Below are 57671 nucleotides of genomic sequence, written 5' to 3' on the forward strand. Positions count from 1 at the left end.
CTTTCGCTCACTGTTGCGAGGTGGCGTATATTACGCTTTCCTCTTTCAGAGTCAAGCGTTTAATTTCGCTTTTCTCTGTCGAGATTCTCAGGAGAACCTCGCTGACCCGGCGGCTTGTTTGCCGTTGTTCCGTCTCAGTGGGGCCGCATTATAGGGAGTAATTGAGATCCCGCAAGCATAAATTTAAAATAATTTATCGCCCGCTCTCTTTTTCAACAAATCGTGCAGCAATGCACCGTTAAAGGCCCGAACTGCTGTTTTTAACACCGATTCAGCACATCAAATGGCATACTAAAGAAAGATAAATAATAGGAATGGCATTTATGTCTCTAAGCGCACAGCAACTGGCAGCTCAAAAGAACATCTCCTGGGTCCTGGCTGAGAAAATAGCCCAGAAGATATTAACCGGCGAATACCCGCCGGAAAGCATCCTCCCCGGCGAGATGGAGCTGGGCGAGATTTTCGGCGTCAGTCGAACCGCCGTTCGTGAAGCGGTAAAAACCCTTTCGGCAAAAGGCATGCTGCTCCCGCGCCCGCGCATTGGTACGCGCGTTATGCCTCAGGCACACTGGAACTTCCTCGACACCGAGCTTATCTCCTGGTGGCTGACCGCAGATAATTTCCAGTCGGTGATGAAACACTTCCTGGTGCTGCGCCGCAGCCTCGAGCCTCAGGCCTGCATGCTAGCCGCGACGCTAGGCACGGCGGAACAGAAAGCACATCTCAATACATTGATGGAAGAGATGGCGACGCTAGAGAAAGCGTTCGACCGTACTCGCTGGATTGATATCGACACCTCCTGGCACGAGCACATCTATGAAATGAGCGCGAATCCGTTCCTGACCTCCTTCGCCAGGCTCTTCCATTCGGTGTACCACATCTATTTCACCTCGATTACTGAAGATGAGGTGATCGAACTGGATAGCCACCAGGCCATTGTTGATGCTATCCAGGATGGCGACGGTCAGCAGGCGTTTCTGGCATGCCAGGCATTATTAAACGCGCCGCATATCCGGGAAGCCGTCTAGAGGACATCGCATGACAGAAAAGAAAGCGCGGAGTATGGCCGGCCTGCCGTGGATAGCGGCAATGGCCTTCTTTATGCAGGCGCTGGACGCCACCATCCTCAATACCGCCCTTCCGGCCATCGCCCATAGCCTTAACCGTTCGCCGCTGGCCATGCAGTCGGCGATTATCAGCTATACGCTGACCGTCGCGATGCTGATCCCGGTGAGCGGCTGGCTGGCCGACCGTTTCGGTACCCGCCGCGTCTTTATGTTAGCGGTGAGTCTGTTCACTCTTGGCTCTTTGGCCTGCGCACTCTCTTCTTCATTAACCGAGCTGGTTATCTTCCGGGTGATTCAAGGGATTGGCGGCGCCATGATGATGCCCGTTGCGCGCCTGGCGTTACTGCGCGCCTACCCGCGCAGCGAACTGCTGCCGGTGCTTAACTTTGTCACCATGCCGGGCCTGATTGGGCCGATTCTGGGCCCGGTGCTCGGCGGCGTATTCGTCACCTGGGCCACCTGGCACTGGATTTTCCTCATTAACATACCGATTGGCGTTGTCGGGATGCTGTACGCCCGGAAATATATGCCGAACTTCACCACGCCGCGGCGACGCTTCGATTTCTCCGGTTTCCTGCTCTTCGGGCTAAGCCTGGTACTGTTCTCCATCGGTATGGAGTTGCTCGGGGAGCAAATCGTGTCAGGCTGGGTGGCATTAATGATAGTCCTGCTCAGCATCCTTCTGCTGCTCGCCTATATCCGCCACGCGCGTAAGCACCCTACGCCGCTGATTTCACTGTCACTGTTCAAAACGCGCACCTTTTCCGTCGGTATCGCCGGAAACCTGGCAACGCGTCTGGGTACCGGCTGCGTACCGTTCCTGATGCCCTTGATGCTACAGGTGGGTTTCGGCTACCCGGCGCTGATCGCCGGCTGCATGATGGCGCCGACGGCTATCGGTTCGATTATTGCAAAATCGACCGTTACTGCGGTACTGCGCCGTTTGGGATATAGGAAAACACTGGTGGGGGTCACGCTGTTTATTGGCCTGATGATCGCGCAGTTCTCGCTGCAATCGCCGTCGATGCCGATATGGATGTTGATTCTGCCGCTGTTGGTGCTGGGGATGGCGATGTCTACGCAGTTCACCTCGATGAACACCATTACGCTTGCCGACCTGACGGACGATAACGCCAGCGGCGGCAATAGCCTGCTGGCGGTGACCCAACAGTTGTCGATTAGTCTGGGGGTTGCCATCAGCGCCGCGGTGCTGCGTTCCTATCAGAGTATCGTGGGTTCAACCATCGATCAGTTCCACTATACCTTTATTACCATGGGCGTGATTACGGCGATATCCGCGCTGATGTTCTTGCTGCTGCGGCCGAAAGATGGCCGCAATCTAATAAAAGAAAAGCACTAGCCTCACACAGAGCCGCGAACCACCAGCTCGGGCGTCAGCTGCATACGCTGCTGTTTCTGCCCGGGCTGGGCGATACGATGAATCAACACATCAATCGCCAGTTCGCCAAGTTCATCTTTCGGCTGGTGAATGGTGGTCAGCGGCGGCGTCATATAGCGCGCCAGCTCGATGTCATCATAGCCAATCACTGCCATATCCTGCGGAATACGCAAACCCGCCTGATACAGCGCCTGATAGGCACCGACCGCCATGGCATCATTGCCGACAAAGACCGCATCCGGGCGCTCGGGATGCTTCAGTAGCTGCTGCATCGCTTCCAGACCGCCGCCGAATTCGAAGTCGCTGGTAATCTCATAGCCGTCCGGGATGGGCAGCTTCGCGTTATGCATCGCTTCCCGGTATCCCTCCAGGCGCAAACGCGCCGGGGTTTTATCCAACGGGCCAGCAATGCAGGCAATGCGCGTATGGCCGCGTTCAATCAGGTAACGGGTCGCCATATCGCCGCCAAACAGCGAATTGTCCTGAATCAGGTCGCTGTCGCCGTCGAACGGTGCCCAGTCCATCATCACGGACGGAATAGAAGGGTAGCGCTGCATGATCTCCAGCGACGGCTGGTGCGTTTCGGTGCACAGCAGCAGCAGTCCATCAACGCGCTTTTGCATCAGCGTTTCAAGATTGCGGTTCATCCGCTGCTCGTCGCCTTCGGTATTGCACAGCACCAGGCTATAGCCGCGCTCGAAGCAGCTGCGCTCGACGCCGCGCACCAGTTCAGAATAGAACGGGTTGGTACTGGCGGTGATCAGCATGCCAATCGTGTGGGTCTGATTCAGCTTGAGGCTACGCGCCAGCGCCGACGGCGCGTAGTTCAGCGTTTTGATGGCCGCATCAACTTTCTCGGTAATCGCCTCGCTGACGAAGCGGTCTTTATTGATGACGTGCGATACGGTTGAGGTGGAAACGCCCGCCAGGCGAGCAACATCCTTCATCGTGGCCAAGCATTACCCCTGTTGACGTAAAAATTCGTCGATCTCTTCACGCCATGGAACCGATGGCTGAGCGCCTTTACGCGTTACGGCGATGGCAGCAGCTGCATGAGCAAAACGCAGCGCCTCCGCCAACGGCGTGTTTTCCAGCAACGCGGTCATCAGCGCACCGTTAAAGGTATCACCCGCGGCAATGGTATCGATGGCCTGGACTTTAAAGCCCGGCACGCGACGGCCTTCGCCCTTCACGCTGGCCCATACGCCACGGCTGCCGAGGGTGATGATCACCGTATCGATACCTTTGGCATGCAGAACCTGCGCGGCTTTCGCGGCGTCTTCATCGTTTTCTACCCGCACACCGGTCAACTTCTCGGCTTCGGTTTCGTTCGGGGTAATAATATCCACCAGCGACAGGAGTTCGTCCGACAGCTCGCGCGCCGGAGCCGGGTTTAATACCACGGTGGTCTGGTTCTGGTGGGCAATCTGTGCGGCCAGCAGTACGCTGTCCAGCGGGGATTCAAGCTGCATCAGCAGCGCATCAGCCTTCGCAATGCGCTCACGCTGCGCATCGACTAATACCGTGGATAATGCGGCGTTGGCTCCGGCATGGATACCAATGACGTTTTCGCCTTCACCGTTCACGAAGATCAGCGCTACGCCGGTCGACTCGCCCGCCACGGCGCTTACCGGCGCAACGTCAATGCGGTCAACCTGTAACTGTTTACGGATGCGCTCACCGATATCGTCGTCGCCCGTGCAGGCAATAAACGCAATATCCGCACCGCTGCGCCCAGCGGCAACCGCCTGGTTTGCGCCTTTGCCGCCGAAAGCGACCTGATAATGGCTACCGGTGACGGTTTCGCCAGGCGTCGGGAAAGATTCAAGATTGAGAATGTGATCGGCATTGATGCTGCCAAGGACGACGAGTTTGCCTGCGGTTTTCATTTTCAGAGTGTCCGGTAAGATGCGCCACCGGTTGACTTACCGGTGGCGCGTGCCCTGCTTTTATTTTTGATGTTGTCCCTCAGGCTGCGAGAGCCTGAATCGCATTCGCGTTATTACTGCTTAATTACCAGCTTCAGGTCAACAGGATATTTCGCCTGGACCTTTTCGCCTTTCAGCACTTTGTCAGCGGTTTCCACGCCGGTCGCACCGATCTGGTCAGGTAACTGCGCGATAGTCGCCGCCAGTTTGCCATCTTTTACTGCTTTCTCGCCATCCGGCGTACCGTCAAACCCAACCACCATCACATCGGATTTACCGGCAGTTTGCAGCGCGCGCAGGGCGCCCAGCGCCATTTCGTCGTTCTGTGCGAAGACCGCTTTCACGTCAGGATGCGCAGTCAGCAGGTTCTGCATCACGTTCAGACCTTTAGTACGGTCAAAGTCGGCAGGCTGGCTCGCCAGAACGTTAAATTTGTGAGCGGCAACGGCCTGCTGGAAGCCTTCGCCACGCTCACGCGCTGCGGAAGTCCCGGCAATCCCCTGTAGTTCGATAACCTTCGCGCCTTCACCGGCTTTTTTCGCGATGTAATCACCCGCGATTTTACCGCCCAGCACGTTATCAGAAGCAATGTGGCTCACGACCTCGCCTTTAGAGGCAACGCGGTCCAGGGTGATAACCGGGATTTTTGCCTGGTTAGCCATCTTGATAGCGTTACCGACAGCATCGGAGTCAGTTGGGTTGATCAGCAGAATTTTGGTGCCACGAACCGTTAAATCCTGAACGTTAGCCAGCTCTTTCGCCGGGTTATTCTGTGAGTCCAGAACCACCAGGTTGTAACCCAGTTTATCGGCTTCTTTCTGCGCGCCATCTTTCAGGGAGACGAAGAACGGGTTATTCAGCGTTGAGATAACCAGCGCAATGGTGTCTTTCGCCATCGCGTTCGCACTCACGGTGGCGCTCAGCGCAACCGCAGAAACCAGGGTAGCCAGTTTTTTCATGTTCATATCTAAGATGTCCTGTAGTGTCGTGAATTACTGCTTTTTGTTGTCCACCAGCACCGCCAGCAAAATGACGACTGCTTTAACGATCATCTGGTAATAAGAAGAAACGCCTAACAAGTTCAAACCGTTGTTCAAGAACCCAAGAATCAGCGCACCGATAAGCGTGCCGACGATACGACCTTTACCGCCTGCCAGGCTGGTTCCGCCCAGCACCACCGCCGCGATAGCATCCAGCTCATAGCCGGTACCCGCCGTCGGTTGCGCAGAGGAGAGACGCGCCACTTCGATAATCCCCGCCAGCGCCGACAGCAGCCCGCACAGAGAGTAGACGATAATTTTGACTTTATTAACGCTGATACCGGAAAGACGCGTTGCCGCTTCGTTCCCGCCCAGCGCATAGATATAACGACCCAGACGGGTGTGATGCAGCATGTACCACGCGGCCAGGAAAACAATCCCCATGATCCATACCGGAGTAGGGATGCCCAGCGGGCGGCCAATCCCGAACCAGCCAAAGACATCGGCGTTATCGGTAAATCCAGTGTTCACCGGACTGCCGTTGGTATACACCATCGTCACACCGCGCAGCAGCAGCATCATCACCAGCGTGGCGATAAACGCCTGAACGCGCCCTTTGGCGACAATAACGCCGGTAACGGCCCCGATTGCGGCACCTAATGCGAGTGCGGCAGCAACCGCCACCAGCGCATTAACTTCGATGCCCACAATCGACGCGGCGACCGCGCCGGTCAACGCCAGCAGAGAACCGACGGACAGGTCGATCCCCGACGTTAAAATGACCAGCGTCATCCCGACCGCCATGATCGCATTCACGGAGGTTTGCTGCAGGATGTTGAACAGGTTATTGACGGTAAAAAAGTTCGGGCTCATGGTCGATACGATCGCTATCAGCACCAGCAAGGCTATCAGCGATTTTTGCTCCAGCAGCCATGCTTTAGTGAAATAGCGGCGACCCGCCACAGACTGGGTTGTCATCTTTTTTACTCCTGGTTCACGCGGTTAAGCTTGCCCACTGCGGCAGCCATTAATACTTCCTGGGTGGCCTGCTCGCGTGAAAACTCACCGCCGAGATGCCCTTCATGCATCACAATAATGCGATCGCTCATCCCCAGGACTTCTGGCATCTCGGAAGAGACCAGAATGATGCTCAGGCCGTCGGCCTTGAACTGGTTGATAAGCTGGTAAATCTCTTTCTTCGCCCCGACATCGACGCCACGCGTCGGCTCATCGAGGATCAGTACCTTCGGACGGGTCATCAGGCCGCGGGCAATCGCCACTTTCTGCTGATTACCGCCGGAGAGCAGGCCGATAGCCTGTTCCATAGAAGGGGTTTTGACGTTAAACAGGCGAATAAAATCGCCGACCGCCTGCTGTTCGTCTTTATGCTTCAGGCCACCGCCGGCACGGCTGAAATAGCGCAGCGCGGTCAGCGACATGTTCTCTTTCACCGACATGCCCAGCACCAGGCCATCGCGCTTACGGTCTTCGGAGATATAAACGATGCCGTTTGCCAGGCCGTCCTGCGGCGAACGGGTCACCACTTCATGACCGTCGAGGGTTACGTAGCCACTGGTGCGCGGCAGTGCACCGTACAGCACCTTCATCAGTTCGGTACGACCCGCGCCCATCAGCCCGGCAACGCCCAGGATTTCGCCTTTACGCAGCGTGAAGGAGACGTTTTCCACGCCTGGCCCACACAGTGCATCCACCTTCAGACGGATCTCACCCGGCGCTTTATCAAGATGCGGATACTGATCTTCGAGCTTACGTCCGACCATCATTTCAATCAGACGATCTTCGTTGAGGCTCGCCACTTCACGCTCGGCAATAAACTGCCCGTCGCGGAACACGGTGACGTCGTCGCAGATCTCGAAAATCTCTTTCATGCGGTGGGAGATATAGACAATGCCGCGCCCCTGCGATTTCAATTCGCGGATGACGCGGAACAGGGATTCGGTTTCGGTATCGGTCAGCGCATCGGTCGGTTCATCCATTACGATGACCTTCGACTCAAAGCTCAGCACCTTGGCAATTTCCACCATCTGCTGATCGCCGATAGAGAGGTCACCCACCAGGCGGTCGCTCTTAAAGCGCAGATTGAGTTTTGCCAGCAGGATATCGGCCTCGGCATACATCTTTTTCCAGTCGATTTTGCCAAAGCGATTGACGAACTCACGGCCGAGGAAAATATTCTCGGCAATCGTCAGCTGCGGGATCAGGTTCAGCTCCTGGTGGATGATGCCAATACCGGCTTCCTGGGAAGATTTAGGGCCATTAAAGGTGGTCTCTTTACCCAGCCACAATAATGAACCGGCATCGCGGGCGTAGATCCCGGTCAGCACTTTCATCATGGTGGATTTCCCCGCGCCGTTTTCGCCCACCAGCGCCATCACGCGACCGGAGTAGACGTTCAGCGCGGCGCCGGAGAGCGCCTTTACGCCCGGGAACGATTTATCGATCCCTTTCAGTTGTAAGAGTGCGTCCATGATGGCCTCAGAAGGTGACGCCAGCACAGAGAATGATATTCGCATACGGGGAGCATTCCCCGCTGCGAATCACCGCCTGACTGTCTGCGGTTTGTTGTTTGAACTGTTCATGTGAGACGTAACGAACATCAATGGTGTTTCCCTGGTGTTGCTGCAGCTGCTCAATGTGTTTGAGCAACGCTTCGTGGAGCTGCGGATTATGTTGCTGAATTTCCGCGGCGAGAATGGCGGCCTCGACCTGCATCTCTTGCGTCACCACGCCCAGCACCTGCATAAAGGTGGGAACGCCCTGGGTCAGCGCCATATCAATGCGCGCCGTGCTGCGAGGAATAGGTAAGCCCGCATCGCACACCACCAGCGTATCGGTATGCCCTAAACGGGAGATAACCGACGAGATTTCAGAGTTGAGTACCGTGCCTTTCTTCATTTTGTTTTCTTGCTCCACTAGCGAAACGTTTCGCTAGCATCAGTTTAATCTGAAGAATGAACAGAAAACCACCATCAGGTTATAGAAATGTGATCGCCATCGAAACGTTTCGCGAATGAAGGAGGGGGAATAAAAAAACGCCCTCCGTCAGAATGAGGGAGGGCGTTGATAGCGTTAGATTTCGACCTGGGTGCCCAGTTCGATAACGCGGTTCGGCGGAATCTCGAACTGATCCGGTGCGCGAAGCGCGTTGCGCTGCAGCAGCAGGTAGAGCTTGCCGCGCAGACGCAGGTACCATGGGCGTTTGCCGACAATCAGCGATTCATGCGACATAAAGAACGACGTTTCCATCATTCGGCAGCTTAAGCCTTCCAGACCGCAGCGGTGGAACACCTCTTCCACGTTTGGCGTTTCACGCCAGCCGTAGCTGGCCACGACGCGCCAGAAGGTTGGTGAGAGCTGCTCAATCTGCACGCGGCGAACGTTATGTACGTACGGCGCATCTTCGGTACGCAGCGTCAGCAGGATAACCCGCTCGTGCAGCACCTTGTTGTGCTTGAGGTTATGCAGCATGGCAAACGGAATCACGTTCAGCGCACGAGACATATACACCGCGGTGCCTGGCACGCGTACCGGCGGCGATTTCTCCAGTGAGGCGATCATCGCTTCCAGAGAGTTGCCGTGTTCATGCATACGACGCAGCAGGCGGAAGCGCTCGCTTTTCCAGGTCGTCATGATGGTGAACATGATCAGCGCCAGGGTCAGCGGCAGCCAACCACCGGAGACGATTTTATCGAGGTTCGCCGAGAACAGCGGAATGTCGATGCACATAAACGCCACAAACAGCAGCGCCACAAAGAACTTATTCCAGCGCCAGTTCTTGCGTGCCACCGTGGTGAACAGAATCGTCGTCAATACCATGGTCCCGGTCACGGCAATACCATACGCCGCCGCCAGGTTTGAGGAGTGCTCAAAACTGACAATCACGACGACTACCGAGATATAAAGCAGCCAGTTGATAAACGGAATATAAATCTGGCCGGACTCCATTTCCGAGGTATGAATAATGCGCATAGGTGACAGATACCCCAGGCGCACCGCCTGGCGAGTCAACGAGAAGACCCCGGAGATAACCGCCTGAGAGGCGATAACCGTCGCCAATGCCGCAATCACCAGCATTGGAATCAACGCCCAATCAGGCGCTAGCAGGAAGAATGGGTTCTTAATGGCTTCCGGGTGCTTTAACAGCAGTGCGCCCTGACCAAAGTAGTTCAACACCAGTGAAGGCAGAACCACCGAGAACCAGGCCAGACGAATCGGTAATTTCCCGAAGTGCCCCATATCGGCATACAGCGCTTCCACGCCGGTAATCGACAGCACCACCGCGCCCAGTGCGACGAAAGAGACGGTTTTATATTGCAGGAAGAAGTTCACCGCCCAGAAAGGGTTCAGGGCATGCAGAACTTCCGGGTTAGCAATAATGCTCCGCGCGCCCAGTACCGCCAGCAGCAAGAACCAGATAAGCATAATCGGTGCGAACAGTTTACCGACCATGCTGGTACCGTGCTTCTGGATAGCAAAAAGCAGCGTCAGGACGATGATTGAAATGGGGACAATCCAGGTATCAAGCGTAGGCGCGATGATCTCCAGACCTTCGATCGCTGACATCACCGAGATAGCCGGGGTAATGACCACTTCACCATAGAAGAAGCTTCCCCCAATAAGCCCAAGGATCACCAGTATTGATGTCGTCTTTGCGGAGGTATTACGCCCAGCAAGTGACATCAGCGTAAGGATCCCGCCTTCACCGGCGTTATCCGCGCGCATTACGAAGGTAATGTATTTGAGTGATACTGTAAAAATCAGCAGCCAGAAAATTAATGACAGGAAGCCAAAAACCGCGTCACGTTCAACGCCAAAACCAAACTGCCCAGACAAACATTCACGAAGCGTATAAAGAGGGCTGGTACCGATGTCGCCGTATACCACGCCAATTGCAGCGAGTGTAATCGCTGATAAAGATTGTTTCTTATCAGTGCTCATAGACTAGTCTTTCGTTTACGAAACAAATGTGTGCCTAGTCCCTTGGCCCACCAAAAGCGCACAGTATGCACGATTAACATCAAAATCGTACCCCTTAATTGCGTCATCTTAACCTGCCTCAATAAATAGCGAGGTACTATTCAGGCTATTCACCTAAAGAGTTATACGTCTATACTCAGCCAGTTAGCAGAATAAACGGTGAAAGGACGCAACTTAATTATGGCGCAACCACATTTATTAGCAGAAAGAATTTCGCGCCTGAGCAGCGCGCTGGAGAAGGGCCTTTTTGAGCGTAGTCACGCCATGCGGCTCTGTCTGTTGGCGGCCCTCAGCGGTGAGAGTGTGTTTTTACTCGGCCCTCCAGGTATCGCCAAAAGCCTGATCGCCCGCCGCCTGAAATTTGCCTTCCAGCACGCCCGCGCCTTTGAATACCTGATGACCCGTTTCTCTACGCCGGAAGAGGTATTCGGCCCGCTCTCTATTCAGGCCTTAAAAGATGAAGGGCGCTATGAGCGTCTGACCGCTGGCTACTTGCCAGAAGCGGAAATCGTCTTCCTTGATGAGATCTGGAAAGCCGGCCCGGCGATTCTGAACACTTTGCTGACCGCCATTAACGAGCGTCACTTCCGTAACGGCGCCAGCGTCGAAAAAATCCCAATGCGCCTGCTGGTGACGGCCTCCAATGAACTGCCGGAAGCGGAAAGCAGCCTCGAAGCGCTATATGACCGTATGCTGATTCGCCTGTGGCTCGACAAAGTACAGGACAAAGGCAATTTCCGTTCGATGCTGATTAGCCAGCAGGATGAGAACGACAACCCGATTCCGGCCAACCTTCAGGTCACCGATGAAGAGTACTTCCAGTGGCAGAAGGATATCGGCAACGTGAAGCTGCCGGATGCGGTGTTTGAGCTGATCTTCACCCTACGCCAGCAGCTCGATAATCTGCCGAATGCGCCTTATATCTCCGACCGTCGCTGGAAAAAAGCGATCCGCCTGCTTCAGGCCTGCGCCTTCTTCAGCGGCCGCGATACGATCGCCCCCATCGACTTGATCCTCTTAAAAGAGTGCCTCTGGCATGACGCAGAAAGCCGAAATCTGCTGCAACAACAAATAGATATTTTGATGACCGGGCATGCATGGCAGCAGCAGGCGATGCTCAACAAACTGGGGGCTATTACCCAGCAGCGTCTGCAAATTCAGCAGCAGCAAAGCGACAAAACGGCGCTGAAGGTCACCCGGCTCGGCGGCATGTTCAGCCGCAAGCCCCACTATGAGCTGCCGTCAGAGGTGCAGTCGCCAACGGTGACGCTGCTGCTGCAAAAACCGCTCAAGCTGCATGATATAGAAGTTATTCATATCGCCTTTGAACGTCAGGCACTGGCAAACTGGCTGGAGAAGAGCGGCGAAATTCGCGGCAAGCTCAACGGCATCGGCTTTGCGCTGGCGCTGAATATGGAAGTCGACGCCAGCCAGCACCTGGTGGTGCGGGATGTCAGCCTTCAGGGGACGCGCCTGTCATTACCCGGAACGGGGACGACGGAGAATATGCCGGCAGAAATCCGTCAGCAGCTGCTCGCGCTCGATGAAGAGTGGCACCAGCAGCACAACCGCTTTAGCGAACAGCAAAAATGCCTCTTTATTAATGAAGAGTGGCTCGGCCGAATTGAAGCCAGCCTGCAGGATGTGGCTGCACAAATTAAGCAGGCGCAGCTTTAATGCTGACTATCGATACGCTCAACGTCATGCTGGCGGTCAGCGAAGAGGGAATGATCGAAGAGATGATCATCGCCCTGCTGGCCTCGCCGCAGTTGGCTATCTTTTTTGAAAAGTTTCCCCGTTTAAAAACCGCAATTACCGACGATCTTCCCCGCTGGCGCGACACCTTTAAGGGCCGCCTGAAAGGGGCTCCGGTTCCACCGGAGCTGGAAGAAGAGGTCATCTGCTATCAGCAGAGCCAGCTGCTTTCCACCGCGCAGTTTATTGTTCAGCTGCCGCAGATTCTGGCGCTGCTGACGCGGCTACATTCGCCGTTTGCCGCACAGGCGCAGCAGCTTGTCGCCAACAATGCGACCTTTACCCCCGCGCTACATACCCTGTTCCTGCAACGCTGGCGGCTGAGTCTGGTCGTTCAGGTGACATCGCTTAATCAGCAGATGCTGGAAGAAGAGCGCGAACAGCTGTTGAGCGAGGTGCAGGAGCGCATGACCTTAAGCGGCCAGCTGGAGCCAGTGCTGGTGGAGAACGACAGCGCCGGTGGGCGGCTGTGGGACATGAGCGCCGGGCAGCTCAAGCGCGGTGACTATCAGCTGATCGTCAAATACGGCGAGTTTCTCAGCCAGCAGCCTGAACTGATGCGCCTGGCGGAACAGCTCGGGCGTTCCCGCGAAGCGAAATCCGTGCCGAAAAAAGATGCGCCAATGGAGACCTTCCGCACCATGGTGCGCGAACCCTCCACCGTGCCAGAGCAGGTCGATGGCATTCAGCAAAGCGACGATATTCTGCGCCTGCTGCCGCCGGAGCTGGCGACGCTGGGGATGACCGAGCTGGAGTATGAGTTTTACCGTCGGCTGGTGGAGAAACAGCTGCTGACCTACCGCCTGCACGGCGATGCCTGGCGTGAGAAGGTTACCGAGCGCCCGGTGGTTCGCCAGGATGAAGACGAACAGCCGCGCGGCCCGTTTGTAGTCTGCGTAGATACTTCCGGCTCGATGGGCGGCTTCAACGAGCAGTGCGCCAAAGCCTTCTGCCTTGCACTGATGCGCGTGGCGCTGGCGGATAATCGCCGCTGCTACATCATGCTGTTCTCCACGGAAGTGGTGCGCTATGAGCTCACCGATCGTCAGGGGCTGGAGCAGGCAATTCGCTTTTTAAGCCAGCGTTTTCGCGGCGGCACCGATATGGCAAGCTGTCTGCGCGCGGTTATCGAGCAGTTGCAAAACCCGCAGTGGCAGGATGCCGACGCAGTGGTCATTTCCGATTTTATCGCCCAGCGGCTGCCGGATGAGGTAGTGAAGAAGGTGGGGGATTTACAGCACAAATACCAGCACCGTTTTCATGCGGTGGCGATGTCTGCACATGGAAAACCCGGGATCATGCGCATCTTCGATCATATCTGGCGCTTTGATACCGGGTTGAGAAGCCGCCTGCTAAGACGCTGGCAGCGTTGATTTAAGCATTACAGCAGGGCGGAGACGCTCTCACGAACCTGTGTTGGCCATACGCCACACTGCACCTGCCCAATGTGGGAGAGTTGCAGCAGCAGCATCGTCAAACGAGACTGACCAATACCGCCGCCAATAGTCTGCGGCATTTCACCGCGCAGCAGCGCCTGATGCCACTCCAGCTGCAGACGATCTTCATCACCGGTTAATGCCAACTGGTGCTTCAGCGCTTTAGCATCGACGCGGATCCCCATAGAGGAAAGCTCGAAGGCGTCTTCCAGCACCGGGTTCCACACTAGAATATCACCGTTCAGGCCAGAGAGGCCGGAAGCGCTCTGAGTGCTCCAGTCGTCATAGTCTGGCGCACGGACATCGTGACGCTGGCCGTCAGACAGTTTACCGCCGATCCCGATCAGGAAGACCGCGCCCAGCTCTTTGGCGATCGCGCGCTCACGCCCTTTCGCATCAAGGCCAGGGTAGCGGCTCAGCAGCGTTTCGCTATGAACGAAGTGGATCTGTTCTGGCAGGAACGGTGTCAGACCAAATTCTTTGCTCACGGCAGCTTCGGTTTCTTTAATACCCGCCCAGATGGCCTTCACGGTGCTTTCCAGCGTGCCGATATGGCGCTCTTCATCACCCATTACGCGCTCCCAGTCCCACTGGTCAACGTAAACGGAGTGAATGGCGGTGAGTCGGTCTTCATCGGGGCGAAGGGCCTTCATGTGCGTGTACAGCCCTTCGCCCGCGCTGAAGTCGTGTTGTCCCAGGGTTTGACGTTTCCACTTCGCAAGGGAGTGAACCACTTCGAACTGGGCATCTGGCAGTGTTTTCACCTTCACCTGAACCGCCTTCTCGCAACCAGACAGGTTGTCCTGTGTCCCATCTCCCACGCGGCTTAAGATCGGCGCCTGGACTTCTACGAACCCTAGCTTCTCTTCCAACTGACGGGAAAAATAGGATTTAACGAAACTAATCTGGCGTTGTTTTGCGATGTATGCGGTTTTCATTATTTTTACTCCTGCGTCCTGTTGGTATTGATTAAGCAACAAAACAGGACACCAATTCAATAATCAAACAATAAAAAGCCTTACTCACTTTTGATTCAATAAAATAACAGGCTAAAATAGAGTGAATCATCAATCTTCATAAGAAAAAGCTATGGAAAATTATCAAATCGACAATCTGGATCGCGGCATCCTTGAGGCATTAATGGCCAATGCCCGTACCGCCTATGCCGAACTGGCTAAACAGTTCGCCGTGAGCCCCGGTACCATTCACGTTCGCGTAGAGAAGATGAAGCAGGCGGGGATTATTACCGGCGCGCACGTCGACGTGAGTCCTAAGCAGCTGGGTTATGACGTAGGCTGCTTTATCGGCATCATTCTGAAGAGCGCCAAGGACTATCCTTCGGCGCTGGCAAGGCTGGAAAGTCTGGACGAGGTCACCGAGGCGTACTACACCACCGGGCACTACAGCATCTTTATTAAGGTAATGTGCAAATCTATCGATGCCCTGCAGCAGGTACTTATCAACAAGATCCAAACAATTGATGAAATTCAGTCCACCGAAACCCTGATCGTCCTGCAGAACCCGATCATGCGTACCATCAAGCCGTGATCGGCTTTTTTAATCCCACATTTTTCCACAGGTAGATCCCAGCTCACACACAGCGTACAATGCCCTCCTCTATATATAGGTGGGCGATCATGGCAGATATCACTCTTATCAGCGGCAGTACTCTCGGCAGTGCGGAATATGTAGCAGAGCATTTGGCTGAAAAACTGGAAGATGCCGGTTTTACCAGCGAAATGCAGCACGGACCGATGCTGGATGACCTGCCGACGGAAGGGATCTGGCTGGTTATCAGCTCGACGCACGGTGCAGGAGACATTCCTGACAACCTGCTGCCTTTATATGAAGCTTTACGTGAGCAAAAACCGGATCTCTCCCAGGTTCGCTTCGGCGCAATCGGGATTGGCAGCCGCGAATATGACACGTTTTGCGGCGCGATCGATAAGCTGGATGCTGAACTGAAGGCCTGCGGGGCCAAACAGATTGGCGAAACGCTGAAGATCAACGTGCTCGAACATGAGATTCCTGAAGATCCGGCCGAAATTTGGTTGGGATCGTGGCATCTTTTGCTCAGAGATTTGTAAAGATCGGAATTTATTGTGTGGATAACTCTGGTTAAAAGCTTGGATCAACCGGTAGTTATCCAAAGAATAACTTCTGTCTGGTTTTTGACCTGTGTATAACCCTTCGTTTTGATCCCAGCTTATACTGAACAGGATCACCGATCATTCACAGCTAACGATCCTTCTTAAACGGTTGATCTTAAAATCAGGATCGGACTTATCCACAAAGGTTGGCGATCCTAATAAGAGATCACAATAGAACAGATCTCTAAATAAAAAGATCTTCTTTTTAATACCCAAGATCCGAACCCTTTCTCCATCGACTAAAGTTGAGTAGAATCCACGGCCCGGGCTTCAATCCATTTTCAAACCGCTTTACGCGAGGCAAACCACCATGTTTTATCAGGATCCTTTTGACGTCATCATCATTGGCGGGGGTCATGCAGGCACTGAGGCCGCAATGGCCGCAGCGCGTATGGGTCAACAGACTCTGCTTTTGACACACAATATCGACACGTTGGGGCAGATGAGCTGCAACCCGGCGATTGGCGGCATTGGGAAAGGACACCTGGTAAAAGAAGTGGATGCCCTTGGCGGCCTGATGGCGACGGCGATCGACCAGGCAGGTATTCAGTTTAGGATACTAAACGCCAGCAAAGGTCCGGCCGTTCGAGCTACCCGTGCACAAGCGGATCGCGTACTCTATCGGCAGGCGGTACGCACTGCGCTGGAGAACCAGCCGAACCTGATGATCTTCCAGCAGGCGGTTGAAGATCTGATTGTTGAGAACGATCGCGTTGTTGGCGCCGTGACCCAGATGGGGCTCAAATTCCGCGCCAAAGCGGTGGTACTGACCGTCGGAACCTTCCTTGACGGCAAAATTCACATTGGTCTGGATAACTACAGCGGTGGCCGCGCAGGCGATCCACCGTCTATCCCGCTGTCTCGCCGTCTGCGTGAACTGCCGCTACGCGTAAGTCGCCTGAAAACGGGTACACCACCGCGTATCGATGCGCGTACCATCGACTTTAGCGTCCTGGGCCAGCAAAACAGCGATAATCCGCTGCCGGTCTTCTCCTTCCTGGGGAACGCCGCTCAGCACCCTCGTCAGATGCCGTGCTACGTCACGCATACCAACGAGAAAACGCATGAAGTGATCCGCAATAACCTCGATCGCAGCCCAATGTACGCCGGCGTGATCGAAGGGATCGGCCCGCGCTATTGCCCATCGATCGAAGATAAAGTGATGCGCTTTGCCGATCGTAACCAGCATCAGGTATTCCTGGAGCCGGAAGGACTCACCTCCAACGAAATTTATCCAAACGGTATTTCCACCAGCCTGCCGTTTGATGTGCAGATGCAAATTGTCCGCTCCATGCAGGGGATGGAAAACGCGCGAATCGTTCGCCCTGGCTACGCCATTGAGTACGATTTCTTCGACCCGCGCGATCTGAAACTCACACTGGAAAGCAAATTTATCCACGGTCTGTTCTTTGCTGGCCAAATCAACGGCACCACCGGCTATGAAGAAGCTGCCGCCCAAGGCATGCTGGCCGGGCTTAACGCAGCTCGTCTGTCTGCCGACAAAGAGGGCTGGGCGCCACGTCGCGATCAGGCTTACCTCGGCGTGCTGGTGGACGACCTTTGCACGCTCGGTACCAAAGAACCGTACCGCATGTTCACCTCCCGTGCGGAATACCGTCTGATGCTGCGTGAAGACAACGCCGATCTGCGTCTGACCGAAATCGGTCGTGAGCTGGGAATGGTGGACGACGTTCGTTGGGCGCGCTTCAACGAGAAGCTGGAGAACATTGAACGTGAACGCCAGCGCCTGAAATCTACCTGGATTACACCGTCATCGGAGTCTGTGGCCGAAGTGAATGCTCACCTGAGTGCGCCACTTACGCGTGAAGCCAGCGGTGAAGATTTGCTGCGTCGTCCGGAAATGACCTACGAACAGCTGACCGCGTTGACGCCATTTGTGCCTATGCTGGAAGATGAGCAGGCAGCAGAGCAGGTAGAAATTCAGGTTAAATACGAAGGCTATATCGCCCGTCAGCAGGACGAAATCGAGAAACAGCAGCGCAACGAAAATACCCTGCTGCCTGCAACGCTGGACTACCGCCAGGTTAACGGCCTGTCCAACGAAGTGATCGCTAAACTCAACGATCACAAACCGGTTTCGATAGGCCAGGCGTCCCGTATCTCCGGGATCACGCCAGCGGCAATCTCTATTCTGCTGGTATGGCTGAAAAAACAGGGGCTGCTGCGCCGCAGCGCTTAATGCACCGAACATGCCCGGTAGCGCTACGCTTGCCGGGCCGACAACCTAGGCCGGATAGGGCGAAGCCGTCTTCCGGCAGATTATCGCTAACAGGTATTCTCCGTGCTCAACAAACTCTCCCGACTGCTGAATGAAGCAGGAATTTCCCTCTCCGATCACCAGAAAAACCAGCTTGTGGCATACGTGGATATGCTGCACAAGTGGAACAAAGCCTACAACCTGACTTCGGTTCGCGATCCTAACGAGATGCTGGTCCGCCATATTCTCGACAGCATCGTGGTTGCGCCGTCGCTCAAAGGTGAACGCTTTATCGACGTCGGTACGGGACCTGGCCTGCCGGGTGTTCCGTTGTCTATCGTGCGTCCTGATGCTCACTTCACGCTGCTGGATAGCCTGGGCAAACGTGTCCGCTTCCTGCGCCAGGTACAGCACGAGTTAGCGCTGACTAACATCACGCCAGTACAGAGCCGCGTTGAAGCGTTCCCGGCTGAACCGCCGTTTGATGGTGTGATTAGCCGTGCTTTTGCTTCGCTGACAGACATGGTGACCTGGTGCCACCACCTTCCTGGTGACGATGGGCGCTTTTACGCATTGAAGGGGCAGCTTCCGGAAGAGGAAATTGCTCAGCTTCCAGCGCCGTTTAGCGTCGAGAGCGTTGTGCCGTTAAAAGTTCCTCAGCTGGAAGGGGAGCGTCATTTGGTTATTATTAAAGCAAATAAAATTTAATTTTTATCAAAAAAAGTAGAGAAAAAGTAGGGTCTTTGGCGTTAACAAATACGCGACAATTAGCGCCAGCGGCCTGCTATATTTAACCAGCGATTAACTTTGGTTTATCTTCACCGTAACGCGGCTTTTTTTGTTAAGACATAAAATAGTCAACATGGAAAATATCAGTCTGCTAAAAGTCAGCCCGTTCGTCATTTTGTCATGTTAATAAATTATTATAAATGTCAATGAATGGTTTTTGTTCTGTATCGCGGTGTTTTTAAAAGAGTGGGCGGATTAAGTCTTAGATATCAGAATGATGAGAACTTCCGTTTTGCTACAATGATTTATGCGGTTCGCTCGAAAATGTTTAATATGTGATCTCGTGCACGCTTTGTAATCACTATTTTCGGTGTATTTGCAGTTTTGTACGATCGTTCACACTTTGGCGAAAAGTAGAAAAACAGCGCGAATGAAAAATAATTAAATATTTATTCACGTTTTGGCTACTTATTGTTTGAAATCACGGGGTGTCACCGTATAATTTGACCGCTTTTTGATGCTTGACTCAGAGCATTAAAGAACGTTTTATACGACACGCGGCATACCTCAAAGGGAGCAGGAGTACAAACGTGATGTCTATGTCGCTCGTGAGTCGAAACGTTGCACGAAAGCTTCTGTTCATTCAGCTTCTGGCAGTGATAGCAAGTGGATTGCTGTTCAGCCTAAAAGACCCCTTCTGGGGCATCTCCGCCGCGTGCGGAGGCCTGGCAGTGTTACTGCCTAATATGTTGTTTATGATTTTTGCCTGGCGTCACCAGGTACATACACCCGCTAAAGGCCGAGTGGCCTGGACGTTCGCCTTCGGGGAAGCGTTCAAAGTGCTTGCGATGCTGGTGTTACTGGTCGTGGCGCTGGCGGTTTTAAAGGCGGTATTCTTGCCGCTGATCGTTACATGGATTTTGGTGCTAGTGGTTCAGATACTGGCGCCCGCTGTAATTAACAACAAAGGGTAAAAGGCATCATGGCTTCTGAAAATATGACGCCGCAGGAATACATAGGACACCATCTGAATAACCTTCAGCTGGACCTGCGTACTTTCTCGCTGGTAGATCCGCATAACCCCCCAGCCACCTTCTGGACGCTCAATATTGACTCCATGTTCTTCTCGGTGGTGCTGGGTCTGTTGTTCCTGCTTACGTTCCGTAGCGTTGCCAAAAAAGCAACCAGCGGCGTACCAGGTAAATTTCAGACCGCGATTGAGCTGGTAATCGGCTTTGTTCATGGCAGTGTCAAAGACATGTACCATGGCAAAAGCAAGGTTATCGCACCGCTAGCCCTGACGATCTTCGTCTGGGTCTTCCTGATGAACCTGATGGACTTACTGCCTATCGACCTGCTGCCGTATGTTGCTGAGCACATACTGGGCCTGCCGGCGCTGCGCGTGGTTCCGTCTGCGGACGTAAACATTACCCTGTCTATGGCACTGGGCGTGTTTATCCTGATTCTGTTCTACAGCATCAAAATGAAAGGCATCGGTGGCTTCACGAAAGAGCTGACACTGCAGCCGTTCAATCACTGGGCATTTATTCCTGTCAACTTAATCCTTGAAGGGGTAAGCCTGCTGTCCAAACCGGTATCTCTGGGTCTGCGACTGTTCGGCAACATGTATGCCGGTGAGCTGATTTTCATTCTGATTGCTGGTCTGTTGCCGTGGTGGTCACAGTGGATTCTGAATGTGCCGTGGGCCATTTTCCACATCCTGATCATTACGCTGCAAGCCTTCATCTTCATGGTTCTGACGATTGTCTATCTGTCGATGGCGTCTGAAGAGCATTAATTTACCAACACTACTACGTTTTAACTGAAACAAACTGGAGACTGTCATGGAAAACCTGAATATGGATCTGCTGTACATGGCTGCCGCTGTGATGATGGGTCTGGCGGCAATCGGTGCTGCGATCGGTATCGGCATCCTCGGGGGCAAATTCCTGGAAGGCGCAGCGCGTCAACCGGATCTGATTCCTCTGCTGCGTACTCAGTTCTTTATCGTTATGGGTCTGGTGGATGCTATCCCAATGATCGCTGTAGGTCTGGGTCTGTACGTGATGTTCGCTGTCGCGTAGTAAGCGTTGCTTTGAATTAAGTAAGAGCAATATCAGAACGTTAACTAGATAAAGAGGCATTGTGCTGTGAATCTTAACGCAACAATCCTCGGCCAGGCCATCGCGTTTGTCCTATTCGTTCTGTTCTGCATGAAGTACGTATGGCCGCCTTTAATGGCAGCCATCGAAAAGCGTCAAAAAGAAATTGCTGACGGCCTTTCTTCTGCGGAACGAGCTAAAAAGGATTTGGACCTTGCACAGGCCAATGCGACCGACCAGCTGAAAAAAGCGAAAGCGGAAGCCCAGGTAATCATCGAGCAGGCGAACAAACGTCGCTCTCAGATCCTGGACGAAGCCAAAACTGAAGCAGAGCAGGAACGTAACAAAATCGTGGCACAGGCTCAGGCAGAAATTGATGCTGAGCGTAAACGTGCCCGCGAAGAGCTGCGTAAGCAAGTCGCTATCCTGGCTGTTGCTGGCGCCGAGAAGATCATCGAACGTTCCGTGGATGAAGCTGCTAACAGCGACATCGTGGACAAACTTGTCGCTGAACTGTAAGGAGGGAGGGGCTGATGTCTGAATTTGTTACGGTAGCTCGCCCCTACGCCAAAGCAGCTTTTGACTTTGCCGTCGAACACAAAAGCGTAGATCGCTGGCAGGACATGCTGGCGTTTGCCGCCGAAGTGACGAAGAACGAACAAATGGCAGAGCTTCTGTCTGGTGCGCTGGCACCGGAAACGCTCTCTAAGTCGTTTATCGCAGTATGCGGTGAGCAACTGGACGAAAACGGCCAGAACCTGATTAAGGTGATGGCTGAAAATGGTCGTCTTAAAGTGCTCCCGGATGTTCTCGAGCAGTTCATTCATCTGCGCGCCGCGAGTGAAGCTACCTCTGAGGTAGAAGTTATCTCCGCTAATGCGCTCAATGAAGAACAGCTTGCGAAAATCAGCGCCGCGATGGAAAAGCGTCTGTCACGCAAAGTTAAGCTGAATTGCAAAATCGATAAGTCTGTAATGGCGGGCGTTATCATCCGTGCGGGTGATATGGTCATTGATGGCAGCGTACGCGGCCGTCTTGAGCGCCTTGCAGACGTCTTGCAGTCTTAAGGGGACTGGAGCATGCAACTGAATTCCACCGAAATCAGCGAACTGATCAAGCAGCGCATTGCTCAGTTCAGTGTTGTGAGTGAAGCTCACAACGAAGGTACTATTGTTTCTGTAAGTGACGGTGTTATCCGCATCCACGGCCTGGCCGATTGTATGCAGGGTGAAATGATCTCCCTGCCGGGTAACCGTTACGCTATCGCACTGAACCTGGAGCGCGACTCCGTAGGTGCTGTAGTAATGGGTCCGTACGCTGACCTTGCCGAAGGCATGACCGTCAAGTGTACTGGTCGTATCCTGGAAGTTCCAGTTGGCCGTGGCCTGCTGGGCCGTGTGGTTAACACCCTGGGTGCACCAATCGATGGTAAAGGCGCGCTGGACAACGACGGTTTCTCCGCCGTTGAAGCTATCGCACCAGGCGTAATCGAACGTCAGTCCGTAGATCAGCCGGTTCAGACCGGTTATAAATCCGTTGATGCCATGATCCCAATCGGTCGTGGTCAGCGTGAACTGATCATCGGCGACCGTCAGACCGGTAAAACCGCGCTGGCAATCGACGCCATCATCAACCAACGTGATTCCGGCATCAAGTGCGTATACGTTGCTATCGGCCAGAAAGCGTCCACCATTTCTAACGTGGTACGTAAACTGGAAGAACACGGCGCGCTGGCTAACACCATCGTTGTTGTGGCAACCGCGTCTGAATCCGCTGCACTGCAATACCTGGCACCATATGCCGGTTGCGCAATGGGCGAATACTTCCGCGACCGCGGCGAAGATGCGCTGATCATTTATGATGACCTGTCTAAACAGGCTGTCGCCTACCGTCAGATCTCCCTGCTGCTCCGTCGTCCACCAGGACGTGAAGCATTCCCGGGCGACGTATTCTATCTGCACTCCCGTCTGCTGGAGCGTGCTGCGCGTGTTAACGCCGAATACGTTGAGACCTTCACCAAAGGTGAAGTGAAAGGGAAAACGGGTTCTCTGACCGCTCTGCCGATTATCGAAACGCAGGCTGGTGACGTTTCCGCATTCGTTCCGACCAACGTAATTTCCATTACCGATGGTCAGATCTTCCTGGAAACCAACCTGTTCAACGCCGGTATTCGTCCTGCGGTTAACCCGGGTATCTCCGTATCCCGTGTTGGTGGTGCAGCTCAGACCAAGATCATGAAGAAACTGTCCGGTGGTATCCGTACCGCTCTGGCACAGTATCGTGAACTGGCAGCGTTCTCCCAGTTCGCATCTGACCTTGACGATGCAACCCGTAAGCAGCTGGACCATGGTCAGAAAGTGACTGAACTGCTGAAACAGAAACAGTATGCGCCGATGTCAGTTGCGCAGCAGTCTCTGGTTCTGTTCGCGGCAGAACGTGGTTATCTGGCGGATGTAGAGCTGGCGAAAATCGGTAGCTTCGAAGCCGCTCTGCTGGCTTACGTTGACCGTGATCACGCTCCGTTGATGCAAGAGATCAACCAGTCCGGTGGCTATAACGACGAAATCGAAGGCAAGCTGAAAGGCATCCTCGATTCCTTCAAAGCAACCCAATCCTGGTAAAGTCTGACGGCCTGTCTTAGGGCAGGCCGTAGGCATTGAGGAGAAGCTCATGGCCGGCGCAAAAGAGATACGTAGTAAGATCGCAAGCGTCCAGAACACGCAAAAGATCACTAAAGCGATGGAGATGGTCGCCGCTTCCAAAATGCGTAAATCGCAGGATCGCATGGCGGCCAGCCGTCCTTATGCAGATACCATGCGCAAAGTGATTGGTCACCTTGCGAACGGTAATCTGGAATATAAGCACCCATACCTGGAAGAACGCGACGTTAAACGCGTGGGCTACCTGGTGGTGTCTACCGACCGTGGTCTGTGCGGTGGCTTGAACATTAACCTGTTCAAGAAACTGCTGGCGGATATGAAGGCATGGACCGAAAAAGGCGTTCAGTGCGACCTCGCAATGATCGGCTCTAAAGGTGTGTCCTTCTTTAATTCCGTAGGTGGCAACATTGTCGCTCAGGTAACCGGTATGGGCGATAAACCTGCCCTGTCCGAACTTATCGGTCCGGTAAAAGTGATGTTGCAGGCCTACGACGAAGGTCGTCTGGACAAGCTTTATATTGTCAGCAACAAATTTATTAACACCATGTCACAGGTGCCGACGATCGTCCAACTGCTGCCGTTACCGGCTTCAGAAGATGATGATCTGAAACGTAAAACCTGGGATTACCTGTACGAACCCGATCCGAAAGCGCTGCTGGATACCCTCCTGCGTCGCTATGTCGAATCTCAGGTCTATCAGGGCGTGGTAGAAAACCTGGCCAGCGAGCAGGCCGCACGTATGGTGGCGATGAAAGCCGCGACCGACAATGGCGGCAGCCTGATTAAAGAGCTGCAGTTGGTATACAACAAAGCTCGACAGGCCAGCATTACTCAGGAACTCACCGAGATCGTCGGTGGTGCATCCGCGGTATAACCAGGTTAATTCGTAGAGGATTCAAGATGGCTACTGGAAAAATTGTCCAGGTAATCGGCGCCGTAGTTGACGTCGAATTCCCTCAGGATGCCGTACCGCGCGTGTACGAAGCTCTTGAGGTGCAGAATGGTAATGAAGTTCTGGTGCTGGAAGTTCAGCAGCAGCTCGGCGGCGGTATCGTACGTACCATCGCTATGGGTTCTTCCGACGGTCTGCGTCGCGGTCTGGATGTTAAAGACCTCGAGCACCCAATCGAAGTTCCGGTAGGTAAAGCAACACTGGGTCGTATCATGAACGTACTGGGTCAGCCAGTAGACATGAAAGGCGACATCGGTGAAGAAGAGCGTTGGGCTATCCACCGCGCTGCACCTTCCTACGAAGAGCTGTCAAGCTCTCAGGAACTGCTGGAAACCGGTATCAAAGTTATCGACCTGATGTGTCCGTTCGCTAAGGGCGGTAAAGTCGGTCTGTTCGGTGGTGCGGGTGTTGGTAAAACCGTAAACATGATGGAGCTGATCCGTAACATCGCGATCGAGCACTCCGGTTACTCCGTGTTTGCGGGCGTAGGTGAACGTACTCGTGAGGGTAACGACTTCTACCACGAAATGACCGACTCCAACGTTATCGATAAAGTATCCCTGGTATATGGCCAGATGAACGAGCCACCGGGAAACCGTCTGCGCGTTGCTCTGACCGGTCTGACCATGGCTGAGAAATTCCGTGACGAAGGTCGTGACGTACTGCTGTTCGTCGATAACATCTATCGTTACACCCTGGCCGGTACTGAAGTATCTGCACTGCTGGGTCGTATGCCTTCAGCGGTAGGTTACCAGCCGACTCTGGCGGAAGAGATGGGCGTTCTGCAGGAACGTATCACCTCCACCAAGACCGGTTCTATCACCTCCGTACAGGCGGTATACGTACCTGCGGATGACTTAACTGACCCATCCCCAGCAACTACCTTTGCTCACTTAGATGCAACCGTAGTACTGAGCCGTCAGATCGCTTCCCTGGGTATCTACCCTGCGGTTGACCCGCTGGACTCCACCAGCCGTCAGCTGGATCCGCTGGTTGTTGGTCAGGAACACTACGACACCGCTCGTGGCGTTCAGTCCATCCTGCAGCGTTATCAGGAACTGAAAGACATCATCGCCATCCTGGGTATGGATGAGCTGTCTGAAGAAGACAAACTGGTGGTAGCACGCGCACGTAAAATTCAGCGCTTCCTGTCCCAGCCATTCTTCGTAGCAGAAGTATTCACCGGTTCTCCGGGTAAATACGTTTCGCTGAAAGACACCATCCGTGGCTTTAAAGGCATCATGGACGGCGAATACGATCACCTGCCGGAGCAGGCGTTCTACATGGTCGGTTCCATTGACGAAGCAGTGGAAAAAGCCAAAAAACTTTAACGCCTTAATCGGAGGGTGATATGGCAATGACTTACCACCTGGACGTCGTCAGCGCAGAGCAACAAATGTTCTCTGGTCTGGTCGAGAAAATCCAGGTAACGGGTAGCGAAGGTGAACTGGGGATTTTCCCGGGTCACGCCCCGCTGCTCACCGCCATTAAGCCTGGTATGATTCGCATCGTTAAACAGTTCGGTCATGAAGAGTTTATCTATCTGTCCGGCGGCATTCTTGAAGTGCAGCCTGGTAGCGTGACCGTTCTGGCTGATACCGCTATTCGCGGCCAGGACCTCGACGAAGCGCGAGCTCTGGAAGCGAAACGTAAGGCTGAAGAGCACATTAAGAGCTCTCATGGTGATGTGGATTACGCTCAGGCGTCCGCAGAACTGGCCAAAGCGATCGCTAAACTGCGCGTTATCGAGTTGACCAAAAAAGCGATGTAACACCGGCTTGAAAGTCAAAAAGCCAGTCTGGTTTCCAGGCTGGCTTTTTTTATGGCTTGTTTTAATTTAACTGAAACTGAAAAGGTATTTTAAATATTTTGTGATTTGAGTCACAAAAATGTTGATCGATAAAAATGGGAGGAGTAGACTTCTTTTTGTGACATGAGTCACAGAAAACACCACTACTATCGCAGGATAAAAATCATGAAACTGATCAACAAAATCATCGCCCTTTTCAGCGCTATGAACATCTCTTTCGGTACTTTCAACCTGTAAGGTTGATGACCGCACTGGCCGCCTCACCTGTAGGTCAGATGCCGTTCTGTTAAGCGCTGTACCGCTAACGAAAACCACAACACACGCGGTGTAAACAGAACCAAAAACGAAGAAGGTCGCCTCACGGCGACCTTTGTATTTTGTAGGCCGGATAAGGCGTTTACGCCGCCATCCGGCAATGTCTTTGTGGCTTGCCTGATGGCGCTGCGCTTATCAGGCCTACAGCACTAACCTACGCATCAATCCTTGTTCAGGAAATTCCCGGTATTAAAACTCCCGTCCGCATTACGGGTGAGCGGCTGCGGTAACGCCAGCGACTGGAAATCTTCCGCACGCAGCTCCTTGCCTTCCGTATTAACGCTTTTACCTTTCTCGATGAAGTAGTTGGTGGCATCAATGTTCCCAACCACCGCATCATCATATTTCCCCCGCTGGCTGCGCAGCGAAATATTGTCACTGAACACACCCTGAGCAGCGGTATCGCCGTATGGACTTGGGCGGAAGATAAAGTTAAAGCGCTGGTTATCAACGGCAACGTTGTTCACCACCACCAGCTTACCCGGGTTGAAGTTGTCGGTGAAACCATCGAGATGGTTGCCAATGGCGATACTGTTGCGAATTTCGTGGGCCACCGGCTGGCCTTCGCCGCCGAGTTTAAAGCCGTTGCTGGTATTGTTGCGAGCAATAGAGTTCTCTATCACCACTACGCCATTCGCACCATCTTCAATCTTGTTGAACAGATCGAAACCGTCATCGATGTTGTCATGAGAGTAGCACCCTTCCAGGCGGTTACCTTCGCCCACGCGCATCTTCACTGCAAAACCGTCGGCGTTGATCTTACCAGGATCTTCGTTGCTGTAAGATTCGGAGTTCACCACACGGTTATGGCTTGCCCACAATGGACGACCGATCTTATCGACGGAAGAGATCTGAATGCCGGTATCGTCATTGTGATAGGCGGTAACGTTTTCGATGAGGTTATGGCTTCCCTGAATACGCAGGCTCTTGTCGGTAATATCCACGCCGCGAATCGTCCAGTAGTGACCGTCCAGCAGCATGCCGTGGATAACCGCTTTACCCGCCGCTTCCAGCGTTTTACGACCCCTTTCAAGGCCGCTTGCGGAGAGTGGGATATCGGTCTTCGCGTAGTCACCTGCCGCCAGTACCACTTTACCGCCCGGTGGTACAAGCGCGATGGCAGTGGCTAGATCCATTGGTGCTTCTACCGTGCCTTTGGCATCGGCTTTACCGTCGGCGGCGGCGTACAGCGTACTGCCTACCGTGGCGTTGTGCTGGCTAACGGAAAGCTGCTGTTCAACCGGCGAACGATCGCGCCCGCTGGTGGGGGTAAAGGTAATCTGGAAGTTGTTGCTCTCGGTGAGCTTCGTTGGCAGGGTAAACATCTCTCCGGCTTTCACCGGTTTATTCTCCCCGATCACCACTTCGTTCTGGCGCACCGAGAACTGACCATCGTAGTTGGCCCGCGCCTGTAAGGTATAGTTCTGGCTCGAACTCTGGCTGCCTGATGCCACCTGCATCACTACCGGCCAGGATTTTGCCACGAACGGCTTCGAGGCAACGGTCTGGGCTGCCGACGTCGTCAGTGAGGCGTCGCTGACGGTGATTTTCGCATTACGGGAAGCAAAGAAGCCCACGTAGTACTGCTTTTTATCCTGTACCGAAATCAGATTGGCATTCGGCACCTGCTGGATGACCCACTCTTCGCTGCCGACCGGTGCCCAGGCGGTGATAAAGCCCTCGTTGGTTCGCTCGAGCTTAAGGCGGAAGGCCGGCGACTCTCGCAGGTCAACGCCCTCCTTGTAGCTCACTTTTTTAATCTCAGAACCCGCATTGCCCCAGGGTTGGGTGATGCCGTTGCGTGAGATAGCCTGTAGCTTCACGCGGTAATCGTCTTTTTTATCCTGGGTCATGATGGCGTTCATCACCATATTTGAAGCCGCAGGAAACTCTTCATAGCCCTCTTTCAACGGCTCCTGACGAGGAGTGCCGATAATATCGCGTACCAGCAGTCCTGCCCCTTCCTGAGCGGCTGGTTTAGCGCCATTTTCCGGGCCAAACTGATCGACGGTAACCGTAGCGGAGAGCACAAAATTCTCATCGCTCGGCAGCGTGGTGTAGAAAAAGGTCAGGCCGTCGTGCGAGTTGGTAATCTTACCGCCGCGGCTTTCAATGGTAATAGGTTTACTGAGTGAGGCAATTTGCTGCGGGGTCAGCGTCTTACCATCAATCGTCACGTTGTTAACGCCAACCTTCTCCGGCAATACGTTAGAGGAAAAGTTAACGTCAGTGGATTGCCCAAAAGCGATCGCCTTCCATTGCTGGGGCGCCTGGGCCTGTGCCGAGAGGGAGAGTGCTGCGCTACAAAGAGTCAGAGCCAGAGGTATTTTCTTTTTCATATCATCTTCCTGAATGGTTGAGCGCCGTAATTATCAACAAATCAAAACGCTGTTTCTTTTTCGCTCGTCACAATATCGAGTAAATAAAACAGTGTTTTAAATATGATATGGCCTTTATTCAGGTATCAAAAAAACAATATAAGCAGAGAGATAGCGCGCTAACCCGCGATTGGGCTGATTTCTTACGAGACAAATGCGTTTGATATGGACGAAAATAAGGGAAGAAAAACAGGGCGAAAGGTAATGTTGAGCATTTTATCAGCAGGCCATTTCATGGCGAAAAATATGTAGAATTTTCAACGTTAACCCGCTTTACTTCATACTTAATCTACAGACAGGATACCTATGTCTAACCGTACCATGAGCGTTGTGATCCTTGCCGCTGGCAAAGGCACGCGTATGTATTCCGATCTTCCAAAAGTGTTGCATACCCTGGCCGGCAAGCCGATGGTGCAGCATGTCATTGATGCCGCGAATCATGTTGGCGCGAACCAGGTCCACCTGGTGTACGGTCACGGCGGTGATTTACTGAAGCAAGCCTTATCCGATGACAACCTGAACTGGGTGCTGCAGGCTGAACAGTTGGGCACCGGTCATGCTATGCAGCAGGCTGCGCCGTTCTTCGCGGATGACGAAGATATTCTGATGCTCTACGGCGACGTGCCGCTGATTTCCGTTGAAACGCTGCAGCGCCTGCGCGAAGCCAAGCCGCAGGGCGGAATTGGCCTGCTGACGGTAGTGCTGGACGATCCAAGCGGTTATGGCCGTATTACCCGTGAAAACGGCAAAGTGACCGGTATCGTCGAACATAAAGATGCCACCGACGCACAGCGTCAGATTCAGGAGATCAATACCGGTATCCTGATTGCTAACGGCGCGGATCTGAAGCGCTGGCTGGCGAAACTCGACAATAACAATGCGCAGGGTGAGTTTTATATCACCGATATCATCGCCATGGCGTACCGCGAAGGCCGTGAGATTGCTGCGGTTCACCCGGCGCGTATTAGTGAAACTGACGGCGTGAATAACCGCCAGCAGCTTTCCCGCCTTGAGCGTATTTATCAGTCCGAGCAGGCAGAAAAACTGCTGCTGGCAGGCGTAATGCTGCGCGATCCGGCGCGCTTTGACCTGCGCGGCACCTTGTCTCATGGGCGCGATGTCGAAATTGATACTAACGTTATCCTTGAAGGCAACGTCGTGCTGGGCCATCGCGTCAAAATCGGCGCAGGCTGCGTGATTAAAAACGCGACCATCGGCGACGACTGCGAAATCAGCCCGTATAGCGTAGTGGAAGATGCCCATCTGGAAGCGGCCTGTACCATCGGCCCATTCGCCCGTCTGCGTCCTGGTGCTGAGCTGCTGGAAGGCGCGCACGTGGGGAACTTCGTCGAAATGAAAAAAGCGCGTCTGGGTAAAGGCTCAAAAGCCGGTCATCTGACCTACCTCGGCGATGCGGAAATTGGCGACAACGTTAACATCGGTGCGGGTACCATTACCTGCAACTACGATGGTGCCAACAAGTTTAAAACGATTATCGGCGACGATGTCTTTGTCGGTTCCGACAGCCAACTGGTGGCGCCGGTAACGATTGGCAAAGGCGTGACTATCGCAGCCGGTACCACCGTGACCCGCGATGTTGCTGATAACGAACTGGTGCTGAGCCGCGTACCGCAGGTCCACAAGCAAGGCTGGCAGCGTCCGGTGAAGAAAAAGTAATTTCTGTAGACCTGATACAGGCCTACATGGGTGAGGAGATAACATAATCTCCCGCCCAAAAAGCAGTACCTATAAAAATAACCCCACTCTCTACAAGGCTCGGGGCGCCCGGAATACGGGCAACAGGTTGACCGACAACGCATGGCATAATGCCAAAATCGGAATATAAAACTATGTGTGGAATTGTTGGCGCAGTCGCGCAACGTGATGTAGCTGAAATCCTTCTCGAAGGTCTCCGTCGCCTGGAATACCGTGGCTATGATTCTGCTGGTCTGGCCGTAGTAGACGCTGAAGGTCATATGACCCGCCTGCGTCGTCTGGGGAAAGTCCAGATGCTGTCACAAGCCGCGGAAGAACATCCGCTGGTGGGCGGTACCGGTATTGCTCACACCCGCTGGGCAACCCACGGCGAACCGTCGGAAGGCAACGCGCATCCGCATGTTTCTGACCACATTGCGGTGGTGCATAACGGCATCATCGAAAACCATGAACCGCTGCGCGAAATGCTGCAGGCGCGTGGCTATGTTTTTGTTTCAGCGACCGATACCGAGGTGATCGCTCACCTGGTGCACTGGGAGATGGAACAGGGCGGTACGCTGCGTGAAGCTGTGCTGCGCGCTATCCCGCAGCTGCGCGGTGCCTACGGCACGGTTATTATGGACTCCCGCGACCCAAGCACGCTGCTGGCCGCGCGTTCCGGTAGCCCGCTGGTTATCGGCCTCGGCATGGGCGAGAACTTTATCGCTTCTGACCAGCTGGCGCTGCTGCCGGTGACCCGTCGCTTTATCTTCCTCGAAGAGGGCGATATCGCTGAAGTGACGCGCCGTTCGGTTGCAGTATTCGATAAGTCCGGTGCCAGCGTGAAGCGTCAGGAGATCGAATCTAACCTGCAATATGATGCGGGCGATAAAGGTATCTATCGCCACTACATGCAGAAAGAGATTTACGAACAGCCGAACGCCATCAAAAACACCTTAACCGGGCGTATCAGCCACGGCGAAGTGGATCTCAGCGAGCTGGGCCCACAGGCCGACGCGCTGCTTTCTCGCGTTGAGCATATCCAGATTATCGCCTGCGGCACCTCCTATAACTCCGGGATGGTCGCGCGCTACTGGTTTGAATCACTGGCTGGCATGCCGTGTGACGTCGAAATTGCCTCGGAATTCCGCTATCGCAAATCGGCCGTTCGCCCAAACAGCCTGGTGATTACCCTGTCGCAGTCTGGCGAAACCGCCGATACGCTGGCAGGCCTGCGCCTGACTAAAGAGCTGGGCTACCTCGGCTCGCTGGCGGTTTGTAACGTTGCGGGATCTTCGCTGGTACGTGAGTCCGATCTGGCGATGATGACCAACGCTGGGGCGGAAATTGGCGTAGCGTCTACCAAAGCATTTACCACCCAGCTGACGGTGCTGCTGATGCTGGTGGCGAAGATGGCGCGCCTGAAAGGGGCTGATGCGTCCGTGGAGCATGAGATTGTTCATGCGTTGCAGGCGCTGCCAAGCCGCATCGAGCAGATGCTGTCTCAGGACAAACGCATTGAAGCGCTGGCGGAAGATTTCTCCGACAAGCATCACGCTCTGTTCCTGGGCCGTGGCGATCAGTACCCGATTGCCCTTGAAGGTGCGCTGAAGCTCAAAGAGATCTCCTACATTCACGCGGAAGCGTATGCTGCAGGCGAGCTGAAACATGGCCCGCTGGCGCTTATCGATGCGGACATGCCGGTTATCGTGGTCGCACCGAATAACGAACTGCTGGAAAAACTGAAGTCCAACATTGAAGAGGTGCGCGCGCGCGGCGGTGAGCTGTACGTGTTTGCCGACAGAGATGCGGCGTTCAGCAACAGCGACAATATGCACATCATCGAGATGCCGCACGTAGAAGAGGTGATTGCACCTATTTTCTACACCGTGCCGCTGCAGCTGCTGGCGTACCACGTGGCGCTGATCAAAGGCACCGATGTGGACCAGCCGCGTAACCTGGCGAAGTCGGTTACCGTCGAATAAGTTCGTTTAGTTAAAACGATCCGGCTCTGCCTCAGGCACAGCCGGATTTTTTTTATCGCCGGACGCTGTCATAAAGCATGACTTTTGCGCTGTCATAAAAAGAAAATCTTGCCGTAATTTCATTGTAAATTATTTTTATAACATGCTGATTTATAATGATTTAATAATATTGTTTTTCGCGTGGTTTTCGTTGTCATTAAACTGTAATAAACCTTACATATAACTGTCACCTGATTGTCCTATTTTGCTCCTCGTAGCCACTAAACAATCATTTACGGATTCTTGCAGGAGACATTATGAAAGTTATGCGTACCACTGTCGCAACTGTTGTCGCCGCGACCTTATCGATGAGCGCTTTCTCTGCTTTCGCAGCAGCAAGCCTGACGGGTGCTGGTGCAACCTTCCCGGCGCCAGTGTATGCCAAATGGGCAGATACCTATCAGAAAGAGACCGGTAGCAAAGTAAACTACCAGGGTATCGGCTCCTCCGGTGGCGTAAAACAAATTACCGCTAACACCGTTGATTTCGGCGCATCTGATGCTCCGCTGTCTGACGACAAACTGGCTCAGGAAGGCCTGTTCCAATTCCCGACCGTTATCGGCGGTGTCGTTCTGGCTGTTAACATCCCTGGCCTGAAATCCGGCGAGCTGGTGCTTGACGGTAAAACCCTGGGCGACATCTACCTGGGTAAAATCAAGAAGTGGGATGACGCTGCCATTACCAAACTGAACCCGGGCGTTAAGCTGCCTTCTCAGAACATCGCCGTTGTGCGTCGTGCTGATGGTTCCGGTACCTCCTTCGTGTTCACCAGCTACCTGTCTAAAGTGAACGAAGAATGGAAATCCAAAATTGGCGCGGGCTCTACCGTAAACTGGCCGACTGGTCTGGGCGGTAAAGGTAACGACGGTATCGCGGCATTCGTACAGCGTCTGCCAGGCTCCATCGGTTACGTTGAATATGCTTACGCTAAGCAGAACAACCTGGCTTACACCAAACTGGTTTCTGCCGATGGCAAGCCGGTTAGCCCGACTGAAGACAACTTTGCTAACGCCGCTAAAGGCGTTGACTGGAGCAAATCCTTCGCGCAGGACCTGACTAACCAGAAAGGTGACAACGCGTGGCCGATTACCTCTACCACCTTCATCCTGGTTCATAAACAGCAGCAGAAACCTGAGCAAGGTGCTGAAGTGCTGAAGTTCTTTGACTGGGCGTATAAAAACGGCGGCAAACAGGCGAACGAGCTTGATTACGCCACTCTGCCTCAGAGCGTGGTTGAGCAGGTTCGTGCTGCATGGAAGACCAACGTAAAAGACAGCAGCGGTAAAGCGCTGTACTGATTACGGTAGCCCGGCGGAAACGCCGGGCAACGTGTAAACGTCGTGGCGGATTTTAAACTGGAAAGAGTGATTTATGGCTGCAACTAAGCCTGCTTTTAACCCACCGGGTAAAAAGGGTGACATGATATTCAGCGCGCTAGTAAGACTGGCTGCGCTGATTGTGCTATTGATGTTGGGCGGGATTATCGTCTCTCTGATCATCTCTTCATGGCCAAGTATGGAGAAGTTCGGCTTCGCCTTCTTGTGGACCAAAGAGTGGGATGCGCCTAACGACATCTACGGTGCGTTGGTACCGATTTACGGTACGCTCGTGACCTCCTTTATCGCGCTGCTGATCGCCGTTCCGGTGAGCTTCGGTATCGCACTCTTCCTGACTGAACTGGCACCCAACTGGCTGAAACGCCCGTTAGGTATCGCGATTGAACTGCTGGCGGCCATTCCCAGCATCGTTTACGGTATGTGGGGCCTGTTTATCTTTGCTCCGCTGTTCGCGACCTACTTCCAGGAGCCCGTCGGTAATATCCTTTCTAACATCCCGTTTGTCGGTGCACTATTCTCCGGCCCGGCGTTTGGTATCGGTATTCTGGCGGCTGGGGTTATCCTCGCCATCATGATTATCCCGTATATCTCCGCCGTTATGCGTGATGTGTTTGAACAAACCCCAGTGATGATGAAAGAGTCGGCCTACGGCATCGGCTGTACCACCTGGGAAGTTATCTGGCGTATCGTTCTGCCGTTCACCAAAAACGGGGTCATAGGCGGCGTCATGCTCGGCCTGGGCCGCGCGCTGGGTGAAACGATGGCGGTGACCTTTATCATTGGTAACACCTACCAGCTCGACAGCGCATCGCTGTACATGCCGGGCAACAGCATTACCTCCGCACTGGCGAACGAATTCGCCGAAGCGGAATCTGGCCTGCACGTCTCCGCGTTGATGGAACTGGGTCTGATCCTGTTTGCGATTACCTTTATCGTGCTGGCGGCATCGAAGTTCATGATTATGCGCCTGGCGAAAAACGAGGGGGCACGCTAATGACGACGCTGGAAATGCAAAGCACCGCCGCGCTGGCGGAGTCTCGCCGCAAGATGCAGGCGCGTCGACGCATGAAGAACCGCATTGCGCTGACGCTGTCGATGGCCACCATGATCTTCGGCCTGTTCTGGCTGGTGTGGATCCTGATGGCGACCATTACCCGCGGCATCGACGGTATGTCGCTGGCGCTGTTTACCGAAATGACGCCGCCGCCAAACACGGCGGGCGGTGGTCTGGCTAACGCCCTGGCGGGCAGCGGCCTGCTGATCCTGTGGTCGACCGTTATCGGTACCCCACTGGGCATTATGGCGGGTATCTATCTGGCGGAGTACGGGCGTAAATCCTGGCTTGCTGAAGTGATTCGCTTCATTAACGATATTCTGCTCTCCGCACCCTCCATCGTGGTCGGCCTGTTCGTCTACACCATCGTGGTGGCGCAGATGCAGCACTTCTCCGGCTGGGCGGGCGTGATTGCGCTGGCGCTGCTGCAGGTACCTATCGTTATTCGTACCACCGAGAACATGCTCAAATTGGTGCCGGATAGCCTGCGTGAAGCGGCCTACGCACTGGGTACGCCGAAATGGCGAATGATCTCCGCGATTACGCTGAAGGCGTCTATCTCCGGGATTATGACCGGTATCTTGCTGGCTATTGCACGTATCGCCGGTGAAACGGCTCCGCTGCTGTTTACCGCGCTCTCCAACCAGTTCTGGAGCACCGACATGATGCAGCCCATCGCCAACCTGCCGGTGACCATCTTTAAATTTGCGATGAGCCCGTTTGCTGAGTGGCAGCAACTGGCCTGGGCCGGGGTGCTGATTATCACTCTGTGCGTACTGCTGCTGAATATTCTGGCGCGCGTTATTTTCGCGAAGAAGAAACACGGTTAATTTTTTACGGCGCGGCCAACGACGGCGGCGCTGGATGAGGAAGAGATTGAGATGAGTATGGTGAACACAACTCCGGGTAAAATTTCAGTACGTGACCTGAACTTCTACTACGGCAAATTCCATGCCCTGAAGAACATCAACCTGGATATCGCCAAAAACCAGGTAACGGCGTTTATCGGCCCGTCAGGCTGCGGTAAATCAACGCTGCTGCGTACCTTCAACAAAATGTTTGAACTGTACCCGGAGCAGCGCGCAGAAGGTGAAATTCTGCTGGATGGCGACAATATTCTCACCAATACCCAGGATATCGCCCTGCTGCGTGCCAAAGTGGGTATGGTGTTCCAGAAGCCAACGCCGTTCCCGATGTCGATTTACGACAACATCGCCTTCGGCGTGCGCCTGTTTGAAAAGCTCTCTCGCACCGATATGGACGAACGTGTGCAGTGGGCTTTGACCAAGGCCGCATTATGGAACGAAACCAAGGATAAACTGCACCAGAGCGGGTACTCTCTCTCCGGTGGTCAGCAGCAGCGCCTGTGCATCGCGCGCGGTATCGCGATTCGTCCGGAAGTTCTACTGCTGGATGAGCCGTGTTCAGCCCTTGACCCGATCTCCACCGGGCGTATCGAAGAGCTGATTACCGAGCTGAAAGAGGACTACACCGTGGTGATCGTGACCCACAACATGCAGCAGGCTGCACGTTGCTCCGACCACACGGCATTTATGTACCTGGGCGAGTTGATTGAGTTCAGTAACACGGACGATCTGTTCACCAAGCCTGCGAAGAAGCAAACTGAAGATTACATTACTGGCCGCTACGGTTGATCGGGAGAGAACTGTGGATAATTTAAACCTTAATAAGCATATTTCCGGCCAGTTCAACGCAGAACTGGAAAGCATTCGCACCCAGGTGATGACCATGGGCGGCATGGTAGAGCAGCAGTTGTCTGATGCGATTACCGCCATGCACAACCAGGATAGCGAACTGGCGAAGCGCGTCATTGACGGCGATAAGCACGTCAACATGATGGAAGTGGCAATTGATGAAGCCTGCGTGCGCATCATCGCCAAGCGCCAGCCAACGGCGAGCGACCTGCGCCTGGTGATGGCGATTATTAAAACCATCGCCGAGCTGGAACGTATTGGTGACGTTGCGGATAAAATCTGCCGCACCGCGCTGGAGAAATTCTCCCAGCAGCACCAGCCGCTGCTGGTCAGCCTGGAATCGCTGGGCCGCCACACCGTGCAGATGCTGCATGACGTGCTGGACGCGTTCGCGCGTATGGATCTCGACGAAGCGGTACGTATCTATCGTGAAGATAAGAAAGTTGACCAGGAATATGAAGGCATCGTGCGCCAGCTGATGACCTATATGATGGAAGACTCACGCACCATTCCAAGCGTACTGACCGCGCTATTCTGTGCGCGCTCTATCGAGCGTATCGGCGACCGCTGCCAGAATATCTGCGAATACATCTTCTACTTCGTGAAGGGGCAAGACTTCCGTCACGTGGGCGGCGATGAGCTGGATAAGCTGCTGGCGGGGAAAGACCCGAAAGAGTGATTGCTTCAATAGCGTTAAAAAAACCTGCCGCGGCAGGTTTTTTTGTTTTCTATCGCGTAATGTCCCAGCCGCGTGCTTTCCACAGCGCCGGGAGCTCCGCCAGATCGGTAAACGTCGTCACCTTCGGGTGAACGATCGGTTTGTTGTGCGGGTCGGCGCAGAAGTAGAACACCTCCATGCCCGCATCAATCCCCGACTGCGCGCCAGCGGAAGAGTCATCTACCAGAATGCACTTCTCCACGTCCACGTTCATTGCCTTCGCCGCATGGTGCATCAGCGCCGGGTCTGGCTTCCAGCGTTGGATATCGTAGCCGCTGAACAGCTTATCCGGGAAATGGTGCAACATCTCCAGCTTGCCGAGCGAATGCTGCATTTTGCTGACCGGGCCGTTCGACACCACGCACATCGGTACGCTAACCGCGTCCAGCAATGCATTGGCCCCGGCAATCACCTCCAGCTCGGTGTCGAACAGGCGTGCGACCTCGGCGCGGTAAACCGGTTCTAGCTCGGCTTTTTCCAGATGGGTGCCGTGCTCATCGTTGATGATGTCGATAATCTCGTAGAGCTTTACGCCCTTGAAACGTTTAAAAATCTCTTCCAGATCGAGCGTGATGCCAAATGTTTTAAACATATGGACGTAGGCCCGTGAACAGATCACTTCGCTGTCTACCAGCGTACCGTCACAGTCGAAAAAAACCGCTTCAACTCCGGACATGTCATTTCCTTTTTAACAAGTTTAACGTTTACGTAATGCCGAATTGAGAGACGCAATCGTTGCCGTATAAGCAAAATCAATGAAAAAAAGTATCTCGCAACCGCGCCTATTGTCGCATTTTGGTATAGGATAGCGACGAATTTTCCTTCCATGTCTGCGGAAATTAATAATGAGTCAACAACACACCACCCCGGCTTCCGGTCAGGGGATTCTGGAGCGCGTGTTTAAACTGCGCGAGCACGGCACGACGGCACGTACCGAAGTGATCGCCGGTTTCACGACCTTCCTGACGATGGTTTACATCGTTTTCGTTAACCCGCAAATTCTTGGCGTAGCTGGCATGGACACCAGCGCAGTGTTTGTTACTACCTGCCTGATCGCGGCGCTGGGCAGTATTCTGATGGGCGTATTCGCCAACCTGCCGGTGGCACTGGCTCCGGCGATGGGCCTGAACGCGTTCTTCGCGTTCGTGGTCGTACAGGCGATGGGCCTGCCGTGGCAGGTCGGTATGGGCGCTATCTTCTGGGGCGCTATCGGTCTGCTGCTGTTGACGATTTTCCGCGTACGCTACTGGATGATTGCCAATATCCCGGTGAGCCTGCGCGTAGGTATCACCAGCGGTATCGGTCTGTTCATCGGTATGATGGGCCTGAAAAACGCTGGCGTTATCGTGGCAAACCAGGACACGCTGGTCTCTATCGGTAACCTGACTTCTCACAGCGTACTGCTGGGCGTGCTGGGCTTCTTTATCATTGCGATTCTCGCCTCTCGTAACATTCACGCGGCGGTGCTGGTCTCTATCGTGGTGACCACGCTGTTGGGCTGGATGCTGGGCGATGTGCACTACAGCGGCATCGTCTCTGCGCCGCCGAGCATTACCACCGTGGTCGGTCATGTTGACCTGGCGGGCTCCTTCAACCTGGGTCTGGCGGGCGTTATCTTCTCCTTCATGCTGGTAAACCTGTTTGACTCCTCCGGTACGTTGATTGGCGTGACCGACAAAGCGGGTCTGGCCGACGCGAAAGGCAAGTTCCCTCGCATGAAGCAGGCGCTGTTTGTCGATAGCGTCTCCTCGGTTGCCGGCTCCTTTATCGGCACCTCTTCCGTCACCGCGTATATCGAATCCTCCTCCGGCGTGTCCGTGGGCGGTCGTACCGGCCTGACGGCGGTAGTGGTTGGTCTGCTGTTCCTGCTGGTTATCTTCCTGTCGCCGCTGGCGGGTATGGTGCCGGGCTATGCGGCTGCGGGCGCGCTGATTTACGTGGGTGTCCTGATGACATCCAGCCTGTCTCGCGTGAAGTGGGATGATCTGACCGAAGCGGTTCCTGCGTTTATTACCGCGGTGATGATGCCGTTCAGCTTCTCAATCACCGAAGGTATTGCGCTGGGCTTCATCTCTTACCTGGTGATGAAGATTGGTACCGGTCGTTTCCGCGACCTCAGCCCGTGCGTTATCGTTGTCGCACTGCTGTTTATTCTGAAGATTGTGTTTATTGATGCACACTAAGTAAGAAAACCCTCACCTGACTGGTTTTCTCCCTCTCCCTATGGGAGAGGGCCGGGGTGAGGGTCATTCTGTTTACGCTTTAACGCGCTGAATGTACTCGCCAAATGCGGTCAACTGACCGGTCAAATGATCCAACGTCCCTTGTTCAATCACTTCACCCAACTGCGGGTCGACCTTATTCTGAATCACGCCGCCCATAAATTCTGGCTTGTTCATTACCATCGCATCCAGGAACACCAGAATCTGACGCAGATGATACTGGCAGCGCGCGCCGCCGATAGCGCCCATTGAGCTGGTCTGAATCAGAACCGGTTTACCTGAAAGCGGCTGATCCGGCAGACGAGAGAGCCAGTCGATGGCGTTTTTCAGGCCACCCGGCACGGAATAGTTGTACTCTGGGGTGACGATAACCACGCCGTCCGCCTGGCGAATCTGTTCTGCCAGCGCTTCCACGCTTTGCGGGAAACCGTCTTCCTGCTGGAGGTCCGCGTCGTACAGCGGGATATCGCCAATCGACGGCAGTGCGGAAACGGTCATGCCCGCCGGGGCGATTTTAGGCAGGGTGCGCGCCACCATACCGTTGAATGAGCCTTTGCGCAGGCTTCCCAGTAACGTCACAACGTTCAATGTTTCAGACATGACTACTCCTTTCCATCATGGCGGCTGAAATCCAGCCGAATCAATTGAGTATAAGCGCTTTCTCCGCCGGTAGGCTGGTGAATCTCATCAGGCGTGCCGAGGGTTCGTTGGCCCGGGTCTGGGCATCAGGCAGGCTACGCCAGCCGTACTTACCATCAAACTCCCAAACCTTGAGTTTGTCGATAGACGGTGAAGCGGCCAGCGACCAGACCAGCACGTCTTCGGCATCGCAGATGACTTCAAGCTGGTCGGTTAACGCCGAGCGCAGGCGGCCTGAGCCGGGCAGTAGCTGGAGCGTCTGGGGGGAGTCGTGATGAACGTCGCCTGACAGCTTGAGGACGCTCTGACGCAGCGTGATGAGCTGTGCACGTGCTTCATGTGGATCGTTCTGGTTGTTGATCCACAGATTCTCATTGCTGGTAAAGCGATAGCTTTCCATCATCGTAGCCTGCGGGGTGTTGCGCAGCGTGCGCAGCAGTTCCATATCGAGGCCGCACTGGCCTTCGGTGGTGAGGGCTACACCGACGATGTTACCGGCATAAGCGATAGAAAAATCAGGCAGATGGCTGTCCTTAAAGTACGGTTTACCTTCTTCCTGAGTCTCGATTTCAGGCAGTTCGCTAATGCCATACAGCATAAACAGCAATTCCGCCAGCAAAGCGCGGGAAGCCAGGTAGCGGGTCCGTCGATGGGCCGGCAGCTGGCGCGCAATATTATGGCTGGTGGATGAGAGCCTGACCGATAGTAGATGTCCGTCCTTAAGGATCCCTCTTGCAAAGTGCGTCGCCATTTTTCGCTCCGTGATTAATGGACTGTGGATATGACGAGAGTAACATTTACGCCAGTTATGATCAGGTTTTACTGCCTAAAAGTGCGATTGAAAAGGGGTATTACGCGACTTTTACACTTCGCCCTAACTGAAACGTATTATTTTTACGAATAATGAATCAGGAAACAGCGAGATATAAGGCTTTGAGGGTATCACGGAGCCAAATAATTTTCGGGTTGTGACTATTTCGTTTATGCCAGAGTAGGGTAAACGGCACCTGCAGTTTTTCCCGCTGCACGGCATCAAACGGTAGCGGGCGAGGCACTAAAGGCAGGTTGTGCAGTTGGTTATAATGCTGGCAGTAGCGTGGCGCGGTGGCGATCATCTGGTGATCCGGTTGGGCGGCCATAAACAGTGACTGTTCAAAGCCCGGCAGGCTGAGCGCAATATGACGCTCGCGCCCCATCTCCTGCAACACATCGTCTAGCGCCCAGGTATCGCTTTGCTCCCAGCAGATGCTGATGTGCGGGTAGCGCAGGAACGTTTCCAGGTTCCACTCTTCCTGAAGCGCTGGATGGTCCTCACGCAGCCAGACCCAGGGCAGGTCGGTAAACAGCACCTCGTAGTCTATCGACAGCGGCAGCAGGCTCAGCAGCTCGCGTGAGCGGGGATGGCTTTCACGGCCGGTGAAGCCGATGTCGACCTCACCGCGAATAATCGCGTCCAGCGAATCATAGTCCCAGTTACGCACTTTGATGGTTGCCTGTGGGTAGCGCTGATAAATCTGGCTGGAGAGTTCGTTGAACATAATCATCACCAGCGGTGTTTCAGCCACCAGGTCGAACTTTAGCCCGCGTGGTGTTTCGTGATGCGGTTTATCCAGTAGCTGATTGCCCATCTGCATCCACTCAGCCAGGCTTTGCTCCATGCTGACCATCAGCGGCGTCGGCGTCAGCCCAAGCGGAGTATTTACAAACAGCGGATCGTCAAACCAGGCTCGCAGCTTCGACAGCGACTTACTGACCGCCGACGGCGTGACGTTCATCCGTTTGGCGGTTTTGGTAACGCTGCGCTCCTGCATCAGAAGCTGCAGGCATAGCAGTAAATTAAGATCGAGACTGGAGAGGGGCTTCTTCATGTGTTGGCGCAGACCGGTTAGGAGCAACTGAGATAATCAGCAGTATGCTACAGCCAATCAGAATCCCGAACAGTAAAAAAGAGTGAGCACACGGTATGCTCTCCACTAAGGTGGTGGGGCGTGATTTAGCGTGTTTTAATAAATTATTATTTTATTAAATCTCATGATATTAATTTTGTTGTAAATGACGATAAATGGAAAATATAACGTTGATAAGCTGTTGCTTTATGACTGAATTGCTGGTTTTTGATTTAAATTCATTTGTTTGTTGAATAATTAGAATGTTTAATATACAAAATACTGCGGCATTCAAAGAGACTTTTATTGTGTATGATAACAATAATATTATTTCTCTAAGGGTCGTTTGGAGATGTCAGATATAGACTTTGTCGTCTTGTGGGTGGATTCAAACGATCCATCATGGCTAAAATCATATTCACATCATAAAAAAATCAGTCCAGGGGCTGATAAAAACTCTCAAAAACCGGCAAGGTTTAGAGATATGGGAATGTTTAAATATTGGTTTAGAAGCGTAGAGGAATATGCACCATGGGTGCGGAAGGTGCATCTAGTTACCTGCGGTCAGGTACCAGAATGGTTGAACGTTAATCATGATAAAATTAATATCGTTAAGCATAGCGATATTATGGATGAAGCATGTTTGCCAACGTTTAGCTCTCGTGCTATTGAGGTTAATATCCATAAAATAAAAGAGCTTAGCGAAAAGTTTGTTTTCTTTAATGATGATATGATGTTGAATTCAAAAATTGATCCTGAATTTTATTTCAAAAACGGTATGCCCAATGATTTTATGATTGATAGTAGGCTTAGTCCAACATCGATCGATAATATCGTCTTTAACTCAACGCTAATTGCTAATGCCTCTGTTATAAATACATTCTTTAATCGACGCTTGGTTATTAAGAATAATAAGAGAAAATACTACAGTTATAAATATGGTCGCTATGTTATAAAAAACATACAGTTAAACTCACATAAATCATTTGATGGATTTCTCGGTAAACACCTGCCTCAGCCATTCTTGAAATCAACCTTCGAAGAAATTTGGGGAGTGAAGGAAATCAGCGACCTTCTAAATAGAACAAGCCGGTTTAAATTCAGAGAAGGATGCTGTTTGAATCAATATTTATTCAGATACTGGCAGTTGGTTAAAGGACACTTCAACCCCTGTAACCCTAAGGAAATGGGGGCTTGCTATCATTTGTCCGGGGATGAGCAACAGTTGTTAAAAGCAATAGAAGATTTAAAATCAAATAAGCCTCAGATATGTTTAAACGATTGTTTTAGTGATGATGACGTGTTTCATCATGCTTGTGACAAACTCGCAAAAACGCTCAATATAAAACTAGGCGCACGCTCCAGCTTTGAACTTGCAGCTATGCCAGCAGCAGACGCTGCTGCATAGCCGTTAAATTAGGATTGAGGCTGGCGGGAGGCTTCTTCATGTGCCGTTGCAGAACGGCCTGGAGCAACGGAGATAATCAGTAATATGCACACTATGCTACAGCCAATCAGAATCCCGATCAGCATATTCAGCGCATCAAGACCCAGGATGGCCGACAGCCATATCCACAGCGAAGAACCGCAGACCTGCGCGATACCCAGCGCCGAACTGGCAACCCCAGCCCGCAGCGAGAACGGCCCCAGCGCCTGACTCATGGCAACGCCAAAGCCTACCGAGAAGCCTGCACAGATTAAGGTCAGCCCGAAGAGCGTGACCGTGTGCGTACCGGCAAGCGTTAGCACAGTCCCCGCCATCAGGAACAGCACCTGCGATGCCAGCATGAGAGTGCGGGGTTTAAACAAGCTCAGGGCAAACGGCGTTGAGAATGACACCGCCATGCTGACGCCTGCGGTCATCGCCATGGTCGTGGCATATTCACCGCGGTCAAAGCCCATGACCTCCATCAGCAGCACCGGCGAGGTGTTTACAAAGGTGAGGATCACCGATACGCTCAGCGTGGTGATCGCCAGACGGCTGAGGAAAAAGCGATTTATCAACGACTCGGCTCCTGGCGTATGGCCTGCCGAGGCAGGCAGCGTTGCCGGGCGCGATTCTCGCAGCACAAACACCGACAGCAGGCAGACCACTACCCCCATGCCAATCATCGTGTAGAACAGACTCTGCCACGGGTATTTGAGCATAATCAGGTGCCCCAGCACCGGTGCGAGTACCGGCACGATGCAGGTGATGCCATTAAGCAGCGACAGTACCTTGGCCCGCAGACGATCGTCGAGCGTATCGCGCAGGATAGCGAACGCCACGACGTAGCAACAGCCAGCCCCAATTCCCTGAATAAAACGGCCCACCAGAAAAGGTGTGCCGCTCTCCGCCAGCGAACAGATCGCGGAAGCGGCGATGTAGATCAGCGCCCCGACAATCGCTACCGGCTTGCGGCCTGATTGGTCGGCCACCTTCCCGGCGAACAGCATCGCGGTTGCCATCCCGGCCAGATAGACCGAAAACGCGATGTGTAGCTGCGCTTCGCTGGCCTGTAAATCAGCGGCGATACGCGGTAATCCCACCAGATACATATCAATTCCGGCGGGATAGAGTAAAACCAAGGCAAAACAGCAGACGAGAAAGCGTGTCATGGCGACCTCACGAGAAATGTGGCGCTCAGCATACTGGGGTGCGTGCGATGACACGAGTTGCCATTTGGACAACAGTGATTTCCTGTGAGGAAATTTACTTCCAGACTCTCGCCATGCCTTCGCTTTCCGGGCGTACGGACTCGAAGCCAAATTTAGCGTACAGCTCCGGAACGTCGGCAACCAGAGAGACATAGCTGCCTTTAAATGCATGGGCGTCTAGCCAGGCCACAAGCGCTTCCATGATTTTACGCCCCAGCCCTTTACCCTGATGCGCAGGGTCGACGGCGATATCGACAATTTCAAAATTCAGCGCACCGTCACCGACGATCCGGCCCATGCCTACCGGTGCACCTTGCCAAAGAACATGCACACCATAACAGCTGCGCGGTAGGCCGATTTCGGCGGCCGCAAGCGGGCGAGCAGACAGACCGGCTATTTTACGTAGGTGGCAGAAGTCTTCAGCAGAGGGAACGGATTCAATCAGGGTGTATTCAGTCGTCATTGCGGTAGCCTGTTCATCAGAAAATAGAAACATTTAACAAGCTTAGCCTAGAGAGAGCAATTACAGCGGGAGATAGAAAAGAAAACCCGAATTAACAGCGAGTTAATTCGAGTTTGATGCCTTACTTACCAATACAGAAGCTGGAGAAAATCCTACCCAGCAGATCGTCGGAGGTAAATTCCCCGGTGATCTCACTCAGGCTCTGCTGCGCCAGGCGCAGCTCTTCTGCCAGCAGCTCTCCGGCCCAGGCGCCAAGCAGTTGGGCTTTACCCTGTTCCAGATGCTCGGCGGCATCGGAAAGCGCTTGCAGGTGGCGACGACGCGCCAGGAAGCCGCCTTCCATGTTGTTTTCGAAGCCCATGCTCTGTTTGAGATGGTTACGCAGCACGTCGACGCCTTCACCGGTACGCGCGGAGAGGCGCACAAGTGAGTGGCCATTTACTTCACTCAGCCCCAGCGTTTCGCCGGTGATATCGGCCTTGTTACGCACGACGGTGATCGGCAGGTTTGCCGGCAGACGGGCGATAAAGTCCGGCCAGATGTCAGCAGGGTCGGTGGCGTTGGTCGTCGTGCCGTCGACCATAAACAGCACGCGATCGGCCTGCTCAATTTCCTGCCAGGCACGCTCGATGCCGATACGCTCCACTTCATCGTTGGCGTCGCGCAGACCGGCGGTATCGATAATATGCAGCGGCATACCGTCAATATGGATGTGCTCGCGCAGCACGTCGCGGGTGGTGCCTGCGATGTCGGTAACGATAGCCGCTTCACGGCCCGCCAGGGCGTTCAACAGGCTCGATTTCCCGGCGTTCGGGCGGCCGGCAATCACCACCTTCATCCCTTCGCGCAGCAGGCTACCCTGACGCGCTTCGGCGCGTACGGCGTCGAGATCGCCCATCACCGCATTCAGCTGCGCTTCGATTTTACCGTCGGAGAGGAAATCGATCTCCTCGTCCGGGAAGTCGATAGCCGCTTCAACGTAGATGCGCAGGTGAGTGAGTGCTTCCACAAGATGGTTTACGCGCGCTGAGAAAGCGCCCTGAAGCGAGTTCAGCGCGGAGCGTGCTGCTTGCTCGGAGCTGGCATCGATCAGGTCAGCAATAGCTTCTGCCTGTGCCAGGTCGAGCTTATCGTTTAAAAATGCGCGTTCGGAAAACTCACCGGGATTGGCAATGCGTACGCCCGGCAGCGTCAGAATTCGTTTTAGCAGCAGATCGAGGATCACCGGGCCACCGTGGCCCTGAAGCTCCAGCACGTCTTCACCGGTGAACGAGTTCGGCCCTGGGAACCACAGCGCAATGCCCTGATCCAGCGCGCTGCCGTCGCTGTCTTTGAACGGCAGGTAATCGGCGTAGCGCGGTTTAGGCAGCTTGCCCAGCACCGCCTGCGCGACATCTCTCGCCTTCAGGCCGGAGATGCGCAGAATGCCCACACCACCGCGTCCCGGTGGGGTGGCCTGGGCGACGATAGTGTCGTTTTGGCTCATGGTTTATCTCTACTGTGTCGCAATAAAAAAAGGCGGTCATTCGACCGCCTTCCATTTTAGCTCGTGCTCAACCGAATCAGGATTTTTTCTTCTCGCGGCTATGCAGGCCACGTTTTTCCAGACCACGGTAAATCAGCTGCTGCTGAATGATGGTGACCAGGTTGCTGACGATGTAGTACACCACCAGACCAGACGGGAACCACAAGAAGAACACCGTGAAGATGACCGGCATAAAGGTCATGATCTTCTGCTGCATCGGGTCGGTCACGGTCGTCGGAGACATCTTCTGAATGAAGAACATCGTCGCGCCCATGATGATCGGCAGGATGTAGTACGGGTCTTGCGCAGACAGGTCGTGGATCCACAGGATAAACGGCGCATGACGCAGTTCAACCGAGGCGCTCAGCATGTAGTACAGCGCAAGGAAGATTGGCATCTGGATAATCAGCGGGAAGCAGCCACCCAGTGGGTTAACTTTTTCCGCTTTATACAGGGCCATCATTTCCTGGCTTTGACGCTGTTTGTCGTCGCCCAGACGCTCACGCATGGCCTGAATCTTAGGCTGCAGCATACGCATCTTCGCCATGGAGGTGTACTGCGCTTTGGTCAGCGGGTACATGATGCCACGAACGATAAAGGTGATAACGATGATGGAGAAGCCCCAGTTGCCCAGGAAGCTATGGATCCATTTCAGCAGTTTGAACAGCGGCTGAGAGATGAACCACAGCCAGCCGTAGTCAACGGTCAGGTCCAGGTGCGGCGCAACGGCAGCCATTTTATCCTGAATTGCTGGGCCGACCCACAGGGTGCTCTGCAGTTTATCTGCCTGACCTGGCTGTACCAGAACTGGCTGAGATTTGTAGCCGATAGCCACTACGCCGTTACCGAGGTTAGCGGTGTAGAAGTTATTGGTACCGTTGTTCTGTGGAACCCATGCAGTCGTGAAGTACTGCTGCAGCATGGCAACCCAACCGTTTTTGGTGTTGGTGTTCAGGTTCTCGTTATCAACGATGGTATCGAATTTGTATTTTTCGTATTTCGAATCAGACGTTGAGTACGCTGCACCACGGAAGGTGTGCATGGTAGACAGGCCGCCAGACTGCGTATTACGGTCAGACGGCAGGTTAGCCGTCTGCTTCAGCTGACCGAAGGTAGAGACTTCCAGCGGTTTCTCGCCGGCGTTCTTCACGTCATAGCTGACGTTCACCGCATAATCACCGCGTTTCAGGGTGAAGGTTTTGGTGAAGACGTTGCCTGCTTTATCGGTATAGGTCAGCGGAATGACGATTTCGTTCTGGCCATCGGCCATCACAAACGCATCTTTATCGACGTTATACAGCGGACGCGGGCCGTTAGCCGGGTTATCCGGGCCATCACGACCGGTTAAGCCGCTCTGTGCCTGATAGACAAACTGTGGGGTGGTTTCCAGTAACTGGAACGGTTCGTCAGATTTCAGCGCTTTCGGGTAAGCCGGAAGCAGCGCTTGATCAATATCACCACCGCGAGTGTTGATAGTCAGCTCAAGCACATCAGTTTTAACCGTAATCAGTTTCCCTTGGCCACTGGCCGGTACGCCCTGGTCTGCGGCGCTACCCGCTGCTGTGGTCGTAGTCTGCGTGGTCTGCTGCTGGGCTTGAGGATTGTTATCCTGCTCCCAGGCTTGCCAGATCATGAAAGACACGAACAACAAAGCGATGATAAGGAGATTGCGTTGCGAATCCATCGTTAGTGTTCTCTGGTATCAAATGGTCCAGGCGGGACGGGGTCGTCACCACCAGGGTGTAAAGGGTGGCATTTTAATACGCGTTTCACTGTCAACCAACTGCCTTTTATCACTCCAAACCTGCGCAATGCCTCAATTCCGTATTGAGAACAGGTTGGGGTGAAACGACAATGCGGCCCGAGTAGCGGACTAATCAGGCGCTGATAGACCCTGATTAGGCCTATCAGGACCCGCGAGCCAGGCGACAATGACGGCGCCATAATTTTTCCAACGCTTCCGAGAGAGCACGGTTATCGAGGTCGGCAACCCCTCTCTTTGCCACCACCACGAAATCCATTGGCGGGAGTTCATGCTGACGCAAACGAAAACTTTCACGCGTCAGACGTTTAATCCGATTGCGTTCATGTGCGCGTTTGACGTTTTTCTTGGCGACGGTGAGACCGATACGGGGATGCCCCAGCGAATTCAGGCGGCCGAGAATGGTGATTTGCGGCGTGCCAGCCCGTTGTGGCTGCTGGAAGACGAATGTGAAATGAGTGGGAGTTAACAAACGTAACTCCCTGGGAAATGCTAGCTTAACCACTCGAGGGGTTAGCTTTATTACTTAGAAACGGTCAGACGAGAACGGCCTTTAGCACGACGACGTGCCAGAACCTGACGACCATTTTTAGTAGCCATACGAGCACGGAAGCCGTGAGAACGGTTGCGCTTCAGTACAGACGGTTGAAAAGTGCGTTTCATGGCGATTTCTACCTAAACTTGAATAAATTCAATGGCTTTATTGGATATCCGAACGAAAATCGAACGATGGACACCGAAGCCATGGGTGATTAAAGAGGCCGGATTGTAATAATTGTACACTCCGGAGTCAATTCTCTTTCCTTATTTACCGCGTAAAAAACCACGTATCACCGCAGTTTTTCGCCCGGTAAATGAGCAGCGTCCTTCACCAAAATTCGCGCAGAACATGCCGGGTGGGGGATTATACGGCCTGCCCATTAAAGCGCAAGGATCATCCTGGATCTTTGTTAGATCATTTAAGCAGAAATTTGTCGCTAGTCATTAATTTTTCCAATATGCGAAGGAAATCGTGCCTTCTCTTTATCGGGATCGTTTACACTTAGCGCTTCTGGATCCACCCTGTGGATAAATCGGGAAGAATCTGTGAGAAACAGAAGATCTCTGGCGCAGTTTACGCTATGATCCTCGGCCCGATCGCGATCGGTGGATCGTAAAAGGGGAAAGTAACCGCGTCATTTCAGCACCGCGTCTGAAGGGCGCCGTTGAAAACCGCAGATAGCGGTTCGCACGTCACCCGCTTGCATCGGGTCTTTTCGACGTGTGCCAAAAATCACGAATTTTTAATCTTATACACAGCATTGTTCGGGCTGCATCTATGCAGCAACTGAATGAGTCCCCGACAGTATTCAGTTTTACTGGCGGCAGGATCGTCAGAGGTAGCCTGCAGGTTTGCCTGGAGGATGATGTGTATCGACTTTTTTCGAGTGGAGTCCGCCGTGTCACTTTCGCTTTGGCAGCAATGTCTTGCCCGATTGCAGGATGAGTTACCAGCCACAGAATTCAGCATGTGGATCCGCCCATTGCAGGCGGAACTAAGCGATAACACGCTGGCACTGTATGCGCCAAATCGTTTCGTACTTGATTGGGTAAGAGATAAATACCTCAATAACATCAACGGTCTGCTGAATGATTTTTGCGGCTCTGATGCCCCGCAGCTGCGCTTTGAGGTTGGCACTAAGCCCGTCACCCAGACCTTAAGAGAGACGGCGAACGTCAGCGCCCCGGCCCAGATGGCCCAGGTTCATACCCCGCGCGTTGCCCCGGCACCGCGTGCCGGATGGGATAACGTCCCGGCGCCTGCCGAGCCTTCCTATCGCTCTAACGTCAATGTTAAACATACCTTTGATAACTTCGTTGAAGGTAAGTCGAACCAGCTGGCCCGCGCGGCGGCGCGTCAGGTGGCAGACAACCCTGGCGGCGCGTATAACCCCTTGTTCCTCTACGGCGGCACCGGTCTCGGTAAAACGCACCTGTTGCACGCGGTGGGCAACGGTATTATCGCCCGCAAACCAAACGCGAAAGTGGTGTATATGCACTCCGAGCGCTTTGTCCAGGACATGGTAAAAGCCCTGCAAAACAACGCGATCGAAGAGTTTAAACGCTACTATCGTTCAGTGGATGCTCTGCTGATCGATGATATTCAATTCTTCGCCAACAAAGAGCGCTCTCAGGAAGAGTTCTTCCACACCTTTAACGCCCTTCTGGAAGGTAATCAGCAGATCATCCTCACGTCGGATCGCTATCCGAAAGAGATCAACGGTGTAGAAGATCGTCTGAAATCCCGCTTTGGCTGGGGTCTGACGGTGGCCATTGAGCCACCTGAGCTTGAGACCCGCGTCGCTATCCTGATGAAAAAAGCCGACGAAAACGATATTCGTCTGCCTGGCGAGGTGGCGTTCTTCATTGCCAAGCGTCTACGCTCTAACGTGCGTGAGCTTGAAGGAGCACTGAACCGCGTTATTGCCAACGCCAACTTTACCGGCCGGGCGATCACCATCGATTTCGTGCGCGAAGCGCTGCGCGACCTGTTAGCGCTGCAGGAAAAGCTGGTCACCATCGACAATATTCAGAAGACGGTGGCGGAGTACTACAAAATTAAAGTCGCGGATCTGCTCTCCAAACGACGTTCTCGTTCGGTAGCGCGTCCGCGCCAGATGGCGATGGCGTTGGCGAAAGAACTCACCAACCACAGTCTGCCGGAGATTGGCGATGCGTTTGGTGGCCGTGACCATACCACCGTGCTGCACGCCTGCCGTAAGATTGAACAGCTGCGTGAAGAAAGCCACGATATCAAAGAAGACTTTTCCAATTTAATCAGAACATTGTCGTCGTGATCCTATGAAATTTACCGTAGAACGTGAACATTTATTAAAACCGTTACAACAGGTGAGTGGCCCGTTAGGCGGGCGTCCGACATTGCCGATTCTGGGTAACCTGTTGCTGCAGGTCGCGGACGGCACGCTGTCGCTGACCGGTACCGATTTGGAAATGGAAATGGTAGCGCGCGTGGCGCTGCTGCAGGCACATGAACCGGGCGCGACTACCGTTCCGGCACGTAAATTCTTTGATATTTGCCGTGGCCTGCCGGAAGGTGCTGAGATTGCTGTACAGCTGGAAGGCGACCGTATGCTGGTGCGCTCTGGCCGTAGCCGCTTCTCGCTCTCTACGCTGCCTGCTGCCGACTTCCCGAACCTGGACGACTGGCAGAGCGAGGTTGAATTCACTCTGCCGCAGGCGACCATGAAGCGCCTGATTGAAGCCACTCAGTTCTCGATGGCGCATCAGGACGTTCGTTATTATTTAAACGGCATGTTGTTCGAAACCGAAGGTGAAGAGCTGCGTACCGTGGCAACCGACGGCCACCGTCTGGCGGTTTGCTCCATGCCTATCGGGCAATCGCTGCCGAGCCATTCGGTGATCGTGCCGCGTAAAGGGGTGATTGAGCTGATGCGTATGCTCGACGGTGGCGATACGCCGCTGCGCGTGCAGATCGGCAGCAACAACATCCGCGCGCACGTCGGTGACTTTATCTTCACTTCCAAGTTGGTTGATGGTCGTTTCCCGGATTATCGCCGCGTATTGCCGAAGAATCCGGACAAACATCTGGAAGCTGGTTGCGATATCCTCAAGCAGGCTTTTGCCCGCGCGGCGATTCTCTCCAACGAGAAATTCCGCGGCGTGCGCCTGTTTGTCAGCGAAAACCAGCTGAAAATCACCGCCAACAACCCGGAGCAGGAAGAAGCAGAAGAAATTCTGGATGTCTCCTACCCGGGCACCGAGTTGGAAATCGGCTTTAACGTCAGCTACGTGCTGGACGTTCTGAACGCGCTGAAGTGCGAGAACGTGCGCATTCTGCTGACCGATTCCGTATCGAGCGTACAGATTGAAGATGCCGCATCACAGTCGGCTGCCTATGTTGTTATGCCAATGAGACTGTAATGTCGCTCACCCGCCTGTTGATCCGCGATTTTCGCAATATCGAAAACGCGGATCTCGCGTTATCTCCTGGCTTTAACTTCCTGGTTGGCGCCAACGGCAGCGGCAAAACCAGCGTGCTGGAAGCCATCTATACGCTCGGTCATGGCCGGGCGTTTCGCAGTTTGCAGATTGGCCGCGTTATCCGCCACGAGCAGGAATCATTTGTCCTGCACGGCCGCCTACAGGGCGCGGAGCGTGAAACCTCTATCGGTCTGACCAAAGACAAGCAGGGCGACAGCAAGGTGCGCATCGACGGCACCGACGGCCATAAAGTGGCCGAACTGGCGCTGCTGATGCCAATGCAGCTGATTACGCCCGAGGGGTTTACTTTACTCAACGGCGGCCCCAAATATAGAAGAGCGTTCCTTGATTGGGGATGCTTCCACAACGAAGCCGGATTCTTCAACGCCTGGAGCAACCTGAAGCGGTTGCTCAAGCAGCGCAACGCCGCGCTGCGCCAGGTGAGCCGCTACGCGCAGCTTCGTCCGTGGGATATGGAACTTATCCCACTGGCAGAGCAAATCAGCCGCTGGCGCGCGGAATACAGCGCCGGTATCGCCGAAGATATGGCGGATACCTGCAAACAATTTCTCCCGGAGTTCTCTCTGACCTTCTCCTTCCAGCGCGGCTGGGAAAAAGAAACTGACTATGCCGAAGTGCTGGAGAGAAACTTCGAACGCGACCGTATGCTGACCTACACGGCACACGGTCCGCACAAGGCGGACTTCCGCATTCGCGCCGACGGCGCGCCGGTGGAAGACACCTTATCGCGCGGGCAGCTCAAGCTGCTGATGTGCGCGCTACGCCTGGCACAGGGCGAGTTTTTAACTCGCGAAAGCGGGAGACGCTGCCTGTACCTGATAGATGATTTTGCCTCGGAACTTGATGATGCGCGGCGTGGCCTGCTGGCCAGCCGTTTAAAAGCTACACAGTCTCAGGTTTTCGTCAGTGCGATCAGCGCTGAACACGTTCTGGACATGTCGGACGAAAATTCGAAGATGTTTAACGTGGAAAAGGGTAAAATAACGGATTAACCCAAGTTTAAATGAGCGAGAAACGTTGATGTCGAATTCTTATGACTCCTCCAGTATCAAAGTCCTGAAAGGGCTGGATGCGGTGCGTAAGCGCCCGGGTATGTATATCGGCGACACGGATGACGGCACCGGTCTGCACCACATGGTATTTGAGGTTGTGGATAACGCTATCGACGAAGCGCTCGCTGGTTACTGCAAAGATATCGTTGTCACGATCCACAGCGATAACTCCGTATCCGTACAGGATGACGGCCGTGGTATCCCAACCGGTATTCACCCGGAAGAGGGCGTTTCTGCTGCGGAAGTCATCATGACGGTTCTGCACGCAGGCGGTAAGTTCGACGATAACTCCTATAAAGTCTCCGGCGGTCTGCACGGCGTGGGTGTTTCCGTGGTTAACGCCCTGTCCCAGAAGCTGGAACTGGTTATCCAGCGCGATAACAAAATTCACCGTCAGATTTACGCGCACGGCGTGCCGCAGGCACCGCTGGCCGTCACTGGCGATACCGAAAAAACCGGTACCATGGTGCGTTTCTGGCCGAGCTATGAAACCTTCACCAATGTCGTCGAGTTTGAATACGATATCCTGGCAAAACGTCTGCGCGAGCTGTCGTTCCTGAACTCCGGCGTCTCTATTCGTCTGCGCGATAAGCGTGACGGCAAAGAAGACCACTTCCACTACGAAGGCGGCATCAAGGCGTTCGTTGAGTATCTCAACAAGAACAAAACGCCAATTCACCCGAACATCTTCTATTTCTCCACCGAAAAAGACGGTATCGGCGTCGAAGTTGCGCTGCAGTGGAACGACGGCTTCCAGGAAAACATCTACTGCTTCACCAACAACATTCCACAGCGTGATGGCGGTACTCACCTTGCAGGCTTCCGTGCGGCGATGACCCGTACCCTGAACGCCTACATGGACAAAGAAGGCTACAGCAAAAAAGCCAAAGTCAGCGCCACCGGTGATGATGCCCGTGAAGGCCTGATTGCGGTGGTTTCCGTGAAAGTTCCGGATCCTAAATTCTCCTCTCAGACCAAAGACAAACTGGTCTCCTCCGAGGTGAAAACGGCGGTAGAACAGCAGATGAACGAACTGCTGAGCGAATACCTGCTGGAAAATCCGTCTGACGCGAAAATCGTCGTCGGCAAAATTATCGACGCGGCACGTGCGCGTGAAGCGGCGCGTAAAGCCCGTGAAATGACTCGTCGTAAAGGCGCGCTCGACTTAGCAGGTCTGCCGGGCAAACTAGCCGACTGCCAGGAACGCGACCCGGCGCTGTCTGAACTGTACCTCGTGGAAGGGGACTCAGCGGGCGGCTCTGCGAAGCAGGGGCGTAACCGTAAGAACCAGGCGATTCTGCCGCTGAAGGGTAAAATCCTCAACGTTGAGAAAGCGCGCTTCGACAAGATGCTCTCCTCTCAGGAAGTGGCCACGCTGATTACCGCGCTGGGCTGCGGCATCGGTCGTGACGAGTACAACCCGGACAAACTGCGTTATCACAGCATCATCATCATGACCGATGCGGACGTCGACGGCTCGCACATTCGTACGCTGCTGTTGACCTTCTTCTATCGTCAGATGCCGGAAATCGTTGAACGTGGCCACGTCTACATTGCACAGCCACCGCTGTACAAAGTGAAGAAAGGCAAGCAGGAACAGTACATCAAAGATGATGAAGCGATGGACCAGTACCAGATCTCCATCGCGCTTGATGGCGCAACCCTGCACACCAACGCCAGCGCGCCAGCGTTAGCGGGTGAGCCGCTGGAAAAACTGGTTGCCGAGTTCAACGCGACCCAGAAGATGATCAACCGTATGGAACGTCGCTTCCCTAAAGCGCTGCTGAAAGAACTTATCTATCAGCCAACGCTGGTGGAAGCAGACCTGTCCGACGAACAGAAAGTGACGCGTTGGGTGAACGCGCTGGTGACCGAGCTGAACGAAAAAGAACAGCACGGCAGCCAGTGGAAGTTTGATATTCAGCACAACGTTGAACAACAGCACTTCGAGCCGATTATTCGCGTCCGTACCCACGGCGTGGATACCGACTACGTGCTGGACAGCGAGTTCGTTAACGGTGGCGAATACCGTCGTATCTTCACGCTGGGCGAGAAACTGCGTGGCCTGGTGGAAGAAGATGCGTTCATCGAACGTGGCGAACGCCGTCAGCCAGTTTCCAGCTTCGAACAAGCGCTGGATTGGCTGGTGAAAGAGTCCCGTCGTGGTCTGGCTATCCAGCGTTATAAAGGTCTGGGCGAAATGAACCCGGATCAGCTGTGGGAAACCACCATGGACCCAGACAGCCGCCGTATGCTGCGCGTGACCGTGAAAGATGCAATTGCCGCTGACCAGCTGTTCACCACCCTGATGGGTGATGCCGTTGAGCCGCGTCGTGCCTTTATCGAAGAGAACGCCCTGAAAGCGGCGAACATCGATATCTAATCCGTGTTGTCGCCCGGCCGACGCTGGGAAATCAACGCCAAAAACGCCTGAATTTTTTCAGGCGTTTTTTTATGCCCGCCACCCACGGACTATACTTCTCTACGTCTTCACTTAACCGTCATTCTGAGGTGGAAATATGGGGCTTTTTGATGATGTCGTAGGCTCGCTGCTCAGCGGCGATGCGGGTAAATATCAGGCTATCCTGAGCTGGGTAAACGAGCAGGGCGGTATTCAGGCGCTGCTGGAGAAGCTGCAAAGCGGCGGACTCGGTGACATCGTTTCATCCTGGATAAGTAATCAACAAAGTAATCAATCGATTAGCAGTGACCAAGTGGTCTCGGCGCTCGGCGCGCCCGCCGTGTCGGATCTGGGGGAAAAGCTGGGCACCGATGCTAGCTCTGCCTCAACGATGCTGGCGGAATATCTGCCGAAAATCGTCGATGCGCTGTCGCCAAAAGGCGAAGTGGACCCGCAGGCACATAACGATTTGCTGTCAGTAGGGATGGATCTGCTAAAAGGCGGCAAGCTTTTCGGTTAACGACGCGGCAAAAGGGGAGCACGCTTCTGGCGTTGTATCCCCGTTTTAAGCGCTGTTGGCTACTGTTTTTTGAGCTAAACCGAGTTAGCATGAGAACAGACTCATCTAACCTGGGGATCTCATGGCTATTAAACTTATTGCAATCGACATGGACGGAACATTGCTGTTGCCGGACCACACTATTTCTCCTGCGGTAAAAAACGCGCTGGCTGCAGCACGTGCAAAAGGGGTTAACGTGGTCCTGACCACCGGGCGTCCGTACGCCGGTGTGCACAGCTACCTGAAAGAGCTGGGGATGAACGAGCCGGGAGATTACTGTATTACCTATAACGGCGCGCTGGTGCAGAAAGCGGGTGATGGCAGCACCGTGGCGCAGACCGCGCTGAACTACGATGACTACCGCTTCCTGGAAGAACTGTCGCGTAAAGTCGGCTCTCACTTCCACGCGCTGGACCGCAACACGCTGTACACCGCGAACCGCGATATCAGTTACTACACCGTGCACGAATCCTTTATCGCCACCATCCCGTTGGTCTTCTGCGAAGCCGAAAAAATGGACCCGGCAACCGAATTCCTCAAGGTGATGATGATCGATGAACCCGCTATTCTGGATAAAGCGATTGCCCGTATCCCGCCGGAAGTGAAAGAGAAATACACCGTGCTGAAAAGCTCGCCGTACTTCCTCGAGATCCTCGATAAGCGCGTGAACAAAGGTACCGGCGTGAAGTCGCTGGCCGATGTGCTGGGCATCAAGGCGGAAGAGGTGATGGCTATCGGTGACCAGGAAAACGACATCGCGATGATTGAATACGCGGGCGTTGGCGTGGCGATGGATAACGCGATTCCGGCGGTGAAAGAGGTGGCGAACTTCGTCACTAAATCAAACCTGGAAGACGGCGTTGCCTGGGCGATTGAAAAATACGTCCTGTCCTGATTTTCCTGTTGCCCGGCGTCGTCCGGGCACTAACCTTAAGATTGTTTGCAAACTTGTAATTGTATTATCAGGTGTGAAATCGCACGGAAGTCCCCCCAATAAGTACGTAATTTCTTTACTCTCCTCCCCCTCTTTTATCTCCCGGCAAACCTGCCTGCACATACGCTTCATTTATGATCAACAAACG

General features: G+C 53.8%; 53 protein-coding genes and 1 pseudogene (1 of these 54 running past the window's edge). 33 read left to right on the top strand and 21 right to left on the bottom strand.

The window, feature by feature from the left end; all coding sequences use genetic code 11:
• Positions 1–323: 323 nt before the first annotated feature.
• Both V6940_RS06815 and mdtD read left to right on the top strand, forming a co-directional pair.
• On the top strand, positions 324–1028 hold the full coding sequence (locus tag V6940_RS06815) for a FadR/GntR family transcriptional regulator (RefSeq protein ID WP_333495331.1): 705 nt from the start codon (positions 324–326) through the stop codon (positions 1026–1028).
• A 10-nt stretch (positions 1029–1038) separates the two neighbouring features.
• A complete protein-coding gene (gene mdtD, locus V6940_RS06820) occupies positions 1039–2427 on the top strand; it encodes a multidrug transporter subunit MdtD (RefSeq protein WP_185668180.1) in 1389 nt (462 codons plus the stop codon).
• 2 nt (positions 2428–2429) lie between these two features.
• Here mdtD and rbsR read toward each other — a convergent pair whose 3' ends face one another.
• The 7 genes from rbsR to kup form a co-directional block, all read right to left on the bottom strand.
• Entirely contained in the window at positions 2430–3422 is a 993-nt protein-coding gene (rbsR, locus tag V6940_RS06825; protein ID WP_333495332.1) for a ribose operon transcriptional repressor RbsR, read from the bottom strand.
• 3 nt (positions 3423–3425) lie between these two features.
• Positions 3426–4355, bottom strand: a complete 930-nt coding sequence (gene rbsK, locus V6940_RS06830; RefSeq protein ID WP_333495333.1) for a ribokinase — start codon at positions 4353–4355, stop codon at positions 3426–3428.
• 113 nt (positions 4356–4468) lie between these two features.
• Positions 4469–5359, bottom strand: a complete 891-nt coding sequence (rbsB, locus tag V6940_RS06835) for a ribose ABC transporter substrate-binding protein RbsB (protein ID WP_035893648.1) — start codon at positions 5357–5359, stop codon at positions 4469–4471.
• A 27-nt stretch (positions 5360–5386) separates the two neighbouring features.
• On the bottom strand, positions 5387–6352 hold the full coding sequence (gene rbsC / locus V6940_RS06840; RefSeq protein WP_035893646.1) for a ribose ABC transporter permease: 966 nt from the start codon (positions 6350–6352) through the stop codon (positions 5387–5389).
• A gap of 5 nt (positions 6353–6357) precedes the next feature.
• A complete protein-coding gene (gene rbsA / locus V6940_RS06845) occupies positions 6358–7863 on the bottom strand; it encodes a ribose ABC transporter ATP-binding protein RbsA (RefSeq protein ID WP_333495334.1) in 1506 nt (501 codons plus the stop codon).
• 7 nt (positions 7864–7870) lie between these two features.
• Complete coding sequence (gene rbsD / locus V6940_RS06850) at positions 7871–8290, bottom strand: D-ribose pyranase (protein WP_123650958.1); 420 nt, start codon at positions 8288–8290, stop codon at positions 7871–7873.
• A 174-nt stretch (positions 8291–8464) separates the two neighbouring features.
• Entirely contained in the window at positions 8465–10333 is a 1869-nt protein-coding gene (kup, locus tag V6940_RS06855) for a low affinity potassium transporter Kup (RefSeq protein WP_333495335.1), read from the bottom strand.
• A gap of 219 nt (positions 10334–10552) precedes the next feature.
• Between kup and ravA the strand changes: the two genes are divergently transcribed.
• Positions 10553–12049 carry an ATPase RavA gene (gene ravA, locus V6940_RS06860; protein ID WP_333495336.1) on the top strand — a complete coding sequence of 499 codons (1497 nt, stop codon included), beginning with the start codon at positions 10553–10555 and terminating at the stop codon, positions 12047–12049.
• Complete coding sequence (viaA, locus tag V6940_RS06865; protein ID WP_333495337.1) at positions 12049–13500, top strand: ATPase RavA stimulator ViaA; 1452 nt, start codon at positions 12049–12051, stop codon at positions 13498–13500. Before ravA ends, viaA begins: the two co-directional genes overlap by 1 nt.
• Before the next feature lie 8 nt (positions 13501–13508).
• Here viaA and asnA read toward each other — a convergent pair whose 3' ends face one another.
• Entirely contained in the window at positions 13509–14501 is a 993-nt protein-coding gene (gene asnA / locus V6940_RS06870; RefSeq protein ID WP_333495338.1) for an aspartate--ammonia ligase, read from the bottom strand.
• Between the two features lie 151 nt (positions 14502–14652).
• On the opposite strand from asnA, the gene asnC reads away from it, so the two are divergent.
• The 13 genes from asnC to V6940_RS06935 all read left to right on the top strand — a co-directional run bounded on the left by asnC (position 14653) and on the right by V6940_RS06935 (position 26145).
• On the top strand, positions 14653–15111 hold the full coding sequence (asnC, locus tag V6940_RS06875) for a transcriptional regulator AsnC (protein ID WP_035893632.1): 459 nt from the start codon (positions 14653–14655) through the stop codon (positions 15109–15111).
• Between the two features lie 89 nt (positions 15112–15200).
• Complete coding sequence (gene mioC, locus V6940_RS06880; protein ID WP_333495339.1) at positions 15201–15650, top strand: FMN-binding protein MioC; 450 nt, start codon at positions 15201–15203, stop codon at positions 15648–15650.
• Positions 15651–16023: 373 nt separating this feature from the next.
• The gene (gene mnmG, locus V6940_RS06885) at positions 16024–17913 is read left to right on the top strand and encodes a tRNA uridine-5-carboxymethylaminomethyl(34) synthesis enzyme MnmG (protein ID WP_333495340.1); all 1890 of its coding nucleotides are present in this window, start codon (positions 16024–16026) and stop codon (positions 17911–17913) included.
• 102 nt (positions 17914–18015) lie between these two features.
• On the top strand, positions 18016–18639 hold the full coding sequence (rsmG, locus tag V6940_RS06890; RefSeq protein ID WP_333495341.1) for a 16S rRNA (guanine(527)-N(7))-methyltransferase RsmG: 624 nt from the start codon (positions 18016–18018) through the stop codon (positions 18637–18639).
• 614 nt (positions 18640–19253) lie between these two features.
• The gene (gene atpI / locus V6940_RS06895) at positions 19254–19634 is read left to right on the top strand and encodes a F0F1 ATP synthase subunit I (protein ID WP_185668168.1); all 381 of its coding nucleotides are present in this window, start codon (positions 19254–19256) and stop codon (positions 19632–19634) included.
• 8 nt (positions 19635–19642) lie between these two features.
• Complete coding sequence (atpB, locus tag V6940_RS06900; RefSeq protein WP_166515107.1) at positions 19643–20458, top strand: F0F1 ATP synthase subunit A; 816 nt, start codon at positions 19643–19645, stop codon at positions 20456–20458.
• Positions 20459–20504: 46 nt separating this feature from the next.
• Positions 20505–20744 carry a F0F1 ATP synthase subunit C gene (atpE, locus tag V6940_RS06905; protein ID WP_000429386.1) on the top strand — a complete coding sequence of 80 codons (240 nt, stop codon included), beginning with the start codon at positions 20505–20507 and terminating at the stop codon, positions 20742–20744.
• A 66-nt stretch (positions 20745–20810) separates the two neighbouring features.
• Entirely contained in the window at positions 20811–21281 is a 471-nt protein-coding gene (atpF, locus tag V6940_RS06910; RefSeq protein ID WP_035893620.1) for a F0F1 ATP synthase subunit B, read from the top strand.
• Positions 21282–21295: 14 nt separating this feature from the next.
• Positions 21296–21829: a F0F1 ATP synthase subunit delta gene (atpH, locus tag V6940_RS06915; protein ID WP_035893618.1), complete on the top strand. Its 534-nt coding sequence runs from the start codon at positions 21296–21298 to the stop codon at positions 21827–21829.
• A gap of 12 nt (positions 21830–21841) precedes the next feature.
• Positions 21842–23383, top strand: a complete 1542-nt coding sequence (atpA, locus tag V6940_RS06920; protein ID WP_166515109.1) for a F0F1 ATP synthase subunit alpha — start codon at positions 21842–21844, stop codon at positions 23381–23383.
• A 49-nt stretch (positions 23384–23432) separates the two neighbouring features.
• A complete protein-coding gene (gene atpG / locus V6940_RS06925; protein WP_185668166.1) occupies positions 23433–24296 on the top strand; it encodes a F0F1 ATP synthase subunit gamma in 864 nt (287 codons plus the stop codon).
• 26 nt (positions 24297–24322) lie between these two features.
• Positions 24323–25705, top strand: coding sequence for a F0F1 ATP synthase subunit beta (gene atpD, locus V6940_RS06930; RefSeq protein WP_035893613.1), 1383 nt, complete (start codon positions 24323–24325; stop codon positions 25703–25705).
• A gap of 20 nt (positions 25706–25725) precedes the next feature.
• Positions 25726–26145 (top strand): F0F1 ATP synthase subunit epsilon, encoded by a 420-nt coding sequence (locus V6940_RS06935; RefSeq protein ID WP_003023809.1) that lies wholly within the window; start codon positions 25726–25728, stop codon positions 26143–26145.
• Positions 26146–26660: 515 nt separating this feature from the next.
• Here V6940_RS06935 and V6940_RS06940 read toward each other — a convergent pair.
• Positions 26661–28838: a right-handed parallel beta-helix repeat-containing protein gene (locus V6940_RS06940; protein WP_333495342.1), complete on the bottom strand. Its 2178-nt coding sequence runs from the start codon at positions 28836–28838 to the stop codon at positions 26661–26663.
• Positions 28839–29183: 345 nt separating this feature from the next.
• Here V6940_RS06940 and glmU point away from each other — a divergent pair, with 345 nt between their 5' ends.
• The 7 genes from glmU to phoU all read left to right on the top strand — a co-directional run bounded on the left by glmU (position 29184) and on the right by phoU (position 37381).
• Complete coding sequence (glmU, locus tag V6940_RS06945; protein ID WP_333495343.1) at positions 29184–30554, top strand: bifunctional UDP-N-acetylglucosamine diphosphorylase/glucosamine-1-phosphate N-acetyltransferase GlmU; 1371 nt, start codon at positions 29184–29186, stop codon at positions 30552–30554.
• Positions 30555–30727: 173 nt separating this feature from the next.
• Positions 30728–32557, top strand: coding sequence for a glutamine--fructose-6-phosphate transaminase (isomerizing) (gene glmS / locus V6940_RS06950; protein WP_333495344.1), 1830 nt, complete (start codon positions 30728–30730; stop codon positions 32555–32557).
• 296 nt (positions 32558–32853) lie between these two features.
• Entirely contained in the window at positions 32854–33894 is a 1041-nt protein-coding gene (gene pstS, locus V6940_RS06955; protein ID WP_220440792.1) for a phosphate ABC transporter substrate-binding protein PstS, read from the top strand.
• Between the two features lie 73 nt (positions 33895–33967).
• On the top strand, positions 33968–34927 hold the full coding sequence (gene pstC / locus V6940_RS06960; RefSeq protein WP_106930132.1) for a phosphate ABC transporter permease PstC: 960 nt from the start codon (positions 33968–33970) through the stop codon (positions 34925–34927).
• A complete protein-coding gene (pstA, locus tag V6940_RS06965) occupies positions 34927–35817 on the top strand; it encodes a phosphate ABC transporter permease PstA (protein ID WP_333495345.1) in 891 nt (296 codons plus the stop codon). Before pstC ends, pstA begins: the two co-directional genes overlap by 1 nt.
• A gap of 51 nt (positions 35818–35868) precedes the next feature.
• Positions 35869–36642 carry a phosphate ABC transporter ATP-binding protein PstB gene (pstB, locus tag V6940_RS06970; protein ID WP_035893601.1) on the top strand — a complete coding sequence of 258 codons (774 nt, stop codon included), beginning with the start codon at positions 35869–35871 and terminating at the stop codon, positions 36640–36642.
• Positions 36643–36655: 13 nt separating this feature from the next.
• Positions 36656–37381 carry a phosphate signaling complex protein PhoU gene (gene phoU, locus V6940_RS06975; protein ID WP_012907987.1) on the top strand — a complete coding sequence of 242 codons (726 nt, stop codon included), beginning with the start codon at positions 36656–36658 and terminating at the stop codon, positions 37379–37381.
• 49 nt (positions 37382–37430) lie between these two features.
• Here the strand turns inward: phoU and yieH are convergent, their stop codons facing one another.
• A complete protein-coding gene (gene yieH / locus V6940_RS06980; RefSeq protein WP_333495346.1) occupies positions 37431–38096 on the bottom strand; it encodes a 6-phosphogluconate phosphatase in 666 nt (221 codons plus the stop codon).
• Between the two features lie 169 nt (positions 38097–38265).
• Between yieH and adeP the strand changes: the two genes are divergently transcribed.
• The gene (gene adeP, locus V6940_RS06985) at positions 38266–39603 is read left to right on the top strand and encodes an adenine permease AdeP (protein ID WP_035893596.1); all 1338 of its coding nucleotides are present in this window, start codon (positions 38266–38268) and stop codon (positions 39601–39603) included.
• Positions 39604–39675: 72 nt separating this feature from the next.
• Here the strand turns inward: adeP and V6940_RS06990 are convergent, their stop codons facing one another.
• From V6940_RS06990 to V6940_RS22760, 4 genes and pseudogenes are all read right to left on the bottom strand, one after another.
• Entirely contained in the window at positions 39676–40242 is a 567-nt protein-coding gene (locus V6940_RS06990; protein ID WP_333011165.1) for an NADPH-dependent FMN reductase, read from the bottom strand.
• A gap of 40 nt (positions 40243–40282) precedes the next feature.
• Positions 40283–41032 carry a 4'-phosphopantetheinyl transferase family protein gene (locus V6940_RS06995; RefSeq protein ID WP_035893592.1) on the bottom strand — a complete coding sequence of 250 codons (750 nt, stop codon included), beginning with the start codon at positions 41030–41032 and terminating at the stop codon, positions 40283–40285.
• Between the two features lie 157 nt (positions 41033–41189).
• Complete coding sequence (gene yidZ, locus V6940_RS07000) at positions 41190–42149, bottom strand: HTH-type transcriptional regulator YidZ (protein WP_333495347.1); 960 nt, start codon at positions 42147–42149, stop codon at positions 41190–41192.
• Positions 42118–42225 (bottom strand): annotated as a pseudogene (locus V6940_RS22760) (hypothetical protein); the annotation flags it as partial. The pseudogene V6940_RS22760 and the gene yidZ, both read right to left, overlap by 32 nt.
• 294 nt (positions 42226–42519) lie before the next feature.
• Between V6940_RS22760 and V6940_RS07005 the strand changes: the two are divergent.
• Positions 42520–43575 (top strand): capsular biosynthesis protein, encoded by a 1056-nt coding sequence (locus V6940_RS07005; protein WP_333495348.1) that lies wholly within the window; start codon positions 42520–42522, stop codon positions 43573–43575.
• 8 nt (positions 43576–43583) lie between these two features.
• Here V6940_RS07005 and V6940_RS07010 read toward each other — a convergent pair whose 3' ends face one another.
• The 7 genes from V6940_RS07010 to rpmH all read right to left on the bottom strand — a co-directional run bounded on the left by V6940_RS07010 (position 43584) and on the right by rpmH (position 49217).
• Positions 43584–44765 (bottom strand): MFS transporter, encoded by a 1182-nt coding sequence (locus V6940_RS07010; protein ID WP_333495349.1) that lies wholly within the window; start codon positions 44763–44765, stop codon positions 43584–43586.
• A gap of 94 nt (positions 44766–44859) precedes the next feature.
• Positions 44860–45267, bottom strand: a complete 408-nt coding sequence (locus V6940_RS07015; protein WP_333495350.1) for a GNAT family N-acetyltransferase — start codon at positions 45265–45267, stop codon at positions 44860–44862.
• Between the two features lie 121 nt (positions 45268–45388).
• Entirely contained in the window at positions 45389–46753 is a 1365-nt protein-coding gene (gene mnmE, locus V6940_RS07020; protein WP_185668154.1) for a tRNA uridine-5-carboxymethylaminomethyl(34) synthesis GTPase MnmE, read from the bottom strand.
• A gap of 76 nt (positions 46754–46829) precedes the next feature.
• Complete coding sequence (gene yidC, locus V6940_RS07025; protein ID WP_333495351.1) at positions 46830–48476, bottom strand: membrane protein insertase YidC; 1647 nt, start codon at positions 48474–48476, stop codon at positions 46830–46832.
• A gap of 2 nt (positions 48477–48478) precedes the next feature.
• Positions 48479–48736 (bottom strand): membrane protein insertion efficiency factor YidD, encoded by a 258-nt coding sequence (gene yidD / locus V6940_RS07030; protein WP_333495352.1) that lies wholly within the window; start codon positions 48734–48736, stop codon positions 48479–48481.
• Positions 48700–49059: a ribonuclease P protein component gene (rnpA, locus tag V6940_RS07035; RefSeq protein WP_034881900.1), complete on the bottom strand. Its 360-nt coding sequence runs from the start codon at positions 49057–49059 to the stop codon at positions 48700–48702. Before rnpA ends, yidD begins: the two co-directional genes overlap by 37 nt.
• 17 nt (positions 49060–49076) lie before the next feature.
• Positions 49077–49217, bottom strand: a complete 141-nt coding sequence (gene rpmH, locus V6940_RS07040; protein ID WP_003849659.1) for a 50S ribosomal protein L34 — start codon at positions 49215–49217, stop codon at positions 49077–49079.
• Positions 49218–49993: 776 nt separating this feature from the next.
• Here rpmH and dnaA point away from each other — a divergent pair.
• The 7 genes from dnaA to V6940_RS07075 all read left to right on the top strand — a co-directional run.
• Positions 49994–51391, top strand: coding sequence for a chromosomal replication initiator protein DnaA (dnaA, locus tag V6940_RS07045; protein ID WP_185668152.1), 1398 nt, complete (start codon positions 49994–49996; stop codon positions 51389–51391).
• A 4-nt stretch (positions 51392–51395) separates the two neighbouring features.
• Positions 51396–52496 (top strand): DNA polymerase III subunit beta, encoded by a 1101-nt coding sequence (gene dnaN, locus V6940_RS07050; RefSeq protein ID WP_035896448.1) that lies wholly within the window; start codon positions 51396–51398, stop codon positions 52494–52496.
• Positions 52496–53569 (top strand): DNA replication/repair protein RecF, encoded by a 1074-nt coding sequence (recF, locus tag V6940_RS07055; RefSeq protein ID WP_270502217.1) that lies wholly within the window; start codon positions 52496–52498, stop codon positions 53567–53569. Before dnaN ends, recF begins: the two co-directional genes overlap by 1 nt.
• A gap of 28 nt (positions 53570–53597) precedes the next feature.
• The gene (gene gyrB, locus V6940_RS07060; RefSeq protein WP_333495353.1) at positions 53598–56012 is read left to right on the top strand and encodes a DNA topoisomerase (ATP-hydrolyzing) subunit B; all 2415 of its coding nucleotides are present in this window, start codon (positions 53598–53600) and stop codon (positions 56010–56012) included.
• A gap of 136 nt (positions 56013–56148) precedes the next feature.
• Positions 56149–56550, top strand: coding sequence for a YidB family protein (locus tag V6940_RS07065; protein ID WP_333495354.1), 402 nt, complete (start codon positions 56149–56151; stop codon positions 56548–56550).
• 121 nt (positions 56551–56671) lie between these two features.
• Positions 56672–57484, top strand: coding sequence for a sugar-phosphatase (yidA, locus tag V6940_RS07070; RefSeq protein WP_333495355.1), 813 nt, complete (start codon positions 56672–56674; stop codon positions 57482–57484).
• Between the two features lie 173 nt (positions 57485–57657).
• A protein-coding gene (locus V6940_RS07075) for a hypothetical protein (protein WP_442910785.1) crosses the window boundary here: on the top strand, positions 57658–57671 show its beginning. The gene runs 1030 nt beyond the window's last position; the window shows 14 of its 1044 coding nt (coding positions 1–14); it begins with the start codon at positions 57658–57660; its stop codon lies beyond the right edge, outside the window.

It is taken from the genome of Kluyvera sp. CHPC 1.251 (assembly GCF_036759945.1).
Lineage (GTDB): Bacteria > Pseudomonadota > Gammaproteobacteria > Enterobacterales > Enterobacteriaceae > Kluyvera > Kluyvera sichuanensis.

Bases quoted from the DNA above. Each gene is read 5' to 3' on its own strand.
- dnaN (WP_035896448.1), top strand. From the start codon at position 51,396: ATGAAATTTACCGTAGAACGTGAACATTTATTAAAACCGTTACAACAG.
- kup (WP_333495335.1), bottom strand. From the start codon at position 10,333: ATGAGCACTGATAAGAAACAATCTTTATCAGCGATTACACTCGCTGCA.
- pstB (WP_035893601.1), top strand. From the start codon at position 35,869: ATGAGTATGGTGAACACAACTCCGGGTAAAATTTCAGTACGTGACCTG.
- ravA (WP_333495336.1), top strand. From the start codon at position 10,553: ATGGCGCAACCACATTTATTAGCAGAAAGAATTTCGCGCCTGAGCAGC.
- glmS (WP_333495344.1), top strand. From the start codon at position 30,728: ATGTGTGGAATTGTTGGCGCAGTCGCGCAACGTGATGTAGCTGAAATC.
- mnmE (WP_185668154.1), bottom strand. From the start codon at position 46,753: ATGAGCCAAAACGACACTATCGTCGCCCAGGCCACCCCACCGGGACGC.
- viaA (WP_333495337.1), top strand. From the start codon at position 12,049: ATGCTGACTATCGATACGCTCAACGTCATGCTGGCGGTCAGCGAAGAG.
- pstA (WP_333495345.1), top strand. From the start codon at position 34,927: ATGACGACGCTGGAAATGCAAAGCACCGCCGCGCTGGCGGAGTCTCGC.
- V6940_RS06990 (WP_333011165.1), bottom strand. From the start codon at position 40,242: ATGTCTGAAACATTGAACGTTGTGACGTTACTGGGAAGCCTGCGCAAA.
- atpH (WP_035893618.1), top strand. From the start codon at position 21,296: ATGTCTGAATTTGTTACGGTAGCTCGCCCCTACGCCAAAGCAGCTTTT.
- atpG (WP_185668166.1), top strand. From the start codon at position 23,433: ATGGCCGGCGCAAAAGAGATACGTAGTAAGATCGCAAGCGTCCAGAAC.
- glmU (WP_333495343.1), top strand. From the start codon at position 29,184: ATGTCTAACCGTACCATGAGCGTTGTGATCCTTGCCGCTGGCAAAGGC.
- asnA (WP_333495338.1), bottom strand. From the start codon at position 14,501: ATGAAAACCGCATACATCGCAAAACAACGCCAGATTAGTTTCGTTAAA.
- rpmH (WP_003849659.1), bottom strand. From the start codon at position 49,217: ATGAAACGCACTTTTCAACCGTCTGTACTGAAGCGCAACCGTTCTCAC.
- rbsC (WP_035893646.1), bottom strand. From the start codon at position 6,352: ATGACAACCCAGTCTGTGGCGGGTCGCCGCTATTTCACTAAAGCATGG.
- V6940_RS07010 (WP_333495349.1), bottom strand. From the start codon at position 44,765: ATGACACGCTTTCTCGTCTGCTGTTTTGCCTTGGTTTTACTCTATCCC.
- pstS (WP_220440792.1), top strand. From the start codon at position 32,854: ATGAAAGTTATGCGTACCACTGTCGCAACTGTTGTCGCCGCGACCTTA.
- adeP (WP_035893596.1), top strand. From the start codon at position 38,266: ATGAGTCAACAACACACCACCCCGGCTTCCGGTCAGGGGATTCTGGAG.
- asnC (WP_035893632.1), top strand. From the start codon at position 14,653: ATGGAAAATTATCAAATCGACAATCTGGATCGCGGCATCCTTGAGGCA.
- rbsK (WP_333495333.1), bottom strand. From the start codon at position 4,355: ATGAAAACCGCAGGCAAACTCGTCGTCCTTGGCAGCATCAATGCCGAT.
- mioC (WP_333495339.1), top strand. From the start codon at position 15,201: ATGGCAGATATCACTCTTATCAGCGGCAGTACTCTCGGCAGTGCGGAA.
- pstC (WP_106930132.1), top strand. From the start codon at position 33,968: ATGGCTGCAACTAAGCCTGCTTTTAACCCACCGGGTAAAAAGGGTGAC.
- rbsB (WP_035893648.1), bottom strand. From the start codon at position 5,359: ATGAACATGAAAAAACTGGCTACCCTGGTTTCTGCGGTTGCGCTGAGC.
- atpB (WP_166515107.1), top strand. From the start codon at position 19,643: ATGGCTTCTGAAAATATGACGCCGCAGGAATACATAGGACACCATCTG.
- atpI (WP_185668168.1), top strand. From the start codon at position 19,254: ATGTCTATGTCGCTCGTGAGTCGAAACGTTGCACGAAAGCTTCTGTTC.
- V6940_RS07065 (WP_333495354.1), top strand. From the start codon at position 56,149: ATGGGGCTTTTTGATGATGTCGTAGGCTCGCTGCTCAGCGGCGATGCG.
- yidZ (WP_333495347.1), bottom strand. From the start codon at position 42,149: ATGAAGAAGCCCCTCTCCAGTCTCGATCTTAATTTACTGCTATGCCTG.
- V6940_RS06995 (WP_035893592.1), bottom strand. From the start codon at position 41,032: ATGGCGACGCACTTTGCAAGAGGGATCCTTAAGGACGGACATCTACTA.
- yidA (WP_333495355.1), top strand. From the start codon at position 56,672: ATGGCTATTAAACTTATTGCAATCGACATGGACGGAACATTGCTGTTG.
- V6940_RS06815 (WP_333495331.1), top strand. From the start codon at position 324: ATGTCTCTAAGCGCACAGCAACTGGCAGCTCAAAAGAACATCTCCTGG.
- mnmG (WP_333495340.1), top strand. From the start codon at position 16,024: ATGTTTTATCAGGATCCTTTTGACGTCATCATCATTGGCGGGGGTCAT.
- rbsA (WP_333495334.1), bottom strand. From the start codon at position 7,863: ATGGACGCACTCTTACAACTGAAAGGGATCGATAAATCGTTCCCGGGC.
- atpA (WP_166515109.1), top strand. From the start codon at position 21,842: ATGCAACTGAATTCCACCGAAATCAGCGAACTGATCAAGCAGCGCATT.
- V6940_RS06940 (WP_333495342.1), bottom strand. From the start codon at position 28,838: ATGAAAAAGAAAATACCTCTGGCTCTGACTCTTTGTAGCGCAGCACTC.
- yidD (WP_333495352.1), bottom strand. From the start codon at position 48,736: ATGGCGCCGTCATTGTCGCCTGGCTCGCGGGTCCTGATAGGCCTAATC.
- atpD (WP_035893613.1), top strand. From the start codon at position 24,323: ATGGCTACTGGAAAAATTGTCCAGGTAATCGGCGCCGTAGTTGACGTC.
- atpE (WP_000429386.1), top strand. From the start codon at position 20,505: ATGGAAAACCTGAATATGGATCTGCTGTACATGGCTGCCGCTGTGATG.
- V6940_RS07015 (WP_333495350.1), bottom strand. From the start codon at position 45,267: ATGACGACTGAATACACCCTGATTGAATCCGTTCCCTCTGCTGAAGAC.
- yieH (WP_333495346.1), bottom strand. From the start codon at position 38,096: ATGTCCGGAGTTGAAGCGGTTTTTTTCGACTGTGACGGTACGCTGGTA.
- V6940_RS06935 (WP_003023809.1), top strand. From the start codon at position 25,726: ATGGCAATGACTTACCACCTGGACGTCGTCAGCGCAGAGCAACAAATG.
- recF (WP_270502217.1), top strand. From the start codon at position 52,496: ATGTCGCTCACCCGCCTGTTGATCCGCGATTTTCGCAATATCGAAAAC.
- gyrB (WP_333495353.1), top strand. From the start codon at position 53,598: ATGTCGAATTCTTATGACTCCTCCAGTATCAAAGTCCTGAAAGGGCTG.
- mdtD (WP_185668180.1), top strand. From the start codon at position 1,039: ATGACAGAAAAGAAAGCGCGGAGTATGGCCGGCCTGCCGTGGATAGCG.
- rbsD (WP_123650958.1), bottom strand. From the start codon at position 8,290: ATGAAGAAAGGCACGGTACTCAACTCTGAAATCTCGTCGGTTATCTCC.
- yidC (WP_333495351.1), bottom strand. From the start codon at position 48,476: ATGGATTCGCAACGCAATCTCCTTATCATCGCTTTGTTGTTCGTGTCT.
- V6940_RS07005 (WP_333495348.1), top strand. From the start codon at position 42,520: ATGTCAGATATAGACTTTGTCGTCTTGTGGGTGGATTCAAACGATCCA.